Origin of the sequence: Parabacteroides sp. AD58, assembly GCF_023744375.2 — a bacterium.
Lineage (GTDB): Bacteria > Bacteroidota > Bacteroidia > Bacteroidales > Tannerellaceae > Parabacteroides > Parabacteroides absconsus.
In genome coordinates this window covers 230686-288356 of sequence record NZ_CP146284.1, presented here as the reverse complement: position 1 = coordinate 288356, position 57671 = coordinate 230686, and the positions used below count along the sequence as shown (strand labels likewise).

Annotated in this window: 48 protein-coding genes (2 of these 48 only partly in view); 25 read left to right on the top strand and 23 right to left on the bottom strand. The window is 42.3% G+C overall.

Annotated elements, in window-relative coordinates:
- The 5 genes from NEE14_RS01150 to abc-f all read right to left on the bottom strand — a co-directional run.
- On the bottom strand, positions 1–229 hold the 5' end (the start) of the coding sequence (locus NEE14_RS01150; protein ID WP_251968120.1) for an SDR family NAD(P)-dependent oxidoreductase. The gene continues 500 nt to the left of window position 1, outside the view; 229 of the gene's 729 nt are visible here — the first part of the coding sequence; the start codon lies at positions 227–229; its stop codon lies beyond the left edge, outside the window.
- An 11-nt stretch (positions 230–240) separates the two neighbouring features.
- A complete protein-coding gene (locus NEE14_RS01145) occupies positions 241–774 on the bottom strand; it encodes a GtrA family protein (protein ID WP_251968119.1) in 534 nt (177 codons plus the stop codon).
- 620 nt (positions 775–1394) lie between these two features.
- Complete coding sequence (gene nagA, locus NEE14_RS01140; protein ID WP_251968118.1) at positions 1395–2555, bottom strand: N-acetylglucosamine-6-phosphate deacetylase; 1161 nt, start codon at positions 2553–2555, stop codon at positions 1395–1397.
- Between the two features lie 45 nt (positions 2556–2600).
- Entirely contained in the window at positions 2601–3767 is a 1167-nt protein-coding gene (nagA, locus tag NEE14_RS01135) for an N-acetylglucosamine-6-phosphate deacetylase (protein WP_251968117.1), read from the bottom strand.
- Between the two features lie 267 nt (positions 3768–4034).
- Positions 4035–5969 (bottom strand): ribosomal protection-like ABC-F family protein, encoded by a 1935-nt coding sequence (gene abc-f, locus NEE14_RS01130; RefSeq protein WP_251968116.1) that lies wholly within the window; start codon positions 5967–5969, stop codon positions 4035–4037.
- 91 nt (positions 5970–6060) lie between these two features.
- Between abc-f and NEE14_RS01125 the strand changes: the two genes are divergently transcribed.
- The 3 genes from NEE14_RS01125 to NEE14_RS01115 all read left to right on the top strand — a co-directional run bounded on the left by NEE14_RS01125 (position 6061) and on the right by NEE14_RS01115 (position 10907).
- Positions 6061–6618 (top strand): DUF3332 domain-containing protein, encoded by a 558-nt coding sequence (locus NEE14_RS01125; RefSeq protein ID WP_251968115.1) that lies wholly within the window; start codon positions 6061–6063, stop codon positions 6616–6618.
- 73 nt (positions 6619–6691) lie between these two features.
- Positions 6692–10042: a glycoside hydrolase family 2 TIM barrel-domain containing protein gene (locus NEE14_RS01120; protein ID WP_251968114.1), complete on the top strand. Its 3351-nt coding sequence runs from the start codon at positions 6692–6694 to the stop codon at positions 10040–10042.
- Between the two features lie 199 nt (positions 10043–10241).
- Complete coding sequence (locus tag NEE14_RS01115; RefSeq protein WP_251968113.1) at positions 10242–10907, top strand: 3-keto-disaccharide hydrolase; 666 nt, start codon at positions 10242–10244, stop codon at positions 10905–10907.
- A gap of 78 nt (positions 10908–10985) precedes the next feature.
- Here the strand turns inward: NEE14_RS01115 and coaW are convergent, their stop codons facing one another.
- Positions 10986–11825: a type II pantothenate kinase gene (coaW, locus tag NEE14_RS01110; protein ID WP_251968112.1), complete on the bottom strand. Its 840-nt coding sequence runs from the start codon at positions 11823–11825 to the stop codon at positions 10986–10988.
- Positions 11826–12252: 427 nt separating this feature from the next.
- On the opposite strand from coaW, the gene atpD reads away from it, so the two are divergent.
- The 11 genes from atpD (at position 12253) to NEE14_RS01055 (ending at position 21699) form a co-directional block, all read left to right on the top strand.
- Positions 12253–13770: a F0F1 ATP synthase subunit beta gene (gene atpD / locus NEE14_RS01105; RefSeq protein WP_251968111.1), complete on the top strand. Its 1518-nt coding sequence runs from the start codon at positions 12253–12255 to the stop codon at positions 13768–13770.
- A gap of 5 nt (positions 13771–13775) precedes the next feature.
- Positions 13776–14012, top strand: coding sequence for a F0F1 ATP synthase subunit epsilon (locus NEE14_RS01100; RefSeq protein ID WP_251968110.1), 237 nt, complete (start codon positions 13776–13778; stop codon positions 14010–14012).
- Positions 14013–14020: 8 nt separating this feature from the next.
- Positions 14021–14449, top strand: coding sequence for a hypothetical protein (locus NEE14_RS01095; RefSeq protein ID WP_251968109.1), 429 nt, complete (start codon positions 14021–14023; stop codon positions 14447–14449).
- Complete coding sequence (gene atpB / locus NEE14_RS01090; protein WP_251968108.1) at positions 14430–15473, top strand: F0F1 ATP synthase subunit A; 1044 nt, start codon at positions 14430–14432, stop codon at positions 15471–15473. Before NEE14_RS01095 ends, atpB begins: the two co-directional genes overlap by 20 nt.
- A gap of 93 nt (positions 15474–15566) precedes the next feature.
- Positions 15567–15818, top strand: a complete 252-nt coding sequence (atpE, locus tag NEE14_RS01085) for an ATP synthase F0 subunit C (protein ID WP_251968107.1) — start codon at positions 15567–15569, stop codon at positions 15816–15818.
- A gap of 19 nt (positions 15819–15837) precedes the next feature.
- Complete coding sequence (atpF, locus tag NEE14_RS01080) at positions 15838–16338, top strand: F0F1 ATP synthase subunit B (RefSeq protein WP_251968106.1); 501 nt, start codon at positions 15838–15840, stop codon at positions 16336–16338.
- A 3-nt stretch (positions 16339–16341) separates the two neighbouring features.
- The gene (locus tag NEE14_RS01075; protein ID WP_251968105.1) at positions 16342–16884 is read left to right on the top strand and encodes a F0F1 ATP synthase subunit delta; all 543 of its coding nucleotides are present in this window, start codon (positions 16342–16344) and stop codon (positions 16882–16884) included.
- Positions 16885–16894: 10 nt separating this feature from the next.
- Positions 16895–18481 carry a F0F1 ATP synthase subunit alpha gene (atpA, locus tag NEE14_RS01070; RefSeq protein WP_251968104.1) on the top strand — a complete coding sequence of 529 codons (1587 nt, stop codon included), beginning with the start codon at positions 16895–16897 and terminating at the stop codon, positions 18479–18481.
- 9 nt (positions 18482–18490) lie between these two features.
- Positions 18491–19363, top strand: a complete 873-nt coding sequence (locus NEE14_RS01065; protein ID WP_251968103.1) for a F0F1 ATP synthase subunit gamma — start codon at positions 18491–18493, stop codon at positions 19361–19363.
- A 193-nt stretch (positions 19364–19556) separates the two neighbouring features.
- Positions 19557–20759 carry a carcinine hydrolase/isopenicillin-N N-acyltransferase family protein gene (locus NEE14_RS01060; protein ID WP_251968102.1) on the top strand — a complete coding sequence of 401 codons (1203 nt, stop codon included), beginning with the start codon at positions 19557–19559 and terminating at the stop codon, positions 20757–20759.
- A gap of 91 nt (positions 20760–20850) precedes the next feature.
- Positions 20851–21699: a histidinol-phosphatase gene (locus NEE14_RS01055; protein WP_251968101.1), complete on the top strand. Its 849-nt coding sequence runs from the start codon at positions 20851–20853 to the stop codon at positions 21697–21699.
- A gap of 146 nt (positions 21700–21845) precedes the next feature.
- On the opposite strand, the gene NEE14_RS01050 is transcribed toward NEE14_RS01055, so the two are convergent.
- The 8 genes from NEE14_RS01050 to lon all read right to left on the bottom strand — a co-directional run bounded on the left by NEE14_RS01050 (position 21846) and on the right by lon (position 33399).
- The gene (locus NEE14_RS01050; RefSeq protein WP_243324181.1) at positions 21846–22826 is read right to left on the bottom strand and encodes a glycoside hydrolase family 130 protein; all 981 of its coding nucleotides are present in this window, start codon (positions 22824–22826) and stop codon (positions 21846–21848) included.
- A gap of 55 nt (positions 22827–22881) precedes the next feature.
- Positions 22882–24063 carry an outer membrane beta-barrel protein gene (locus tag NEE14_RS01045; protein ID WP_251968100.1) on the bottom strand — a complete coding sequence of 394 codons (1182 nt, stop codon included), beginning with the start codon at positions 24061–24063 and terminating at the stop codon, positions 22882–22884.
- Positions 24063–24611 carry an RNA polymerase sigma factor gene (locus NEE14_RS01040; RefSeq protein WP_251968099.1) on the bottom strand — a complete coding sequence of 183 codons (549 nt, stop codon included), beginning with the start codon at positions 24609–24611 and terminating at the stop codon, positions 24063–24065. The genes NEE14_RS01045 and NEE14_RS01040 overlap by 1 nt, the downstream gene beginning before the upstream one ends.
- A 121-nt stretch (positions 24612–24732) precedes the next feature.
- Complete coding sequence (locus NEE14_RS01035) at positions 24733–25935, bottom strand: TolC family protein (RefSeq protein WP_251968098.1); 1203 nt, start codon at positions 25933–25935, stop codon at positions 24733–24735.
- Entirely contained in the window at positions 25929–29018 is a 3090-nt protein-coding gene (locus tag NEE14_RS01030) for an efflux RND transporter permease subunit (RefSeq protein ID WP_251968097.1), read from the bottom strand. The genes NEE14_RS01035 and NEE14_RS01030 overlap by 7 nt, the downstream gene beginning before the upstream one ends.
- A gap of 17 nt (positions 29019–29035) precedes the next feature.
- A complete protein-coding gene (locus tag NEE14_RS01025) occupies positions 29036–30241 on the bottom strand; it encodes an efflux RND transporter periplasmic adaptor subunit (protein WP_251968096.1) in 1206 nt (401 codons plus the stop codon).
- A gap of 111 nt (positions 30242–30352) precedes the next feature.
- Positions 30353–30766 (bottom strand): DUF6769 family protein, encoded by a 414-nt coding sequence (locus NEE14_RS01020; RefSeq protein WP_251968095.1) that lies wholly within the window; start codon positions 30764–30766, stop codon positions 30353–30355.
- Between the two features lie 173 nt (positions 30767–30939).
- Positions 30940–33399: an endopeptidase La gene (gene lon, locus NEE14_RS01015; protein WP_422394664.1), complete on the bottom strand. Its 2460-nt coding sequence runs from the start codon at positions 33397–33399 to the stop codon at positions 30940–30942.
- A gap of 102 nt (positions 33400–33501) precedes the next feature.
- Between lon and NEE14_RS01010 the strand changes: the two genes are divergently transcribed.
- Complete coding sequence (locus tag NEE14_RS01010; protein WP_251968094.1) at positions 33502–34221, top strand: tRNA1(Val) (adenine(37)-N6)-methyltransferase; 720 nt, start codon at positions 33502–33504, stop codon at positions 34219–34221.
- A gap of 625 nt (positions 34222–34846) precedes the next feature.
- Here NEE14_RS01010 and NEE14_RS01005 read toward each other — a convergent pair.
- Positions 34847–35611, bottom strand: a complete 765-nt coding sequence (locus NEE14_RS01005) for a response regulator transcription factor (RefSeq protein ID WP_251968093.1) — start codon at positions 35609–35611, stop codon at positions 34847–34849.
- Positions 35612–35769: 158 nt separating this feature from the next.
- Here NEE14_RS01005 and NEE14_RS01000 point away from each other — a divergent pair, with 158 nt between their 5' ends.
- The 4 genes from NEE14_RS01000 to groL all read left to right on the top strand — a co-directional run bounded on the left by NEE14_RS01000 (position 35770) and on the right by groL (position 39275).
- Positions 35770–36420: a DUF1349 domain-containing protein gene (locus tag NEE14_RS01000; RefSeq protein ID WP_251968092.1), complete on the top strand. Its 651-nt coding sequence runs from the start codon at positions 35770–35772 to the stop codon at positions 36418–36420.
- A gap of 187 nt (positions 36421–36607) precedes the next feature.
- On the top strand, positions 36608–37132 hold the full coding sequence (locus tag NEE14_RS00995; protein ID WP_251968091.1) for a nitroreductase family protein: 525 nt from the start codon (positions 36608–36610) through the stop codon (positions 37130–37132).
- Positions 37133–37325: 193 nt separating this feature from the next.
- Positions 37326–37595, top strand: a complete 270-nt coding sequence (locus NEE14_RS00990) for a co-chaperone GroES (protein WP_251968090.1) — start codon at positions 37326–37328, stop codon at positions 37593–37595.
- Between the two features lie 42 nt (positions 37596–37637).
- The gene (groL, locus tag NEE14_RS00985) at positions 37638–39275 is read left to right on the top strand and encodes a chaperonin GroEL (RefSeq protein ID WP_251968089.1); all 1638 of its coding nucleotides are present in this window, start codon (positions 37638–37640) and stop codon (positions 39273–39275) included.
- A 118-nt stretch (positions 39276–39393) separates the two neighbouring features.
- Here groL and NEE14_RS00980 read toward each other — a convergent pair whose 3' ends face one another.
- Positions 39394–42228 carry a bifunctional fucokinase/fucose-1-phosphate guanylyltransferase gene (locus NEE14_RS00980; RefSeq protein ID WP_251968088.1) on the bottom strand — a complete coding sequence of 945 codons (2835 nt, stop codon included), beginning with the start codon at positions 42226–42228 and terminating at the stop codon, positions 39394–39396.
- A 164-nt stretch (positions 42229–42392) separates the two neighbouring features.
- Here NEE14_RS00980 and NEE14_RS00975 point away from each other — a divergent pair, with 164 nt between their 5' ends.
- The 6 genes from NEE14_RS00975 to NEE14_RS00950 all read left to right on the top strand — a co-directional run bounded on the left by NEE14_RS00975 (position 42393) and on the right by NEE14_RS00950 (position 50457).
- Positions 42393–42896 (top strand): DUF4494 domain-containing protein, encoded by a 504-nt coding sequence (locus NEE14_RS00975; protein ID WP_251968087.1) that lies wholly within the window; start codon positions 42393–42395, stop codon positions 42894–42896.
- Between the two features lie 12 nt (positions 42897–42908).
- Positions 42909–43571, top strand: a complete 663-nt coding sequence (locus NEE14_RS00970) for a YggS family pyridoxal phosphate-dependent enzyme (RefSeq protein ID WP_251968086.1) — start codon at positions 42909–42911, stop codon at positions 43569–43571.
- Between the two features lie 64 nt (positions 43572–43635).
- Entirely contained in the window at positions 43636–44613 is a 978-nt protein-coding gene (locus NEE14_RS00965) for a dihydroorotate dehydrogenase-like protein (RefSeq protein ID WP_251968085.1), read from the top strand.
- 133 nt (positions 44614–44746) lie between these two features.
- A complete protein-coding gene (locus tag NEE14_RS00960) occupies positions 44747–46180 on the top strand; it encodes an MBOAT family O-acyltransferase (protein ID WP_251968084.1) in 1434 nt (477 codons plus the stop codon).
- Between the two features lie 5 nt (positions 46181–46185).
- Entirely contained in the window at positions 46186–47085 is a 900-nt protein-coding gene (locus tag NEE14_RS00955; RefSeq protein ID WP_251968083.1) for a hypothetical protein, read from the top strand.
- Positions 47086–48003: 918 nt separating this feature from the next.
- On the top strand, positions 48004–50457 hold the full coding sequence (locus tag NEE14_RS00950) for an FAD-dependent oxidoreductase (protein WP_251968082.1): 2454 nt from the start codon (positions 48004–48006) through the stop codon (positions 50455–50457).
- Positions 50458–50546: 89 nt separating this feature from the next.
- Here the strand turns inward: NEE14_RS00950 and glmM are convergent, their stop codons facing one another.
- From glmM to NEE14_RS00915, 7 genes are all read right to left on the bottom strand, one after another.
- Positions 50547–51938: a phosphoglucosamine mutase gene (glmM, locus tag NEE14_RS00945; RefSeq protein ID WP_251968081.1), complete on the bottom strand. Its 1392-nt coding sequence runs from the start codon at positions 51936–51938 to the stop codon at positions 50547–50549.
- Positions 51939–51963: 25 nt separating this feature from the next.
- Positions 51964–52551 carry a DUF4827 domain-containing protein gene (locus NEE14_RS00940; protein WP_251968080.1) on the bottom strand — a complete coding sequence of 196 codons (588 nt, stop codon included), beginning with the start codon at positions 52549–52551 and terminating at the stop codon, positions 51964–51966.
- Positions 52552–52604: 53 nt separating this feature from the next.
- Complete coding sequence (locus NEE14_RS00935) at positions 52605–53657, bottom strand: DHH family phosphoesterase (RefSeq protein ID WP_251968079.1); 1053 nt, start codon at positions 53655–53657, stop codon at positions 52605–52607.
- Positions 53658–53707: 50 nt separating this feature from the next.
- A complete protein-coding gene (locus NEE14_RS00930; protein ID WP_251968078.1) occupies positions 53708–54766 on the bottom strand; it encodes a ComEC/Rec2 family competence protein in 1059 nt (352 codons plus the stop codon).
- A 268-nt stretch (positions 54767–55034) separates the two neighbouring features.
- Entirely contained in the window at positions 55035–55688 is a 654-nt protein-coding gene (gene rpe, locus NEE14_RS00925; RefSeq protein WP_251968077.1) for a ribulose-phosphate 3-epimerase, read from the bottom strand.
- Positions 55689–56028: 340 nt separating this feature from the next.
- Positions 56029–56622, bottom strand: coding sequence for an RNA polymerase sigma factor (locus NEE14_RS00920; protein ID WP_251968076.1), 594 nt, complete (start codon positions 56620–56622; stop codon positions 56029–56031).
- 203 nt (positions 56623–56825) lie between these two features.
- Positions 56826–57671: the 3' portion of an OmpP1/FadL family transporter gene (locus tag NEE14_RS00915; protein ID WP_251968075.1), read on the bottom strand. It continues 750 nt past the right edge of the window; only the last 846 of its 1596 coding nucleotides appear in the window; the start codon falls outside the window, past its right edge — the gene reads right to left on this strand; it ends in the stop codon at positions 56826–56828.

The following is a 57671-nucleotide window of genomic DNA, read 5'->3' as shown; positions in this document are numbered from 1 at the left end:
CATCCATTCCTCCACACGCAGCAATTAACCGGTTTAAATTTTGAGGTGCTGAGTCTAAGGTAACATCAATCATTTCAGTATGAATTTGTTCAGGATATAACTTCTGAAGTTCAATCAGCTTATTTATTCTGCGGCCTGCAACACCCACAACCCAACCTTCTTTTGCAAAAAGACAAGCGATCTCCCGACCAATTCCAGATGTTGCTCCAACAATTATGATGCGTTTCATGCGAATAGATTTTATAGTTCTTCTATTTCAGTATCTACTATCAGGCTTTTTTTCTTTCGAAGAGGTCTTCTGATTTTACAGTCCTTATAAACAAACGTCCGATGCAAATTATAATTCCAAAACCAACCAACCAATAAAGATACAATCACCTTGCTTACAATAAATATATTATCAAAAAAATGAGCCAATGTTTCTTGTACCCAGGGAACGCGCTGGATGGATTCAGTCAACCAATAAACACCCCATGTATTCAGACAAATGCTGCCAATCCATACCAATGTATATTTGATAAGAACATATTTCTTTTTACACTCTTTGCTCTTGAATGTCCAATAATAATTAATCGTACAATTTACAATTCCTCCTGCTACAGATCCCATACTTGTAGCCAATACATAATATATATCAAACAGCTTGGCCAATACTATGGTAACAAGAAAATCAGTAGCACTTGATATTTGGGATGTAAACTGAGCCCGCATAAAAGTAAAGAAACCATCTTTCTTGCAAATTTTCTTCACTACTCCTTTTATCCAATCAGACATGAAATTTATTTTTAAGTCAATAAATCCTGTAAAATTAGAACCTATTCCCCAATTTTCTGATAGAAATGACGAAAAGATTTAATTGTAACCACGGAATTTCCTTCTATAAAGCTAAACAACGGTATTCCATATAAAAGAAAAGGTTGTCTCACGACAACCAATTTCCATTGTTAACCTTAAATCTAATACCATGAAAAACACGGTGCAAATATAGGGATTTTATGTTATATAGCACAACCATAGTCATAAAAAACATGCGTATTAACATTATTTATCATATAGAAACCTTTTGACAGGGAGCTAAATAAAGGGGAAAAATTACAACACAAGAAATAACTATTGAGTAGTCATTATAAAAAGAAAAAGGTTGTCTCACGACAACCAATCTCCATTGTTAACCTTAAATCTAATACCATGAAAAACACAGTGCAAATATAGAGATTTTATGTTATACAGCACATAAAAGTCTATCTTTTTCCCATGAATTTAACATAGTTTTTATATGTAATAAATATGCAATCCAAAAATCAATACATTCTTAAACAAGAATACACTTTTTTACAAAGTCATTCTTCAACAGGCATCGAAGATTGCTTAAAATTGTATTTCAAATAAACATCTCACGCCAATGTATTGGTACCTGGAACTTCATAGCCCATAGACCATACACATCTGACTCTCAACTTCCGGTCAAGAACCAATATATCAGCATCCTTTCCACGAGCCAATGATCCCTTTTTATCTGAAATTCCGATTAATCGAGCCGGTGTTTCTGAAGCCATGCGTATTGCGTCGGCTAAAGGAATATCAGCCTTCTGAACCATCGTCCGAACTAAATCGTCCATCGTTGCCAGACTACCTGCCAAAGAAGAATGATCAGCCAATTTGCAGACACCATCTTCAATAACGAAGCGAGGATCCACCTGTGGATTCGGACAAGCAGTATATGATACAGCGTCTGTTACAAGACAAGTCTTTTCAACTCCCTTAAGCTTATAGACAAGTCGCAAGATTGTAGACGGAAGATGCATGCCATCGGCAATCACTTCGACTGTCATGTTATCCATTAAATATACACTTTCGACTGTCCCCTCGTATTTATATTCACGACGCTTATGAAATCCCGGCATCGCATTATAGAAGTGAGCAGCATGGGTAAAGCCAGCTTCATAAGCCGCTTTGATTAAATCATATTCAGCTTCCGTATGTGTGACAGCCAGCAGTAAACCTTTAGATTTTACATATTGAGCAAAATCCATGGCGCCTTCCAGCTCCGGACTTATATCCCATCGTTTGATACATTTGACATCGTCTAATATGGAGCGATATTCATCCTTATCTAAATCTTTCACAGAATCTGCAAATAAAGCTCCCGCCATTTTACGGTTCAAGTAAGGGCCTTCCAAATGTAAACCCTGAACCGCACCATGCTGTGCCATCATACTTTCGCAGACAGCACCTGCCCGACGAATTTCATCTGCAGATGAAGCTGAAAGCGTTGGAATAACAGATGTTGCACCATGCTTTAAATGAGCACTGACCGCTGCCTGAAAAGCTTCTTCAGTACCATCTTTAAAGTCATGGCCACCGCCACCATGTACATGCATGGCAACAAAACCTGGTACTATATACATTCCCTTTGCATCTATTACCTTGGCTCCTATAACTGCCAGATCACTATTGGTTACTTCTAAGATTTTTCCATCAGAAATTAAGACAGAACCATCTTCCAACCAACCTTGCGGAGTTAAAATCCTCCCATTTATAATTTGTGTCAACATAACTTTTCGTTTTTAATTAGCCTCTTGCCGTTTTTCACATCGAGATTAGAACAACTTATTGGTTCCGTCTACTAATTTACCCATTGCCCAGACAGCCCGAACATTCAAATCCTTGTCAAGTACCATGATATCAGCATCCTTTCCACGCTGCAATGAGCCCTTGCGATCATAAACACCCATAATGCGGGCTGGTGTTTCAGAAGCCATCCGTACAGCATCAGCCAAAGGTATATCAGCTTTTTGAACCATCGTACGGATTAAACGGTCCATCGTTGCTATACTACCTGCCAAAGCAGAACGGTCAGCCAATTTACAAACCCCATCCTCAATGATAACACGCGGATCAAAAGCTACTTGACTATCACTGGCTGCACAAGCCAAAGCATCCGTAATCAGACAAGTTCGTTCAACTCCTTTTATCTTATAAACCAGACGAAGAATAGTTGGCGGCACATGAATACCATCAGCAACAACTTCAACAGTCATGTCATCAATCAAATAGATACTTTCAACAGTACCCTCATATTTATATTCTCTCCGTTTATGGAAACCCGGCATTGCATTATAGAAATGGGTTGCATGAGAATAACCGACTTCATAAGCAGTACGGATGTCTTCGTATTCGGCCTGCGTATGACCTACAGCAGCCAAAACACCTTTCGAGGTAATATATTTTCCGAACTGCATAGCTCCCGGAAGCTCCGGAGCAGCATCCCAACGCTTAATACAATGTGTTTCTTCAAGCAATGGGATATATTCTTCAGGATCCGGATTTTTAATATTTTCAGGCATCTGACCTCCGGCCATTTTCAGATTAAAATAATGCCCTTCCAAATGCAAACCTAATACCGGACTATCCGGTTCCGCCATCAACTTCTCGGTTGTTGCAGCTGCAGCACGAATCATTGGAATGGTAGAAGAAGACAGCGTTGGAAATATAGAAGTAGTTCCATGCACCATATGTGCGTGAACAGCAGCACGAAAGGCATCTTCAGAACCTTCCATAAAGTCACGACCGCCACCACCATGTACATGTATTTCCACTCCACCCGGAACTATATACATGCCTTTTGCATCAATCAATTTGGCGCCTACAATTGCCAGATCGCAATTTGTCACTTCCAGAATCTTATTATCCTGCATTAACACAGAGCCGTCTTTTAGCCAGCCCTGTGGGGTAAGGATTTTACCATTTATAATTTGCGTCAACATAGCATATTATATTTTTAGTTTTGTGTGTTATTCCTACAAAATCATACAAAATTATAAAAAACATCCGTACTCTATATCTGTTTCCTTAAAAATAACACAAAAGACACATATATTTTTTCAAACACCTCTTATTTTTGTTTATAGTTATGATACATTTCGGATATACAATACATAAAAATAAAACTATAGGGAATCGAAAATGATTTTAACGAATTCCATTTCCGATTCCCTATAGTTTTAATTATAGAACTGACTATTTCTCCTCAATCAGGCTTTTTGCATTTCTTCAAGAGCCATTGTCTGCTCTGTCCATTGATCCATCGTTTCAGAAAGAGATTTTTTCAAATCGGCATATTGCGTATAAAGTTCTGTATCCGAAGCGCCCTCCGGTGTTGCCAATTTCGCCTCTAATTCTGCAATCGATGTTTCCAGTTCTTCTATTTTCTTTTCCAGCTCAGCGATGAGTTTTTCCTGTTTCTTAACAGCCTTATTCAATTCTTTCCGAGCTTCATACGAAAGTTTATTCTGTGTAGGTCCTTCACTTTCAGCCGGCTCATTTGTTTTTTTATTTGAGATTTCCAATTCCTGCAAATTCTGCATCTTTTTTCGTTCCAGGAAATCATAAATACCGCCTAAATGTTCTACTACTCGCTTATTTCCAAATTCATATACTTTTTCAACCAGACCATCCAAAAAATCTCGATCATGAGATACAACAATGACAGTACCATCAAAATCTTTCAAGGCATTTTTCAGTACGTCTTTCGACCGCATATCCAAATGGTTCGTCGGTTCATCCAGAATCAGTAAATTGACAGGTTCGAGTAACAAACGGATCATCGCTAATCGGCTACGCTCGCCTCCCGACAAAACAGCGACTTTCTTTTCAGAAGCCTCTCCGCCAAACATGAAAGCCCCCAGTATATCCCTGATTTTTGTCCGGATATCTCCCTGGGCTACATAATCGATCGTATCAAACACGGTCAGATTATCATCCAGCAGCTGAGCCTGATTTTGGGCAAAATAGCCAATCTTAACCCCATGTCCCAGTTTCAATGAACCCTCAAACGGGATTTCATTCATGATACATTTCACCAAGGTAGATTTACCTTCTCCATTTTTCCCGACGAAGGCTACTTTTTCTCCACGCTTAATTGTCAGATTAACATGTTCAAATACAAGATGATCTCCATAACGCTTTGAAACTTCTTCTGCAATTACCGGATAAGAGCCCGAATGAGGTGCTGGAGGAAATTTCAGATTCAGCATAGCTGTATCAACTTCATCCACTTCTATCCGCTCGATTTTTTCCAGCTGTTTGATTCGTGACTGTACTTGTGTAGACTTAGTCGCTTTATACCGGAACCTTTCAATAAAGGCCTCTGTATCGGCCAGTTTTTTCTGCTGATTCTCATAGGCCCGGAGCTGTTGTTCACGACGTTCTTTGCGTAAAGTGACATAATCTGAATATTTCACCTTATAATCATATATATGTCCCAATTCAATTTCTATCGTCCGTGAAGTCGTGTTATCAATAAAAGCCCTATCGTGCGAAACAAGGATCACGGCATTTGCCCGTGTTGCTATAAAATTTTCCAACCACTGAATAGATTCGATATCCAAATGATTGGTCGGCTCATCCAGCAACAATACATCCGGACGTCTGAGCAACAGCTTTGCCAACTCAATTCGCATGCGCCAGCCTCCACTGAATTCACTTGTCGGACGGTCAAAATCCTCACGCATAAATCCCAATCCCAACAGAGTTCTTTCCAATTCAGCATGATAATTATTCCCCCCTATCATTTGGAACTGCTCCGACAAATGAGTTACTTTATCAATAATCTTATGGTAGGCTTCTGAATCATAATCCGTTCGCTCTGCTAATTGCTCATTCAATGCATTGATTTCACGCTCCATATCATGAATATGGTCAAAAGCGAGCTCCGCTTCTTCACGCACGGTCCGCGTATCTTTCAGTTGCATTTGCTGCGGTAAATATCCGATAGTAGTTTCTTTGGGAATACTGACAACACCACTTGTAGGAGACTGCAATCCGGCAAGAATCTTCAACATTGTTGATTTTCCGGCACCATTCTTACCAACCAAAGCAATCCTGTCTTTTTTATTGACCACAAAAGAGACATCATCAAATAAAGTAAAACCTCCAAATTCTACACGTAAACCTTCAACTGAAATCATAATTATTTTCTTTAAATGTGTGTGCAAAGATACAACAGTTCAAAGTTTTTTTTATCTTCGCAACAGATTATCATTCTAAATTAGTAATATCATGAAGAAAAAAAGTCTCACATTAGCTGTAGCTGCCACCCTGGCAGGCAGCATAACATTCACTTCTTGTATTGGCTCATTCGGACTCACGAACAAATTATTGAGTTGGAATCAAAGCATCAACAGCAAATTCGTAAACGAACTTGTTTTTATCGCATTTCATATCATTCCTGTTTATGAAATTTCTATTCTTTCAGATATTCTGATACTCAACTCAATTGAATTCTGGTCAGGAAGTTCACCTGTTGCTGATGCCGGAAGCATCAAAAACGTAGAAACGGAAAACGGTACTTACACTGTTGAAACCAAAGCTGACGGTTATCATATCGAAAAAGCGGGTGAAGAAGGCCAGGCTGTCGATTTGGTTTACAATAGTCAAGACGAAAGCTGGAGCGTAAAATCAGATGGCGAATTACATAAGCTGCTGAAATTTGACGGAACTAACGATGTTGTCATGTACTTGCCCAATGGACAGGAAATGAATGTCGAATTAAGTCAGGCTGGCGTTCTTGCTTTCCAAGAAGTAGCACAGAATTATACTTATTACGCTGCTCGTTAACTTATGTATTATTAACACACAACACAAACTTATCCTAGAAGAAAGATAAGTTTGTGTTTTTTATTTTTTACTTATGAAATATATCATTAAGACAGTTTTATTGTGTGGAGTATTAGGCTGCAGCAGTATCACCGGATCTGGACATATCTATGCAGAAAACTCAGCAACATCATTAAATTTGCCTTACTGGCAAGATATCCAAACCGTATCAGTCAATAAAGAAGCTCCGAGAAGTGCCTTTATGACATATTCCGACAAGGCAACAGCACTTAGCTTAGCGTACGAAAAAAGTCCGTACTACCAACTACTGAACGGAACATGGAAATTCTATTTCGTCAATTCATATAAAGAATTACCGGCAAATATTACGGATCCATCCATTAGTACAGACAGCTGGAATGATATTCAAGTGCCGGGAAACTGGGAACGACAAGGTTTTGGCGTTGCCATTTACACCAATCATGGATATGAATTCAAACCTCGTAATCCCCAGCCACCGTTATTACCCGAAGAGAATCCGGTTGGAGTCTATCGTCGGGATATTGAAATTCCGTCAGACTGGGACGGGCGAGATATCTACTTACATATCGGAGGAGCTAAATCAGGAACGTATGTTTATGTAAACGGACAGGAAGTTGGTTATAGCGAAGATTCCAAAAATCCGGCAGAATTTCTGATCAACAAATATCTGAAACCCGGAAAGAATGTTCTTACCTTAAAAATCTTCCGTTGGAGCACGGGTTCTTATCTGGAATGCCAGGACTTCTGGCGTGTGAGCGGTATCGAACGCGATGTCTACTTATGGTCTCAGCCTAAAACGGCTATTCAAGACTTCCGGGTAATCTCAACACTCGACGATACCTACAAAACAGGTATCTTCAAGCTGGCTATTGACCTGAAAAATCATGAAGAAAAAGCAAAGAATCTGACTATTTCTTACGAGTTGATTGACAACAGTGGCAAAACCATTGCTACCGAATGCAAGAATCTTTGGGTCAGTCCGGCAGTAAATTCTGCAGCTTCTTTTGAAACAACCATTCCGGATGTCGCTACATGGACTGCAGAAATTCCGAATCTTTATAAAATGGTGATGACCATTAAAGACGGAGACAAAACCGTAGAAGTCGTTCCTTATCATGTTGGTTTCCGTCGCTTCGAAATGAAACAGACAAAAGAATTAGCCGGGAATGGGAAACCTTATACCGTATTTCTGGTTAACGGACAGCCGGTTAAATTCAAAGGAGTTAATATTCACGAGCATAATCCGGAGACCGGACACTATGTACCTGTAGAATTGATGCGCAAAGACTTTGAATTGATGAAAAAGCATAACATCAATTCTGTCCGTTTGTGCCATTACCCGCAAGACCGGAAATTCTATGAATTGTGTGATGAATACGGGCTCTATGTTTATGATGAAGCCAACATCGAATCACACGGTATGTATTATAGTTTGAGCAAAGGTGGAACCTTAGGTAATAATCCAGAATGGCTCAAACCGCACATGGACAGAACAATCAACATGTATGAGAGGAATAAGAACTATCCGAGCGTAACCTTCTGGTCATTAGGTAATGAAGCCGGAAACGGGTATAATTTCTATCAGACTTATCTGTATATTAAGAATAAGGAAAAAGACGGAATGAATCGTCCGGTCAATTACGAACGGGCTTTGTGGGAATGGAATACAGACATGTATGTACCTCAGTACCCGGGAGCCAGCTGGTTTGAAGAAATCGGACAAAAAGGAAGTGACCGTCCGGTTGTTCCTTCTGAATATGCACATGCCATGGGTAATTCAACAGGAAGCTTGCTGGACCAATGGAATGCCATCTATAAATATCCGAATCTCCAGGGAGGTTATATCTGGGACTGGGTGGATCAGGGATTCCTTGAGAAAGATGCAAACGGTCGTCCTTATTATACCTACGGAGGAGATTACGGTGTAAATGCGCCCAGCGACGGAAACTTCTTATGCAATGGTATTGTCGGTCCGGACAGAACTCCTCATCCGGCAATGGCAGAAGTAAAATATGTTTACCAAGACGTTGCCATCACGGCAAAAGACCTAGCCAATGGTACCTTTGAAATATTTAACCGATACTACTTCAAAAACCTGAAAGACTATATGATTACTTATACCATTATGGCTAATGGTAAAGTTGTCAGACATGGAAAAGTTTCTTTGGACATTGCTCCGCAAACATCTAAGGAACTGCAAGTGAACATAGCCGGATTGAAACCTCAAAAAGATACTGAGTATTTCGTAAACTTCAGCGTTATAACAGTTCAGCCTGAAGGTTTGATACCACAAGGACATGAAATTGCCAGCGAACAGTTCCGCTTGCCGATTGAACCTATAAAATCTGATATCAAAACATCAGGCCCGGCATTATCAGTCAGTGAAAACGGAGACGAGCTCGTTGCTTCTTCTTCGAAAGTCAACTTTGTATTCAACAAGAAGACTGGTTTAGTTTCATCCTATAAAGTAGGATCAACTGAATACTTCAGCGAAGGGTTTGGCTTACAACCGAACTTCTGGCGTGGTCCTACCGATAATGATTACGGGAATGGTCAACCTAAACGTGAACAAATATGGAAGCAGAGCAGTAAAAACTTTGATGTATCAGATGCGACCGTCAAGATGGATGGAAAGAATGCCATTATGACTATCAATTATCTATTACCAGCAGGTAATCTGTACATTGTTGATTATACCATCTATCCAAGTGGAGCCGTACATGTTGCAGCACATTTCACTTCTACAGAAATGAACGAAGCTGAAACTGAAGTTTCGGAAGCAACCCGTACAGCTACATTTACTCCGGGACGAGATGCTGCCCGTAAGGAAGCATCAAAGCTGACTGTTCCGAGAATAGGTGTTCGCTTCCGTGTGCCGGCAACAATGAATCAAGTAGAATATTTCGGTCGTGGACCAGAAGAGAACTACTGGGATCGCAAAGCCGGAACATTAGTAGGTCTTTACAAATCTACTGCTGAAGATTTGTATTTTCCTTACGTTCGTCCACAAGAAAACGGTCATCATACAGATACCCGTTGGGTTTCTGTTAGTTCAAACAAGGGAAAAGGTCTTAAAATTGTAGCTGACGAACTGATCGAATTCAATGCATTACGTAATTCTATCGAAGATTTCGATGATGAAGAACAGGTCAATCTACCTCGTCAGTGGAGCAATTTCACTCCTGAACAGATTGCCAATCACGATGAAGCAGCAGCGAAAGACGTTCTACGCCGCCAGCATCACATCAACGATGTCACACCCCGTAATTATGTAGAAGTTTGCATTGATTTAAAACAACAAGGTGTAGGTGGTTATGACAGCTGGGGCGCACGTCCGGAACCACAATATACTTTACCAGCGAACAAGGATTATCAATGGGGATTCACGATTATTCCTGAATAACCCTAATAAATCTTTTCAATCTATAGAGCCGCAACCAGTACTCTGATATACCAGATACAGGTTGCGGCTTATATTTTCTCTATTCTTCCTTTAATTACGTTAAATAATACCCAGCTAGACACTTTAGATTTAAGATTAATTCTTACATTTGAACATATTGTAGAAACAACTTATATAATCTAATTTCAATTAAAGCATTATGAAAAAGTTTTTAATGGCAGCATGCCTATGCTGTATCTCATTTCTGCCGTCCAATGCAGAAACACAAGGTAAATGGAAACCTCTGTTTGGTAACAACCTGGAAGACGCAACTTATGATCCTAAAGTATGGAGCATGAAAGACGGAGTCTTATCTGCAACCAAAGATGAATCCATTTGGACAAAAACACAATACGAAAACTTCGAGCTGGATCTGGAATTTAAAACAGACGTAGGGACAAACAGTGGTGTCGTAGTATATTGCACTGACATCAATGACTGGATACCAAACTCTGTAGAAATACAGATTGCAGATGATTATTGTGAAAAATGGGCAAATGATCAGCCTTACGCCCGTTCAGCTGCTATCTATGGGCATCTTCCTGCTAAAAGAGACCGGGTTGTAAAACGTCCAGGTGAATGGAATCGCATGCGTATCAAATGCGAAGGCCAGCACATTACAGTAGAACTCAATGGAGAATTAGTTACAGAAATGGATATGAGTAAATGGACATCAGGAACAGTCAATCCAGACGGAAGCAAAATTCCAAGCTGGCTTCCAAAACCATTTGCAGAACTTCCAACGAAAGGATATATCGGATTACAAGGTAAACATGGTGATGCTTTAATATGGTTCCGGAATATGGATATCCGTACACTCGATTGACATCAGCATTGTATTTCTAATAAAACTCGCTTGCTCAATTTTCCGAATATGAATTGATGCAAGCGAGCTTATTAATTCTTATATATCATCACAAGTATGATTTCGAATGTAAGAGAGAGCAGCTCCAATGGCTGTCCGGTATTCTGCATATTTGGGAATAAGAAATCTTTTACCAAACATCTTTTCCAGATTAGGGAATGTCTCTGCGCATTGCGGCATACGCGTTAAATTACCGATCAATACAAAATCATTTACATCTGAATTTAAAGAAGACAAGATAGCAGCCTGACCTATACTTTGTAATACCATATGAACAATACCGGCTGCAATATCTTCCAAAGCGGCATTCGCTGCAGCCTTTCCAAATATAGAAGCCGTTGCATCCAACGGTAAACCCGGCAGCGGACGATTGCAAATATCCTGAATCTGTAAATCAATAGAAGATATAGATCCCTGTTGTGCCAAATCAATGATTTGCTTGAAATCCTGTGTCTTCAGTAATAAACGGGACAATCCCAAGATTGTTCCACCACCAATACCAATACCACCTATATGACGGACATCATTTCCATCAACTCTGACAAACGAAGTTCCTGTACCCATACTGACAACTATCAGCTTATCCAAATTAGTCATATATTGAGCACCCAAACCATTTGCTAAAAACTCGTCAACACGCGCCGTCGGCAATCCATACAACGGTTGGGTAATATAGGCACTTCCTACTCCTGTAAGAATTATTTTCTCTACTTTTTCTAAAGGCATGCCATTATCATATAAATATTTACCCAAAGCTCCAAACAATGAAGCCACCGGATCTGTTGCCCTAACAAACAGAGGGTTACATATTTGTTTATTACGGATTCCTACGACTTTCGTTGTGCTGCCACCAACATCTATACCAATAACCACACTCATAATCTGTTATTTTTACTTTCAAAAGTACAGTCTTTCTACATAAAATACAAATCAACTTTACATAAAGACCTTTTTCTCTGTGAGTAAATTACTATCGATAGATAAACACAATAGTAAATAGTCGACTTTTTTATACTCCCAAAAGAAATATATTTTAGTCAATTATGGTTTAACAAACGAAAACAATTCTTCTATTTTTGCTCCAGAGAAAGGTAAAAATGAGATGAGACCTTGTATTTCCGACAATTACATATTTATAGTAAAAACGGCTCAATTGGTTTATTTTCAAAATCAATTGGTCATTTTTTCTCTATTTAAGCCAGGAAGAATGTTTAACATATTACAAAAAGACAAAAAAAATAACTCATTCGAAAAAGCAAACTATATCTTTTGTAATATTGCAGCTGTAATTAAAAGGCAAAAACTAATGGGAGAAATAAAAGGTTTTATTTTACAGGTTATCGGTCCAGTCGTGGACGTTCATTTCGACAAGACGTCGGATACTCCAATCGTACTCCCTCATATCCACGACGCCATGGAAATAACCCGCCAGAACGGGAAAAAGCTAATTGTTGAAGTACAACAACATATTGGTGAAAATACCGTTCGTACAGTTGCCATGGATTCGACAGACGGACTAAAAAGAGGGATGGAAGTCGTTGCATTAGGTTCACCTATCACGATGCCAGTTGGCGATCAAGTGAAAGGGCGCTTGCTTAATGTCACGGGAAATGCAATTGACGGAATGGAGGAACTTGATCACAAAGGAGCATTTCCAATCCACCGTGAACCTCCCAAATTCGAAGAATTAACTACCAGCAAAGAAGTTCTTTACACAGGAATTAAAGTGATCGACCTGTTGGAACCTTATCTGAAAGGTGGTAAAATCGGTTTGTTTGGTGGTGCCGGTGTAGGAAAAACAGTGTTGATCATGGAACTGATCAATAACATTGCCAAAAAGAACAATGGTTTTTCTGTTTTCGCTGGTGTTGGGGAACGAACCCGTGAAGGTAACGACTTACTGCGTGAAATGATTCAATCAGGAGTCATCCGCTACGGAGAAGAGTTCAAGAAAAGCATGGAAGCCGGAAAGTGGGATTTGTCAAAAATCGATCACAAAGAACTCGCTAAATCACAAGCAACGCTTGTGTTCGGACAGATGAATGAACCTCCTGGAGCACGTTCTTCCGTTGCCTTATCAGGATTGACTATCGCAGAATCATTCCGTGATTTATCAAAAGAAGGAGAATCTAAAGATATTTTGTTCTTCATTGATAATATCTTCCGATTCACTCAGGCAGGTTCTGAAGTTTCCGCGCTGTTGGGCCGAATGCCATCTGCTGTAGGTTACCAACCGACGCTGGCTACCGAAATGGGAGCTATGCAGGAACGTATTACTTCAACGAAAAAAGGTTCTATTACCTCAGTACAGGCTGTATATGTACCTGCCGATGACTTAACTGACCCGGCTCCGGCAACAACATTTACTCACTTGGATGCAACAACGGTGTTGAGTAGAAAAATTACAGAATTAGGTATTTACCCGGCAGTTGACCCATTGGAATCAACATCCCGTATTCTTGATCCTTTGGTAGTTGGTAAAGAACATTACGAATGTGCTCAACGGGTAAAGCAAATCTTGGAACGCAATAAAGAATTACAAGATATTATTTCCATTTTGGGTATGGAAGAACTTTCTGACGAAGACCGGCAAATTGTCAACCGGGCTCGTCGTGTTCAGCGATTCCTCTCCCAGCCTTTTACTGTAGCTGAACAATTTACAGGTGTTCCTGGAGTTATGGTATCTATTGAAGATACAATCAGAGGCTTCAACATGATTATGGATGGTGAAACGGATGATATTCCTGAACAGGCATTCTTGAATGTTGGAACCATTGAAGATGTAATTGAAAAAGGTAAACGATTGGCTCAACAAGCTAAGTAACGAAAATGAAAGTTAGAATTATCACCCCTGAAAAGGTTTTATTTGAAGGAGAATCTGAGTCGGTTACATTTCCTGGAATCAATGGTTCTTTTGATGTATTGCCTCATCATGCTCCTTTAATAACAGCACTGCAGAAAGGGATTATTCGATATCTTGTAAATGGGAAAGAATATGAACAACCCATAGACAGTGGCTTTGTCAAGATCGAAAATGACATAGTGACCGTCTGTGCAGAAAAATAATTCAAACCATGAGTGGAAGATTAAAAATAAAACTTTTCGGTCTAATTACGTTTATCTATGTGGCCATCGGCGTCACATTAGGAGGTCTTCTTTATACTATTTGGCCAGACCATTATTTCGAATGGTATCCTTCGATACCCTGTTTTTACTGGCTTACTGCACTGGCCATGGTATATTTCCTCGACAAAGTAAAACGTAAGAATGGAGATGTTTCTGTAACGACCTTTATGCTCGTTCGCTGCAGTAAATTTTTACTGGCTTGCATTTTCCTATGGATGTATGCCAATTGGATTGGAGTTCAATTGCGTGCGTTTGGGTTTACACTGATGTTATTCTACTTCATTTATCTTGCTTTGGAAACATACACAATTTACCTGTATGAAAAGAAAAGAATGAAAAGAGAAAAAAGGGAAAAAGATGAACAGAAAAATCCGTAAATATCTGAAAAGCTTGCTTTGCTTCTGTATCCTGCTGGTAAGTTTCCAGTTGAAAGCAGAAGGGCAAGTTGATGTGCAGAACATTGTATTCTCTCATATTCAGGATGCCTATACATGGCATATTACAGAATGGGGAGAACATGAAATTTCTATTCCATTACCTATCATCGTCAAAGGCGAAGAAAACGGTTGGCATGTTTTTCTTTCATCTCGTTTGCAGGATGGAAAAAGCTACCAGGGTTTTTCTATTGCACAAACAGGCGACTACACAGGTAAGGTAATAGAAACGCTGCCTTCAGGAGAAGTGGTTCGTCCGATTGATATTTCAATGACAAAAAATGTGTGGGGCTTGCTTCTAAGCTGCACAATATTATCATTGTTAATATTGAAGACCGCCCAATGGTACAAGAAACACCCAAGCGAGGCACCCGGCGGATTGACAGGCTGTATGGAAATGGTTATTAATTATATATATGAAGATGTCATCAAAAAGAATGCAGGTGCGTCTTACCGGTTCTTTTCTCCTTATCTGCTGACAGTATTCTTCTTTATATTGATCAATAATCTGTTAGGAATTATTCCTATATTCCCCGGAGGAGCCAATCTGACAGGTAATATTACCATTACGATGGTATTGGCTGTATGCACATTCATTGCGGTCAACCTGTTTGCTACAAAAGGATATTGGAAAGACATTTTCTGGCCTAATACTCCTATTTACCTGAAATGTCCGTTACCTATCATGCCATTTGTAGAATTCTTTGGCGTGTTTACCAAACCATTTGCATTGATGATCCGTTTGTTTGCCAACATCATGGCAGGACATACGATTATCTTGGCTTTAACCTGCCTGATTTTTATTACAGCTTCAATGGGAGTTATAATTAATTTAGGCATGACAATCGTATCTGTGGCATTCTGTATTTTCATGAATTGCCTTGAATTGTTTGTGGCTTGTTTACAAGCCTATATCTTTACTCTTCTATCAGCCTGCTATATCGGACTGGCGCGTGTAGAAGACTAATATTCTCTCTCTACCCATAAAAGAGTAGACAATGGAGATTTACTTTTTCGAATAAATAAATTAAAGGTTCATAAATTAAAAACTAAAGAAGTTATGTTATCAGCAATTTTATTACAAGCAGCTGCAGCAGGTGTAGCTAAATTAGGTGCAACAATGGGAGCTGGTTTGGCAGCTATCGGAGCAGGTATTGGTATTGGTCTAATCGGTAAAGGTGCCGTTGAAGCTATCGGACGCCAACCGTCTGCAGCGGGTGACATTCGTACTTCTATGTTGATCATGGGTGCTTTGGTTGAAGGTGTAGCGCTGTTTGCTATCGTAGTTTGTTTCCTCGGATTATTCCAATAAGCCAAAAGTATAGTAGAATATGTCATTACTAACACCGGATTCAGGACTTCTGTTCTGGATGATTCTTTCGTTCGGTATTGTTTTGATCATTCTTTCCAAATATGGTTTTCCGGTTATCGTAAAAGCGATTGAAGACCGGAAAGCCTTTATCGAGGAATCACTGAATACGGCCCGTAAAGCCAATGAACAGCTGACAAACATCAAAGAAGAAGGAGAAAGAATCATATCGGAAGCGAAGGAAAAACAGAATGCCATTCTAAAAGAGGCTTTGAAAGAAAAAGAGCATATCATTGAAGAAGCTCACCAGAAAGCGGCTGCAGAGACTAACAGACAAATGGAAGAGGCAACACGTCAGATTCGTGAAGAAAAAGAAAAAGCTATCCGTGAAGTCCGTAAGGAAATTACCGATCTTTCCATTTCCATTGCTGAAAAAGTGATGAAAGAGAAAATCAGCCGGGACAACAGCCAGGAAGAGATCATCAATAAGATGCTTGATGAAATGTCATTCAATAAATCGTAAGGTATGGATTTAGGAACTATTTCATCCAGATATGCACGAGCCCTTTTTTCTCTGGCAATGGAGAAGAAAGAAGAAACACGTGTATATGACGATATGAAAATGCTAAAAGAGAGTTTCCTGCTCTTTCCGGAACTTAAAGAGACCTTGCAAAATCCTATTGTCTCGGTTGCAGATAAAGAAAAGTTGTTGATTAATGCTGGAGGAATAGAAGTTTGTGACTTATACAAACGCTTCATTCGTATGGTTTTGAACCATAAACGTGAAAGCTGTTTGCCTTTCATGACATACATTTATATTTATCTGTACCGGAAGGAAAAGAAAATTACTCGAATTCGATTCAGCTCTGCGTCGCCCATTCAGGAAAGTACGCAAAAGCATTTAATTGAGAGACTTCACCAGGAAACCGGTGATACAATCGAGTTTTCCGGAGAAGTTAAACCTGAACTAATTGGAGGTTTCTGCTTGCAAATCGGGAATTATCGTCTGGATGCCAGCTATGCATCTCAGTTGAAGCATATCCGCGAGCAGTTACTGCAAAGAAAATAAAACTGAAAATATGACAGACCAGATAAAAATCAGCGAAGTTTCAGATATCCTTCGGAAAGAACTGGAAGGAATCAATACGAGTATCAAGCTGGAAGAAGTGGGTACCGTATTGCAGGTGAGCGATGGTGTAGTTCGTATCTACGGACTGGACAACGCTGAAGCCAATGAATTGCTCCGCTTTGACAATGGTATGGAAGCCATCGTCATGAATTTGGAAGAAGACAACGTCGGTGCCGTACTGTTAGGTCCTACCGATCTGATTAAGGAAGGTGATACCGTTACACGTACAGGCCGAATTGCTTCTATCAATGTAAATGAGAACTTAATAGGCCGTGTAATTGATCCGTTAGGAAATCCGATCGACGGAAAAGGAGAAATTACCGGTGAAACCTGCGAGATGCCGCTGGAAAGAAAGGCGCCGGGAGTAATCTTCCGCCAGCCGGTAAATGAACCGTTGCAGACAGGTATCAAGGCTATCGATGCCATGATTCCTATCGGACGTGGCCAGCGTGAGTTGATCATCGGCGACCGTCAGACAGGAAAGACGGCGATTGCCATTGATACAATCATCAACCAACGGGCTGCTTATGAAGCCGGGAATCCGGTATATTGTATTTACGTAGCTATCGGTCAGAAAGGTTCTACCGTTGCTGCCCTTGTAAATACACTACAGGAAAAGGGAGCTATGGATTATACAGTCGTTGTTAGTGCAACTGCGTCCGATCCGGCTGCCATGCAGTATTTTGCTCCTTTTGCCGGTGCTGCTATCGGTGAATATTTCCGCGACAGCGGCCGTCATGCTTTGGTTGTATATGATGACTTGTCAAAGCAGGCTGTTGCCTATCGTGAAGTATCTCTGATCTTGCGCCGTCCTTCCGGACGTGAAGCTTACCCGGGTGATATCTTCTATCTGCACTCCCGTTTGCTGGAACGTGCAGCCCGTATCATCAACCAGCAGGAAGTGGCATGCCAGATGAATGATCTGCCTGACAGCATGAAATCTCGTGTAAAAGGTGGTGGTTCATTAACTGCACTTCCTATTATCGAGACTCAGGCCGGTGATGTCTCTGCCTACATTCCGACTAATGTGATTTCTATTACCGATGGTCAGATTTTCTTGGAGACAAACCTTTTCAACCAAGGTAACCGTCCGGCTATCAACGTAGGTATTTCCGTTTCTCGTGTAGGTGGTAATGCCCAGTTGAAGGCGATGAAGAAAGTAGCTGGTACGTTAAAGATTGACCAGGCTCAGTTCCGTGAACTGGAATCATTTGCCAAGTTCGGTGGAGAAATGGACCCAGTTACTGCCTTTACTATCGATAAGGGACAGAAGAATACCCAGCTGTTGATTCAGCCTCAATACAGCCCGATGCCTGTTGAGAAGCAGATTGCCATCTTATACTGCGCGACAAAAGGACTGTTGCGTGATGTACCGTTGAATAAAGTACATGAGTTTGAGAATTCATTCTTAGAGTCACTGCAGGTAAACCATCAACGTGACGTACTGGATGTACTGAAGAAAGGTACAATCAATGATGAAATTACAACGATACTGGAAGAAACTGCCAAACAAATAGCAGCTTCTTATAAAAAATAACAGACGACTATGGCCTCATTGAAAGAGATTAAAAATCGGATTAATTCGATCCAGAGTACGCAGAAGATTACAGCTGCCATGAAAATGGTAGCTTCAGCCAAACTGCATCATACGCAAGCTGCAACCGAACGGACACTGGCTTACGCTGAGCAGCTGACGGATATTCTGCAAAGTCTGCTGGCCGCCGAACAAGAATTCGATTCACCTTATACAGTCCGGCGTGAGGTTAAGAACGTAGCCATTGTGGTTTGTTCTTCCAACACGGGCTTGTGCGGTAGTTTCAACGCCAATGTATGGAAGTCGTTAGAAGAATTAATCCAGTCGTATAAAGCCAAGCAGATTCATATCGAATTCTATCCGGTGGGTAAAAAAATAGCCAAAGAGCTGCAAAAGGCCGGGTATGAATATCATGATGAATTTGTTGCCATCGCCGATAATCTGGAATATGAAAAGGCAGGCAAATTAGCGGCACAGTTACGAGAGTTATATGTCAGCAAGCAGGTAGATCAGATAGACTTGTTATACCATCACTTCAAAAACATGGTACAGCAAATTTTGACGCATAAAATATATCTTCCACTGTCTATCCAGGAAGAGACGAAGCAAGCTGATAATACATCGTATGTTACCGATTATATTCTGGAACCTTCGGTTTATACCTTGCAGCAATTATTGTTCCCGAAGATGTTGGATCTGCAAATTTATACAACTTTGCTTGATACGACCACTTCCGAACATGCGGCTCGTATGATGGCTATGCAAACGGCCAACGACAACGCCAATGAACTGATTCGTCAGCTTACATTGCAGTACAACAAGACCCGTCAGCAGGCCATTACCAACGAATTGCTCGACATCATGGGCGGTGCCAGTCATGCCTGATTGGCGATTGCCTTTTCCAATACAAAGATCTCCGGTTTCTGTCCTGAAACTGGAGATTTTTTATATTCCCCAACCCTATTTATCTCTTTCTGCTTTCTTCCTGGTGCCGGAATGAAAAGAAGAGGAATATGCCTTCCCTTTTCAAAATTCAAATAAACTCCTTACTTTTGCCGAATAACCAATATATCATCAAATGAAATCACTTTTGCTTGTAAGCATTCTTTTAAGTTGTTTTCTACTACACGAATCTGGTAGTGCCTGTACTTCGGTGATTGTTTCCGGAAAAGCGACACCCGACGGCCGTCCGCTGATGTGGAAGCACCGCGATACCGGGACACGCTATAATCATATTACGTTTGAAAAGGGAGAAAAATATAATTTCCTGGGGCTGGTTAACAGTGATTCGACCGACTATGATATCTGGACAGGCGTTAATGAAGCCGGATTTGCCATCATGAATACAGCATCCTTTAATCTGAAAGACGATGATGTACAGGAAATGGATCACGAAGGCCGCCTGATGCGCCGTGCTTTGGAAATATGCAAGAACCAACAGGACTTCGAGCATTTCCTCGATACGCTATCCCGTCCGATGCGGGTCGAAGCCAATTTCGGTATCATCGATGCTTTTGGCGGGGCAGCTTATTATGAGACCAACAATACGAAGTACTATAAAAAGGATGTAAACGATCCGAATCTGGCGCCTGACGGTTATCTTGTCTATACGAATTTCTCGTTTGAAGGCAGAAAGGACGAAGGCTATGGTTATATCCGTTATGAGAGTGCTAAAAAGATTTTTGCCGACATCTATCCGCAAGGACTGACACCGCGATCGATCTTCCAGGAAGTCTCACATTCTTTTTATCACAGCTTGTTCCGTAAAGACTTGAAAGAAGAAAAGAACACGGAATGGCAACTCGAACAGGATTTGATTCCCCGGTTTGAGAGTACGGCTTCAATCGTGATTCAAGGGGTAAAGAAAGGAATGAATCCGGAACTGACAACGATGTGGACCGAATTGGGTTATCCGCCTACAGCCATTGCTTTGCCTCTTTGGGTGAAGCTAGGTGAACAACAGCCGGAACTGGTGTTGTATAGTCCGCAATTCAAAACAGCTCCTTTGTGTTACTTTGCTACCCTGCTGAAAACACAGGCCTATCCCATCCATCGGGGCAACGGACAGAAATACATTCACTGGTCTGAACTTTGGAATGCCCAAGGCACAGGTTACATTCAAACATTAACGCCCGTATGGAACGAAATCTATGATCTGTTTGCCCACCACCAGGCTGAATGGGAAGAAAAAGGGCTGGATGTGGAAGCCATAAACCGCCTTTACCAGGAAGCGGAAGAAAAGATCAAACCGGCCTATTATCACCTGATGCGCGTAGATTGATTCCAGATGAAGAAAAGCGGACAATCCTGTTCCGCAACTCGCATAAAACTATTAACTTTACAGAACAAAAGCAATAAAGATAAAACAACTTATGCAACTTAGCAATTATCATAGCCATTGTAACTTCTGCGACGGAAGAAGTTTCCCGGAAGACTTTGTCAAATTCGCCATTCAGCATCAATTTCGGGCTTATGGGTTTTCCTCTCATTCTCCCCTGCCCTTCGAAACCTTCTGGAACATGTCCAAAGAAGACATGAATGAATATCTGGAAGAAATAGACCGGCTCAGGAAGAAATATGCCGGACAACTGGAAATTTACACCGGACTGGAAATTGATTACCTGGATAAGACCTACAACGCGTCGATCGATTATTTTACGAGTCTGCCACTGGATTATCGGATCGGCTCCATTCATTTCCTCCCCATTGCCTATCCGCTGGCAGAAGAGAACATGATGTGTATCGACGGGGCTTTCAGTGACTTTGCCCGTGGAGTCGATCAGTATTACGAAGGTGATATACGTAAATTAGTCAAGCATTACTACGATTCTTCTTGTGCGATGGTAGAGGCCGGAGGCATCGACATTGTTGGCCACCTCGATAAAATCTACATGAACGGACAACGATACACAGGTTTCTCGCTGGATGCGGACTGGTACACCAAAGAACTGTTTGCTTATCTGGATTTGATTGCCGAGAAAGGACTAATGGCCGAAATCAATACGAAAAACCTGAAGAAGAAAGGGGAAATTTATCCGCACGAAAAGTTCCTGGAGGCCATCCGTGAACGTCATATTCCAATCATGGTCAATTCAGACAGCCATTATCCGGATCTTGTCAACGACGGTCGCGAGGAAGCTTTCGAACTCCTTAAAGCAAAAGGATTCAGAGCAACTTGTGAATTAGTGAACGGGAAATGGGAAGAAATGGCAATTGAATAAAGCCTCCCGACAAAATAAACGAGGATCATTTTCAATCCTCAAGGGAATCATTTTCGATATACGTTAGATTTGAAAGAAAAGCTGGCGTATTTTTATAAAAAGCCGGCGTATTTTGATGAAAATACGCCGGCTTTTTCAGGATTCAATTAAACGATTGAATGTGTCTTTACAAATTCGATGATTTCGTCGATATAACCGAATGCCATACAAACAACTGTATCAGCTGCACCATAATAAACAGCTACACGTTTGCCATCCTGCAAAGCGGCACATGGGAATACAACATTAGGCACATCGCCCTGTAATTCATAAGGAGCTGCCGGAGCCAGGATATAATCGCGCGTACGATACAGTACCTTTTCCGGATTCTCCTTATCCAGGATAACTGCACCCATCGAATAACGGTAACCGTTGCAAGTCTGGATAACGCCGTGGTAGAACATCAACCATCCGGCTTCTGTCATAAACGGAACAGATCCGGCACCGATCTTCAGGCACTGCCAAGCACTTTCCGGGAAAGGAGTTACTTTCATCACACAACGGTGTTCGCCCCAGTATTTCATATCCGGACTGTAGCTGATGTAAATATCACCAAACGGGGTATGACCGTTATCGCTCGGACGGCTCAACATGGCATATTTACCGTTAATCTTCTGCGGGAACAACACACCGTTACGGTTGAACGGCAAGAAAGCATTCTCGCACTGGAAGAATTCCTGGAAGTCGAAGGTATAAGCAATACCGATGGTTGGTCCGTGATAACCATTACACCAGGTAATCCAATAACGGTCTTCAATCCAGGCAACACGCGGATCATATTTATATTCTGATTCAATCATATCCGTATTTCCGGCTTTAAACTGGATCGGTTCATGATTGATTTCCCAGTTAATACCGTCTTTACTGAAGCCGGCAAAGATATTCATCTGTACAGCTTTGTTGTCGCAACGGAACACTCCGGCATACCCATCCTTGAACGGAACAACGGCGCTGTTGAAGATACTGTTGGATGTCGGGATGTGATAACGTCCGATCACCGGATTCTTTGAATAACGCCACATCACGTCAGTACAACCTTCGGGGCGGTCTTCCCACGGCATTGCTGCGATTTGCTTCAATTCACTCATATTTGTCGTTTTTAGTTTAACTTATAATTACCTGCAAAAGTAATACTTTTCGGGATTATTTGCCAAACCTGACACCGATTTGTAGTCCGATATTCAATGGATTCTCGGTCCGGTACGTTTCCACCTGACTGGTTCCCAACATATCGAAGTAATAACCAAAATTGGGTTCCAGATAAATGGAGACTGATTTATATACCTGAATCTGGAATCCTAATCCGCCCTGTATCGAAGTCTGCCAGCGGTTGACGGGTAATGAATAGGACGATTCACCGACGAATTGCCTACGTGCCGATACACAATATTCCTGCAACCCGCCACCAGAGAGATAGAACGACAGATTGTCTTTCCGCCAGAATGTCCAATTCAGCTTGAGAGGTATTCCTAAATAATGCAATGACTGTTCGCCCGTCCGGTAACCGCCCGAACGTAACGACGAATAAAGCCAAGTATATGTCAGTCCCGTTTCTATGCCTAAATCCGGTTTCCAGGCATAACGGGCCGAGAAACCAAACGAAATCGGCAGGCGATGATGATAATCGAGCGACGGCTCCCGTATACCTGATACAGCCGACAAGCCGCGGGTTTGCAGGCTTTCTTCCGGTTTCTGGTCATCGTCATCTTCATCACTACCGTCTACTCCCGGCTGTATAGGATCGCTGGCTACATAATTATCATCCACAGATGCCAACGACAGATTCATCGCCCCGCTCCCGCCGGCAGCCAAACCAAATGACCAGCTTCCTCTACGGCGACGAGGCTGTTTTTCTTCGGGTAATGTCCAGACGGATGTTTCCGGCTTGACTTCTTCTTCCTTTGCCGGTTCTTCCGATACAGAAACAGCAGCCGGTTCTTCGGGAACAGATTCCTTCTTCTCTTCCGGTACCGCCACTGCATGCAGTGAGATTTCTTCCTCCCGCACGGAAAGATAAGCCAATGGCAAGACTTCTACCTCGGGAACAACCGGACGTACTTCTTCAGCTACGGTTGCTGTAACGACTTCTTCCGGCAACGGCTCTATCTCCGGCATCTGCCACAGCCACCAGCCGGAGAAAGTAATACCAGCCAGCAATGCAGCAGCCGCCAGCCAGCGCCACCACACAATCCGGCGGCGCATCGGTTTCTCCATTGCCTGCAAGTCGGCTTCCAGACGTTCCCATCCGTCCACAGGCAATGGAAGCCGGAATTCCTCTTTTCGCCTGCGACAGACTTCAATGATGTCATGCTGCTTTTCTTCCATTACTCTGTTGATTTTAGATAGTTTCGTATTCGTTCCATCAGCATCTTACGCGCCCGATTGAGTTGTGAGGCCGATGATTTCTCCTGTATATGCAAATAAGCGGCAATCTCTTTGTGCGACCATTCCTCAAACACATAAAGATTGAATACCGTACGATAACCCGGCGGTAGTTCCGCCACAAGGCGCATCAGTACGTCGATTGGCAAACGATTGGCATCCGGCTCTTCTTCTTCGTCGGCAGTATCAGTTATCGTTTCCAGCGGAACCAGCGAAGGCAATAATTTATTGGCCCGCAGAAAGCCCAGGGCTACATTGGTAAATACCCGGCTCATCCACGCCCTAAGGCTGCCTTCTCCCTGATAAGTAAACAAAGAAATAGACGAAAAGACTTTCAGGAAGCCGTCGTGTAGCAAGTCCTGAGCCTGTTCCAAATTGGCGACGTAGCGGAAACATAGGCATAACATCGGCTGGGCAAAAAGCTCATACAGCTCCTTGCGCGCCCGATTATCGCCAGCCCGGCAACCTTCAGCCAACTCCTGTTCGCTCATCTTTTCGAATTATTTTATCAGTTAAATGCGAAGAAAGCACAAATACTGCATCCGAAAATAAAAAATGATACAAAAAAAGCCCTGCCGACCGAAACGACAGGGCTTTTCTCTGATTTTTCTGTTATAAGCGGAAGCGATAAAGCTGTGCCATCGCTTTCTGATATTCATTCTGCAACTGCAGATAATTCTGCATGCTCTGATAGAAAGTCGTTACATTGACGAAGTATTCGATCATCGAAATCTGTCCGGCCTGAATCGCCTTGTTCAGCAGCGCGATATTATTCTGCTTCTGCAGAACCGATGCATATTCGTCCGCCGATACCTTCAGTTTACCCGCCTGAACCCAGACTTGGCGCAAAGCCGCCGTCTCGGTATCCGTAAAACTCTGTACCTTGGTTTCAGCATAGAAGCGCTCGGCCTTGGCTTGCTTTACTTTTCCACGATTGGAGAAAAGCGGGATGGAAATACCTACCAACACACCATTATAACGCTCACCTCCACTCGACGGATTCATTCGATATCCTAATGTCAGATTCGGCAACCATTGTTGTTTGCTAACCGTCACCGAACGAGATGCGGCCGCCTGCTCGCTTTGTAAGGCCTGCATTTCGGGCAATGAAGCCAAAGCTTCTATCTTGAATGCTTCGAAATCGGACGGATATTCCCAGGCCGACCGATAAACCGTATCGGCAAAAGCTACCGGAATGCCGCCGTTCAAGGCCGTCAGTTCTTCCAGTTTTGCCTGGCGTGCCGCTTCGTTCTGCCGCACTTCATTGCGGGCATTCAGCAGCTCCAGGTCAATCTTGTTCGTCTCGATAACATTGGCCGAACCCTTTTCCAGCTGTGAAGCATAGAAACGGCTCAGAGCCTCGGCATTGGCCAGGCGTTCGTCCAACAAAGCCTGCAACTGGTTCAGGTAGATCAAGTCGAGGCAAGCCTGCTGCGCCTGCAACAGAATCTGCTGGCGCGAAGTGGCATACTGGGCATCGAACGAACGGAAACGTGATTCGTTCAGTTTGTTGCGCTGGGCATAAAGCGTCGGGAAGTTGAACGACTGGCTGGCAATCAATTCACCCGTAAAACCCATGCCTTCCTTGTTTCCCCACTGATGCGAATAAGTAACTTCCGGATCAGGCAAATTATTCTCTGTCCGCGCCTGCCATTTGAAGGCTTCTGTCTGCGAAGCTCCGGCCTTCAGGTCCTTATTGTTCTGCTCAATCAGCTGGAGCATTTCATCCATCGTCTGCGGACGGCAGACTTCCTGTGAGAAGGCTGCCGAGAAGCCGATGCATAAAGCGATTGTAAATATCTGTTTTCTTAGCATATCTGTTTCTCCTCTTTATTCATAAGTAAATAAATGATTGGAATGATAAACCCGTTGAGGAAGGTAGAAGAAAGTAATCCGCCCAAGATGACCGTTGCCATCGGACTTTGGATTTCATTACCGGGCAGATCGCCATTCACCGCCAACGGAATCAGAGCTAATGCCGAACTCAAAGCCGTCATCAGAATCGGGTTCAGACGATCCAGCGAACCTTGCACAACAGCCCGTTGCAACGGCATTCCTTCACTCCGCAACTGCGTATAATGACTGATCAATAACATACCGTTGCGCGTAGCGATGCCGAAAAGGGAAATAAACCCGATGATTGCCGGAATACTGACCTCGCCCGAAGTCAGGCATAAGATAAACACGCCACCGATCAAGGCCAACGGCAGATTGATCATTACTACGCCACTCTCGCGGGCATCTTTGAACTCATGATATAATAAAAGGAAGATAACGATCAACGACATCAGCGAAGTAAGCAACAGCGTACGACTGGCTGCCTGTTCGCTCTCAAACTGTCCGCCGTATTCGATATGATAACCTTCGGGAAGAACAATCTTCTCATTCACGGCCTGCTGGATATCGTTTACCACGCCTCGCAAGTCACGCTCCGAGACATTGGCACTGATCACAATCTTCCGGCAAACATTCTCGCGGTTGATTGTATTCGGTCCGGCTGCCGAACGGATATCGGCCACATAACTCAACGGTACTTTGGTTCCGTTGGCATCGATCATCAGATTACGGATATCGTCCATCGTAGCCCGGCTCTCGTCAGACGTCTTGACCGTCAGATCGAAGGTCTTTCCGTCATCGTATACCTGACTGACGACTTCCCCGCCAAGCATGACATTCACATATTCCTGGAATTCCGGCAATGGAATACCAAACTTGGCCAAGATGTCTCGCTTCGGTGTAATCGTCAGCTGCGGACGTTCGATCTGCTGTTCTACCTTCAAGTCCACCAGTCCTTCAATTCCTTTCACCGCATCCTTGATCTGATTTCCGATCTGGAACATCCGGTTCAGGTCCGTTCCGAACAACTTGATGGCAATATTTGCTTCCGTACCCGAAAGCATGGCATCAATACGGTGGGAAATCGGCTGACCGATCTCAATGTTCGCACCGGTAATCGTCGACAGCTTCTGACGGACATCGTTCGTTACTTCCGCTCTCGAACGGTCTTTCAACTCAAACGGAGCTTCAATCTCACTGACATTAACACCTAAAGCGTGTTCATCCAATTCAGCACGTCCGGTTTTACGGGCCACCGTCTGGATTTCCGGCACCTGCAACAGCAACTCTTCTGCCCGACGCCCGATCTTATCCGATTCTTCCAACGAGATACCCGGCAATGAACTGACATTAATTGTAAATGAACCTTCGTTGAACGGAGGCAGGAAGCTACGTCCCAACGTAAAGAATAATCCCAAAGCAACAATAAACACACATATTGTAGAAGCCAATACGCCCCGTTTATGATGAATCGAGAAAAGCAAAGCCTTCTCATATATACCACGCAGCTTTCTTGCAACCCAGGCATCTTGCGCCGGTTTCTTTCCCTTTCGGTCCAACAGATAACTGCATAAAACCGGAGTCAATGTCAAGGCTACTACGGTAGAAGCAAACAAAGCGACGATGAAAGCAATTCCCAGCGGAACCAGCATTCGGCCTTCCATTCCTGTCAGGAAGAACAAAGGCACAAAGCTGACTACAATAATCAAGGTTGAATTCAGGATCGGCATACGCACTTCCCGTGAAGCATCAAAGACGACATCCTTCGTTGGGCGCTGTTGTTCTACTGGTAACATCCGATTCTGCCGTAACCGCTTATACACATTCTCCACATCTACAATCGCATCATCCACCAGCGAACCGATGGCAATTGCCATACCGCCCAAACTCATCGTATTGATGGTTAAACCAAGATAATGTAAAGTCAGGATGGAAACCAGCAGCGAAAGCGGCAAAGCCACCAGCGAGATGATCGTTGTCCGCACATTCATCAAGAATAGGAAGAGAACAATGATCACGAAGAAACTACCTTCGAACAAACTCTCCTTTACATTGTTGATTGAGCTATCAATGAAACGGCTCTGGCGGAAAATATCCGTCGAGACATGTACATCCTTCGGCAAGTTCTTCTGCAAATCAGCCATAACTGCATCCAACTTCTCCGTCAGTTCGATTGTACTGGTATTCGGCTGCTTGGTTACTGTTACCAGAACAGCCGGCTTTGTCCGTTCAGAAGCCAGACCTAACTTCGGCTGCTTACCTCCGACTTTCACGGTTGCTATATCTTCCAGAAGAATCGGCGTATTATCCGGCGTCATGGCCACAACGCCTTTGGCCAGCTCTTCTGCTTTTGTGGTCGTCAAGACGCCACGTATAATATATTCATTGGAATATTCATACAAGACACCGCCATTGGCATTCTGGTTCATCTGGCGGCAAACCAGTAAAACCTGATCTAACCCGATTCCATAATGTTTCATCCGCGCCGGATCCAATAAGATCTGATATTCCTTGATGTCGCCACCGATAACAGCTACCTGTGCCACACCGCCGGTAGAAAGTAATCGCGGACGGATGGTCCAATCGGCCAAAGTTCGTACATCCAGCAAGGAAGTCGAATCAGAAGTCAATCCGATAATCATCATTTCTCCCAAGATAGACGACTGCGGTCCCATGGTCGGGCGACCTACATTCTGAGGTAGGTCATCTGTTACAATCGCCAACTTCTCCGATACAATCTGACGGGCCAGATAAATATCCGTTCCCCAGTCGAATTCTACCCATACAACCGAAAAACCCGTTGTCGAAGAAGAACGGACGCGGCGAACATGCGTAGCACCATTGACAGCCGTTTCCACAGGGAAAGTTACCAAGCGCTCTACTTCTTCCGGAGCCATACCGTTTGCTTCCGTCATGACAACAACTGTCGGCGCCGTCAGATCCGGAAAGACATCCACATCCGTATGATAGGCTGTATAAGTTCCGCCTATCAGCAACAACACGGCACATACCAAAACGACGAGCCGGTTGTGCAATGAATAATGTATAATTTTATTCAGCATATCCGTATCGATTTCGTTTAATGATTATGTGTATGAGCCGGAATAGCATTCGAAGCCGAAGCTAACTTGATCTGATAAGCACCTTTCGTTACGACCTGATCACCGGCCTTCAGTCCGGAAAGTATCTGGACACGTTCGCCGTTGTCAGCTCCTAAAGAAACTTCCTGCTTCTTGTAGCAATCCTCATCCAGCCGGATGTAGACAAAGAACAGTCCTTGTTCTTCTACAAAAGCGCTATGCGGCAGACTCAAGACGCCTTCCATCGGACGACCCAACAGATAGACTTCCACGAATGAGCCAGGTATTACGGATCCTTTGTTGTCGAACTCAAACAAGACGGGTATATAGAAAGAATTATTGGCCGACGACTTTCCGTATGAAAGGAAACGTCCGTTCAGCTCATCCAATTTATAGACCTGATCGTCATACGGCGTTTTGAAATAAGCCGACCGCATCAAAGGTAAATGCGCATAATATTTTTCCGAGACATCGGCCCGCAATACCAGCCGGTTATTCTGTGAGATCGTAGCCAAAGGCTGACCTACGGCTACATAATCGCCCTCTTTTACCAGAATATTCTTCAGGAAACCGCTCATCGTTGCCGTAACAGCCACACCCTTTGATGAATGTTTTCCGCTAACAGCATCATAGGCCACCTTCGCATTTTCATAGGCCAGGCGGGCTTGTTCAAAGTCTTTTTCTGAAACGATCTTATCAGCCACCAGTCCTTTCATGCGTTCATATTCTTTCTGCGCCGTTTCATACGCATTCTTCAAACGCAAGGCGACATCACCCTCAGACAATGACTGTGAAGCCAGCGACAGAATAGTCTGTCCTTTCTGTACAGCCGTTCCATCTACAAAACGAGTCGTTCCTAAAGTAACCACACCCGGAACCGTTGCCACAACAACCGATTCAGAACCTTGAGCAGCCTGAATCTGTCCGCTTGTTTTCAATACTTCCGAAAAGGCCGCCGGCTGTATTTCTTCCGTCTGCAAACCGATAGCTTCCGCATTCGCCTTCTTAAAGACAATTTCACCTGCTACATGGTTTTCTCCCGCTTCAGCATGTTCGTGCTCGTGGTCATGTTCTTCATGCTCATGATCATGCCCGGCTTCTTCTTCATGATGCTGCTCATGGTCGTGATCTTCGTGTACACTTTTTGCCTGACAACCTGCCAGCAGATAGGCTGTTGCCAGAAATATCCAATATATTTTCTTCATTTGATTTCTGATTTGATTAATAGCATAAATTCATAGTTACAGCATTCACCTGCATTCAGATGAATAATCTGCCTGAAAGCAAAAGTCTTTGCTTTCCTTTACAATAGAAAATCAAATCAGAGAAGGAGGCGCCCGTAATCCAGTGGCCCGTGGAATCCACGAGGTATGCAAGGTTTCCTGATACACAGTCTGCCCTTGCTCAAATAAGGCGCAAAGCCAGTCAGAATCATTCTGACGCAGCAGATTAAAAAAGGAATATAAAGGAACAAGCCAAAGATGTATGTCGTCAGATACGACATGTTTCTCGATGGCCGGTTTTAATGCCTGATTATGGGTACAGTCTGTGGCATGGTCATGATCACTTTCCTGAGAATGCGTATGAGAATCGGAAGAAACACCCTTCCACAGCCATTCATAACAAGGAGAACCGTCAGCATGATGATGATGAGGAACAACGACCGAGAGCAAAACCAGAAAGCTTGCCATCAGTACCATAAAATAAGATATCCGTTCCTTGAGTTTCATCCGTTTTCGCCTGTTCTTCTAGAATTATTTGCAAAGAAAAGGAAAATCAGTCAATTTAACAACAATTGAAAACAAAACATGTCAAAAAACAAAACAGAAGTCACAGCCAGATCAGAACTCTTTCCCAATAAGTTCCCTGCTGCAACTTCTGTCCATCAATATATAAATCTATTTCAGAATAATGGATTCTCCACTTTCTCATCCAGTAAAGCCAGCTTGATGACTTCCTGGATATCGGTTACATAATGGAATGTAAGCCCTTTCAGATATTCGGGTTTGATTTCATCTATGTCTTTCTGATTCTCTTTACACAAGATAATCTCATTGATGCCGGCCCGTTTGGCAGCCAGAATCTTTTCCCGAATACCACCTACCGGAAGCACTTTTCCACGTAAGGTTATTTCGCCGGTCATAGCCAGGTTACTCTTCACCTTGCGTTGTGTAAAGGCAGAAACCAATGAAGTCACCATCGTAATACCTGCACTCGGACCATCTTTCGGTATGGCTCCTTCCGGTACATGGATATGAACATTCCAGTTTTCAAACATATCTTCGGCAATACCGAATAAAGCTGCATGCGCATGAATATATTCCAAAGCCAGCATGGCCGATTCTTTCATGACATCACCCAAGTTACCGGTCAGGGTCAGCTTTCCGCCTTTTCCTTTGCTCAGACTGGTTTCGACAAACAGAATCTCACCACCTACGGCAGTCCAGGCCAGACCGGTTACGACGCCAGCATAGGCATTTCCCTGATACTTGTCGCGCGTATACTCAACCGGGCCCAAATAATCATGCAGATCTTCCGGCTTAATCTGAGAAGGCAATGCTTCATCAGAAGCCTTTTTAAAGGCCAGCTTACGCATCAGCTTGGCAATCTTCTTATCCAGTTCGCGCACGCCGCTCTCACGGGTATAAGATTCGATGATCGCCTGAATGGTTTTCTTCGGCAACTTTACATCTTTCTTATTCAGTCCGTGAATCTCCGCTTCTTTCGGAACCAGATGCTTGGCAGCGATCTCTACCTTTTCTTCCTGGATATATCCGCTTACTTCTATCAGCTCCATACGGTCCAGCAACGGCTGAGAGATTGTATTCAGGTTATTGGCCGTAGCGATAAACATCACATGACTCAGGTCATAATCAATATCCAGATAATTATCATGGAACGTACTGTTCTGCTCCGGATCCAGCACTTCCAGCAACGCAGCTGCCGGATCTCCCTTGAAATCATTTGTCACTTTATCGATCTCATCCAAGATAAATACCGGATTAGAAGTACCGGCCTTCTGTAAATTCTTCAGAATCCGTCCGCACATCGCTCCGATATAGGTACGGCGATGACCTCTGATTTCAGCTTCATCGTGCAAACCGCCCAACGATACACGCACATATTTCCGGCCTAAAGCTTCCGCAATAGAATGTCCCAACGATGTCTTTCCTACTCCCGGAGGACCATAAAGACAAATAATCGGCGACTTCATATCTTTCTTCAGCTTCAATACAGCCAGATGTTCGATGATACGTTCCTTTACTTTTTCCAGTCCGTAATGATCACGGTCCAAAATACGGCGTGCATGATTCAGATTAAAATTATCTGTCGAATACGTTTCCCAAGGCAATCCCACAATTGTCTGCACATACTGCATCTGCACAGAGTAATCCGGAGACTGCGGATGCAGGCGTTGCAACTTGTGAAGCTCTTTATCAAAGATCTCAGCAACAGCCATCGGCCATTTTTTAGTCATGGCTTTCTCTTTCAAGTCCTGAATATCCCGGTCGCCGGTATTTCCACCCAATTCTTCCTGGATAGTCTTGATCTGTTGCTGCAGAAAGTACTCCTTCTGCTGTTTATCAATATCTTCCTGCGTCTTCATCTGGATAGAAGCCTTCAACTCTATCATCTGAAACTCCTTGTTCAATAAAGTAAGCAGCTTATAAGCTCTATCCTTCAAATTGTTAGTTGCCAGCAACATCTGCTTATCAGCCACATCATTCAGCTGATTGGCACTTGCATAACTAACCAGATACAACGCATTGTTATTATTTTTGATAGCATGAGCCAACTCCCGTTTAGCCAGTTCGTTGGTAGCCATCATAATCTTGATCATCAAGTCCTTGATGTTCGACATCACAGCCTTGAACTCTCTATCTGGATTTTCAGGAACTTGTTCATCAATAAAGGAAATCCGCCCTTTCAGGTAAGGTTCATCCTGTGTCAATTCCTGCAATTCAAAACGCTTTCTTCCCTGTAAAAGGACCGTTGTCATGCCATCCGACATATCCAATACTCGAAGTACATCGGCAATAACCCCAACGGTATATAAATCTTCCTGTTTTGGCTCATCCACTTCCATATCACGCTGGCAAACTACGCCAATCATCGCTTTTGAATTTGCTTTGTCTTTGATCAGATTCATGGATTTAGTTCGGCCTATCATAACAGGTAAGGCAACTCCCGGGAAAAGAACCATATTGCGTAACGGAAGAATAGGTACTTCCGTTATCTGCTTATCAATTCCTTCCGAGAAATCATCATCGTTATCACAGTCTGTCAGAATTGGTATAACAATGTCCATCGGCTCGTCTGTCATAAACGAGGGGTCGGAGAATATTTTCTTTTTACTCTTCATATTTCTAATTAAGCAGTTGTATAAATTTTATACAATAAACGTGCCAAAGGTACAAAAAATAGTAGAATCTCTCTAATTTTGCAGTTCATAATCAGAAAAAAGATGGCGAATCCTTATTTCCAATTCAAGCAGTTTACTGTCTGGCACGACAAATGTGCCATGAAAGTAGGCACCGATGGTGTATTATTAGGTGCCTGGACTTCTGTTGAAAACACACGGTCTATCCTCGACGTTGGCTGTGGGACAGGCCTGATCAGCCTGATGCTCGCCCAGCGTTGCCAGGCAATAATAGACGCCTTGGATATTGACCCGGCTGCCTGTATGCAGGCCCGCGAGAATGCCGACCGCTCTCCTTTCGGACAGCGACTGCAGGTTATTCACCGCCCTTTTGCCGATTTTGTCACGGAGTTTGCCGGAATCCGCCAATATGACTGTATTGTTTCCAATCCGCCTTATTTTATCAATTCCCTGAAATGTCCCGACAAACAGCGGAACCAGGCCCGACATACAGATACGTTGTCGCTGGATGAACTGATCAGCGGCAGCAAACAACTGCTGTTCCCCGGCGGAAGGTTGTGCCTCATTCTCCCGTTCGACCAGCGGGAACGACTTATACCTATTATATATAAGGAAGCTCTTTATTTGCGGAAAGAGACGGCCGTCCTGCCGACTCCGGCTTCACAACCCAAACGATTATTGGCTGAAATAACCAACCAACAGCCAACCTCGGTAGAAACCGATACTCTGACAATCGAGAAAGAGCGGCATGTTTATACAGAAGACTTCACCAGTTTAGTTAAAGACTTTTACCTGCATTTATAACAAAAGCCTTTTTAGCATTTTGACAGTTAAAATAATCGGAACCTAACTCCCGGCAAAATCAAGGGCATTTTAGCTAACAGGGGAATATTTCTTTCAAACTAAAAACAAAGGGAAAAAGCCGGTTTTTCAATCTTTTTTCCCTATAAAAAAAGGGATTTTATGCCTATGTTTGACACAATTCATGCCTATATTTTCCTAAAAACATGCCGGCTTTTTATCAAAACACGCCGGTTTTTCACTCAAATCTGGCGAGAATCGGGAAGAATTCCCGTTTATTTTGCCTCCAATTCCCGTTTTTCTTGCTTTTTCACCTCGAATGCACCTGTTTTTCTCCTCTTTTTTCATCCAAAAACTGATGTTTTTGATTTGACAAAATGCCAGGAAATTTATCCGGTCTCCAACGGGATTTATTTTTCCTCCTTTCTTTGCAAGAACCGGAGGATCATTTTTTTCAAGCTATGCTCCTTTTACTTTCTTTCTGTAAAACCTCAACTTCACGAGAATCGCATAAAACCCAACAAACTCTGACTGAAGTCCGTACAGCCGAATTTCAGGATACCTGAATTGACAATATGTCAAAATGTCAATCAGGGACAAACAGATCCATTCCCAGATATGACCACACTTAAATAAGGCCCAAGTCTTTGGCAACCCGGCAAGCTTCAATGGAATTTTTCACCTGAAGCTTCGACAGAATCTCTTGCCGGTGACGGCTGACCGTATTTATACTGATCGACAATCTCTCGGCAATATGCTTGCTCATCAATCCCTTATCAATCAGCCGGAGTACTTGTTTTTCCCTGTCGGATAATATGTTTGAATCATTTTTGGTTTCCAGTTCCTGCATTTCGCCCGTCACCGAATTCACCACCATACTATTGTTAGAGACATCAATGACCAACGGACTATACAGACACAAAGCCAGCCACAAGCTGTTTCCGTATGGTTCGGGAATATAAAATAAGCGATGGCAAACGGCATGATAATTCCCTGTCGCATCTTTCATCCGCAATATATTCATCAAAAAATAATGACGGCGCCGACCCTTCGGCTGATGCTTCATAAAATGGAAGAAACGCAGTTCTTGCAAGTATTTATTATACAAATCGTCCGGGTTAATCAGCTGCAGAATCTTTTCTTCCCAGATCGATCCTATCTGATCTTCCTCAGTATCCGAATGCTTCAGGCCCAATATGTCGGAAAAACTACCATAATACATATAACTTGTGCTTGCATGCATATCACTCAATACGACGATTGCGTTTTCAATCTCGGCATACCCTCTGGCTATTCTTTTATATCTATCAAGTTCCTCGGCGTAAATAGCTTTCTTCGACTGAGCAAACTCTTGTCGGGAAAACTCGCTGGTCAGCTTCTTTATAATATCCATGGCGAAAATGGTTATTTATAATCATTGTACAAGATAATCCTGGCCTGTACCTTTGCAAAGGTAATTCTAAAATGCAATTATGCATAATCACTGAATACTGAAAAATCGGGAAATATCTCATTGATGAATTCATTCATATTTAATTATACGAAAACTAAATGAAAAAGTTATTTTTTACCTTGATCGCTCTCGTGTCAGCACAACTGGGCATGGCACAGTCTCTAAACAAAATGCAGTGGTTCAACGAACCGGAACAATGGGAAATCAAAGATAATTCCCTGACCATGTTTGTAACACCTCAAAGTGATTATTGGCGCATAGCGCACTATGGTTTCACCGTAGATGATGCTCCTTTTTATTATACGACTTATGGAGGTGAATTCGAAGTTAAAGTAAAGGTGAGCGGTGATTACAAGCAGCGTTTTGACCAGGCCGGATTAATGCTCCGCATTGACCACGAAAATTATATCAAAACCGGCATTGAATTTGTCGACGGAAAGTTCAATTTAAGTACTGTTGTTACACATAAGACTTCAGACTGGAGCGTAATCACCCTCGACAAACCTGTTCCTTATGTATGGATTAAAGCTGTCAGACGCCTGGATGCTGTCGAAGTCTTCTATTCACTGGATGATAAAGAATATACGATGATGCGTACAGCCTGGCTGCAAGATAACATTCCGGTCATGGTCGGCTTAATGGCTGCTTCTCCAGACGGAAAAGGATTCAATGCGACTTTCGAGCAGTTCAAGGTTAAACACCTTCCGGATTGCCGCAGACTGGAATGGCTGAAGAAAAACGCCGAATAAAACAACATATACGAATGTAACAGGATTAAAGCTGGCAAGAAATGGGAACATTCTTGGCCAGCTTTAGTTTTTTTAATCCGCTCGCTATACCATCCTGTCATAAATTTCGATATTTTGCCAAATTGAATTCTCCGTTCTACATTTGCAGAAGAATTCTATTCATTCATAACTTAAATAACTACAAAAGATGGAAAACGAATTTTTAAAACTGATCGAAACGCGCCGTAGCTGCCGTAAATACCAATCAAAGCAGATTACTGATGAAGAACTGAACGCCGTATTGCGGGCCGGAACATTTGCTCCTACCGGAATGGGCCAGCAGTCACCTTATATTGTAGCCGTTCAACAAGATAAGATGAAAGAAAAGTTAGCCGCCATGAATGCGGCTGTCCGTGGTAAAAGCGGAAATCCTTACTACGATGCCCCGACTTATGTGCTGGTTTTCGCCCCGACAGACTGCCCGTTTGCCATTCAGGACGGGACCTGCGTACTCGAAAATATGATGCTTGCGGCTCATGCTATAGGACTTGCCAGCTGCTGGATTAACCGGGAAATCGAGATGTTCGCTACTGAAGAAGGCAAACAACTCATGAAAGAAATGGGACTTCCCGAAGGATTAGGCGGAATTGGAGCCATCGCGTTAGGCTATCCGGCAACAACACCGGCTGAACCAAAGCCACGGAAAGAAGGATATGCCCGGATAATCCGGTAAAAGCCATGAAATGCGGAAGCAGACTGACAGGTTGTCCTGTGTCTGTTTCCGCATTTGTCAGATTCGGTAATAATGACAGGTTGGAAATAACTGAAAACAGTTTGGCACACTATTGGTAGAGATGTTAGCGAGAGTTGTAAAAAGACTCCGACAAATATCGATTATAAAATTATAAATTAAAACTTATACAGATATGAACATTAAACCATTAGCAGACCGCGTGCTTATTAAGCCGGCTGCCGCAGAAGAAAAGACTGTTGGCGGAATCATTATTCCGGATTCAGCAAAAGAAAAACCGTTGAAAGGTGAAGTTAAAGCTGTAGGTCACGGAACCAAAGATGAAGAAATGGTGGTTAAAGAAGGCGATACCGTATTATATGGCAAATATGCAGGTACGGAAATCGAATTCGAAGGCGAAAAGTACTTGATCATGCGTCAATCAGATATTTTGGCAATCATCTAAACAAAAACCTACAAACAAACAATCTTAAAAACGAATAAAATCATGGCTAAAGAAATTAAATACGATATGGATGCCCGCGACCTTTTGAAGAAAGGTGTGGACGAATTGGCAAATGCCGTTAAAGTAACTCTGGGCCCGAAAGGTCGTAACGTAATTATCGAAAAGAAATTCGGTGCTCCTCACATCACAAAAGATGGTGTTACGGTAGCAAAAGAAATCGAATTGAGCAATCAGTTTGAAAACATGGGTGCTCAGTTGGTTCGTGAAGTAGCATCTAAGACAAACGATAACGCTGGTGATGGTACAACTACTGCAACTGTATTGGCTCAGGCTATTATCGGTGTTGGTTTGAAGAACGTTACTGCTGGTGCAAACCCAATGGATTTGAAACGTGGTATCGACAAAGCCGTTGCTAAAGTTGTAGAAAGCATCGCTGAACAGGCTGAAGAAGTTGGCGATAAATTCGAAAAGGTTGAACACGTTGCCAAGATCTCTGCTAATGGTGATGAAGCTATCGGTAAACTGATTGCAGAAGCTATGCAAAAGGTAAAGAAAGAAGGCGTTATCACAGTGGAAGAAGCTAAAGGTACTGAAACAACCGTTGATGTTGTAGAAGGTATGCAGTTCGACCGTGGTTACATCTCTCCGTATTTCGTAACAGATACTGAAAAGATGGAATGCCAGATGGAGAATCCGTACGTATTGATCTACGACAAGAAGATTTCAGTATTGAAAGACTTGCTGCCTATCCTTGAACCGACAGTTCAGAGCGGCCGTCCGTTGTTGATCATCGCAGAAGACATCGATAGCGAAGCTTTGGCTACTTTGGTTGTAAACCGTCTGCGTGGTTCATTGAAGATCTGTGCTGTTAAGGCTCCGGGCTTCGGCGATCGTCGTAAGGCTATGCTGGAAGATATTGCTGTATTGACGGGCGGTATCGTTATCTCTGAAGAAAAAGGCATGAAGCTGGAAGGCGCTACTATGGATATGCTGGGTACTGCTGAAAAGATCGTTGTTAATAAAGACAACACAACTATCGTAAACGGTGCCGGCGACAAGAAAGCTATCCAGGATCGTATCGCTCAGATCAAGATGCAGATGGAAAATACTACATCTGATTACGATAAAGAAAAACTTCAGGAACGTTTGGCTAAGATGGCAGGTGGCGTAGCTGTTCTGTACGTTGGTGCTCCTTCTGAAGTTGAAATGAAGGAAAAGAAAGACCGTGTTGATGATGCTTTGCATGCAACTCGTGCAGCTATCGAAGAAGGAACCGTTCCTGGTGGTGGTGTTGCTTACATCCGTGCCATCTCTGCTTTGGATGGTTTGAAGGGCGATAACGAAGACGAAACAACAGGTATCGAAATCGTTAAACGTGCCATCGAAGAGCCGTTGCGTCAGATCGTTGCTAACGCAGGTAAAGAAGGTGCCGTTATCGTTCAGCGTGTAAAGGAAGGTAAAGGCGACTTCGGTTACAATGCTCGTAAGGATTGCTTCGAAAACTTGTGCGCTGCTGGTGTAATCGACCCGGCTAAAGTAACTCGTGTAGCTTTGGAAAATGCCGCTTCAATTGCCGGTATGTTCTTGACTACTGAATGTGTTATCGCAGACAAGAAAGAAGAAACTCCGGCTGCTCCGGCAATGAATCCGGGTATGGGCGGCATGGGAGGTATGATGTAATCTCGTCCCATATAAGATAATAAACTAATCCCGGTTGCTTATCCCCAAAGAAAGCAGCCGGGATTTTTTATATCCGTACCAGAACTGATGAAGATCTGGCACGGATTTCTTGTATCTGTCAAGACCGGCTTACCTGCAAGCCTTTATCTGAAAGATTCATTTCTACCAGACGAGCGTTTACGTTCGCAGGATTCGTCATCAGAGTCTGCCGAATCCGACGGGCAGCTTCCGGATCTTTCGCTACGATATATAAATATCCGCCACCGCCGGCTCCCGGTAACTTATAGCCTAAAGCCTCGTCTTTGATACAATTGATAATGGCTTCTACTGCCGGAGGATTTGTTCCGGAATCAAGCGCCTTGTTCTGTTCCCAACTCTTTCCTACCAGACGGCCGTACTGCTCGAAGTTTCCTAACTGAATTGCCTCGAACATATCCAAGGCATGACGTTTCATCTCGCCTAAAATATGCAGATGCGTGGCACTGTTGAGAAACATTCCCTGAACAATCTCTGCCAATATATGCTTTGCTGTCCGGGTTATTCCCGTATAATACAATATATGACAAGATCGATAACATGGGTCCGTGAAAAGATATTCAGGCAACCAACGGACTTGCGGATGCTGATAAAAGCCATCGTTGGTCTGTAATAACTTCAAGCCATGTAATACGCCTCCATATTGATCCTGCCAGCCGCCGCCGGTAGTGAGCAGTTGTTCCAAGATCAATGTACGGCTACCAATTTCATTCTTATCCCAGCCCAAGCCACAGAAGTCGGACAACGAACCTAAAACGGTTGCTGCCAGAATTGAACTTGTCCCCAGACCTGAACCTGCCGGAATAGCGGCCAACAACGTAATCTCCAAGCCACTGCCGAAGTCCTTCAGCTGTTCTTCCAATGAAGTAAACTTATCTGCTGAAAAGCGGGGTAAAAATCCGGCCAAGGCCAAGGCGGCTTTCGGAATAGAAAAAGGCGAACCCACTTTATTGAAGTCGGATAATTCTTCCCAAGTATGTATTTCTTCCATGGCTCCCAAATCAATTGAGCGCAACGTAATCCGATACTCTTTTGATGGCTTGATATATACCTGCAAAGGCGGCTGCCCATTCAGCTCGATCGCCACATTTACTACATTTCCTCCCGAGAAAAGACAATACGGAGGCGTATCCGTCCATCCGCCAGCCAAGTCAATCCGCACTGGACTTCTTCCCCATACGATCTGATCGGGATAAACTTGCCGGTGCGGACGCTGTAAATCCGAATCAAGCGTTTGCAACAAGCCATCCCGTAGTAAGGCAAAAGCAGCCTGCTGCTCGGCTTCCCAAGGTTGTCCGGCCAATTGATGAGCTTTCGAACGGAACATATAATTATGAATGCGCTTCATGATCGGTTCATCAGCAGGCAATATATCGGGCAAAGGCAACTGCCAACGCGCAAAGGCTTCAGCTGCATCGGCCAAATCCAACTGATAGAAGACACTTTTCGCATGGTTCTTTGCCAACATTGGCCAGTTTTCCCGACAATAAGATTCCCGTTGTTCTACCAACCGCAAAAGATTAGCCTGATCAGACAGTTGATTTGCCGACAACTTCTCGGCTTTCTCCCAGACTTCTTTACCGACGGTCAACTCTGGTTCGGATATCATCCAGCGTAAGACAAGCCCTAACTCCTCAACAGATGTACAAACCGGGAATATAGGAGCTTCCTGCAAATCCGAGAAATCGGGCAATGCAACCTGACGTTCCTGCATCCACGCCTGCACCGGTTTTCCCATCCACTGTGTTGAAACATCATCCCGTTTTCCCTTAAAGGCATCATAGAAACCATACGGACGGGCCACAAAAACCGCTTCCCGCAAAGGAACAACATCGACACAAACACCAGCAGGCAAAGTCAGACTCCAATCATTTCGTGGCACACCGGTTATAATATGCCTGTTGGCCAGTTGCCATTTTCCTGACACATGGCTATTCTCAATCCATACTTCCGAATTATCAGCCGTTAAAGGCTTATCCAGTATGGCATTCTGTACAAACATTGCCGGATGCGGTTTGACTTTCCGATGCATAATGGCCCGCTGGTCGCGCACCAGGTTCTGTACGGCCAACGTAGAAGAAATCAATTCCCTACTCGTCCCATAATGATAAAACTCACCTCCAGGCAACGGCAGAATAGCCACCTTCAGCTGGTTCAAAGCTTCATCCTTTACCTGCGGATTCCGCCCCAATGCCAAACCGAATTCGCCATACATATCGTAGAAGTTCCAGCTTCCGTCGGCTTTCTTCGAATGCTCTGCCAACAACCGGACAGCTTTGTCACTCAACAGCCAAATACCAATATCCATCAGGAACAAATGTGAACCCGACAAAGAAGCCAACTGTTCCAAAGAAGGCTTTTGCCACATAAAATCCAGTTCGTCCGGATAATTCCGATCTGAAACGAAAACGCCATGATTGGTTGCCAGTGAAGGGTCAACCCATAAGCCATAACATACAACATCCACGTCAGGTATTTCCTGCAAAGGCTCACTGTTGCGGATATAAACGTCTCCGCTGGCCACTAAGGTATGCAAAGAATCTGGTGCCTTCTGCATAATTTCCCGATACAACGGGAGCTGTAACGACAGCAGATTCTGCGACAGCCGTTGTCCGCGAGCCCAACGGAACACCGGAACAGGCGTCAGAATCTTTCCCGAAGGCGCATACGAAGGCAAACGCCGGCTTTGTCCGCCGGCATGGAGCAGGATTCTTTTTTCGGCAGCCAGCCAAGAAGAAAAGTCAATGTCTTTATTTTCTTTCTGCCAACATGATTCCAATAGCCAGGTAGTTCCGCCACCCGAACCCAACCGGACACCGACGGGATCAGACGTACAATACCAGTCTCCTTCCGAAACCTTTTCTATCTGATGAAAACAACCCACCAAATTAGGTGGCAATGAAAGCAATGTCTTCATGTAATTCTGTTTAACTTGATTTTATACCATTCTATGAGGCGATAAAAGTACAAATTATTCACGAAAATACATTTCCGAAAAAATAGCTATCAATTGTTTTATTTATAAATTGCTATTACCTTTGTCGGAAGAAACAAGATAATATTAATATAAACAGAATAAAGATGCACAACTGGTTTGAATGTAAAGTCTCTTTCGAGAAGATGCTTGAAAATGGTATGCAGAAGAAAGTAACAGAGCCTTATCTTGTAGATGCCCTGTCGTTTACTGAAGCTGAATCACGTATTATCGAAGAAATTCGTCCTTTCATTACAGGTGAGTTTACGGTAACAGACATCAAGCGTGCACGTATTTCAGAATTATTCTTCAATGAGAATGGCGATCGTTACTATAAAATAAAAGTATATTTCATTACCCTTGATGAAAAGAGCGGGGCTGAAAAGAAAACAGCAGCCCAGATGCTGGCTCAGGCATCAACCTTAAAAGAAGCCATCGCTGTATTGGAAGAAGGCATGAAAGGTACTTTATCCGATTATACAATCGCTTCGGTTACAGAAACTCAGTTGATGGACGTATTCCCGTTTGATCCGAACAGCATTCCTTCTGAACCCAAATCAGGTGAAGAACTGATTGCTGAACAAAAGAAAGCGGCAGAAACAACGATCTAAAACATATCATATATGGATATAGCTCAGCATATTCAAGAACTACAGGCTTCACTTCCTCAAGGAGTGACGCTTGTAGCCGTTTCAAAGTTTCATCCGGTTGAAGCTCTGCAAGAAGCTTATCAGGCCGGACAGCGAGTATTCGGAGAAAGCAGAGCTCAAGAGCTGGTAGCCAAACAGCATGTTCTCCCCAAAGATATTGAATGGCATTTCATCGGTCCGCTGCAAAGCAATAAGGTGAAAGAGATTGCTCCATTCATCAGTCTGATTCATAGCGTCGACTCTCTGAAGCTATTGAAGGAAATAGACAAACAGGCGGCCAAGAATGAACGGATCATCCGCGTCTTACTGGAAATCCATGTGGCGGCAGAAGAGACTAAACACGGATTTACACCCAACGAATGTCGTGATTTGGTCCATCACCTGCCGGATTTGCCACATGTACAAATCTGCGGTATTATGGGTATGGCAACTTTAACAGACGACGAAACACAGATCCGCAAGGAATTTCATACCTTGCATGAGCTTTTCACCGAGCTAAAAGGAAGTGTTTTCAGTCAGTCGGAAGCATTTTCCATCCTTTCGATGGGAATGACACACGACTACAAGCTGGCCATCGAAGAAGGAAGCAACATGATACGTGTGGGAACTTATATCTTTGGTGAGAGAGAATATTAAAAACCAATATCCAAAGCGAGTTAACACAACGACAAAGTAAATAAACAACAAAAACAAAATAGATATGATTAACCTAAAGACACAATACGCGGGACTGACACTTCAGTCTCCTATTATCGTCAGCAGTTCTGGCTTGACCAACAACGCAGAACGCAACAAGGAATTTGAAAAAGCCGGTGCCGGTGCCATCGTTCTGAAATCTTTATTTGAGGAACAAATGGAAATGCAGAGCGACGCCATGTTACAAGAATCTGATTATCCGGAAGCTGCTGATTACATCCGTGGCTACATCAAAGCAAATCATGTAGAGAACTATCTGGAACTGATCCGCAAATCAAAAGAATTGTGTACCATTCCTATCATTGCCAGCATCAACTGCTATCGGGCAGATACATGGATTGAGTTTGCCAAACAACTGCAAGATGCCGGAGCCGATGCGATTGAACTGAATGTCTTCTTCCTTGAGACAGACATCCATCACAGCTGCGAAGACTTGTATCGGTTATATACTCAGATCCTGAAGAAAGTAAAACAAGTGGTTACGATTCCTGTCATCATCAAACTCGGAAAATACATCTCTAACATGCCGGCATTGGTTAATCAACTGAAGGCTAATGGAGCTGACGGAGTTGTTCTGTTCAACCGTTTCTATCAGCCGGACATTGATCTGAATACAATGCAGCTGGTATCAGGCAATGTATTCAGTAGCCATGCAGACTTGAGTGACACCATTCGCTGGACAGCCATTGTATCGGGTAAGATTCCTAATATCAGCATTGCTTCTTCTACTGGCGTACACGACTGGGAAGACGTTGTGAAATGCTTGCTGGCCGGAGCATCTGCCGTTGAAATGTGCAGCGCTATCTACACACACGGAGCAGAAATCATCTCACAAATCACTACTTGTGTAGAAGAATGGATGCATCAGGCTCATTATGAATCATTGGATCAGTTTATCGGAAAGCTGAATTATGCCAATATTCCGAATCCAGCTTTATACGAACGTTCACAGTTCATGAAATATTTCTCCAACAGAGACTAAAAGTCGTTGGAGTATATATATGGAAAAGAGAAAGTATCTGATTAGGATATTTTCTCTTTTTTGCTTTGGAGGTATGGATATAATGCATATCTTCGTCGATCATTAAAATTCGAATTAATATTTCTCATACATAATGATTTTTAACTCAATTGATTTTTTAATTTTTTTACCAATTGTATTTATCTTATACTGGCAACTAAAAAATAATATAAATCTACAAAATCTATTTATAGTTGTTGTAAGCTATATTTTTTATGGATGGTGGGATTACCGTTTTTTATTTCTAATCTCTTTTACTTCTCTATGTAGTTTTTATAGTGGTATTATGATAGACTACTATCAATCAGACAAATCTAAGAAAAGACTTATTGCTATCTGTAACATATTAATCAACATTGGCATCCTAGCAGTTTTTAAATATTACAACTTTTTCATACAAAGTTTATCCTATATTCTCTTACAATTCGGAATTCATCTTGACTTCATAACTATAAATATAATTTTACCGGTAGGTATAAGTTTTTATACATTCCAAGCTTTAAGCTATACAATAGATGTATATAGAGGAGATATTAAAGCGTCTCATAATATTATTTCATTTTTTGCATATATCAGTTTCTTTCCTCAATTGGTAGCAGGTCCTATAGAAAGATCAACAAATCTACTACCACAATTTTCAAGTATACGGACATTTAAATATGAAACAGCAATCGATGGTCTACGCCAAATGTTATGGGGCTTCTTTAAAAAAATTGTCGTAGCAGACAATTGCGCAGCAGGAGTCAATCATGTATTTGCGGAAATAGACAGCTTGGACTCTATCTCTTTGTTTTATGGAGCATTGATGTTTTCAATGCAAATATATGGCGATTTCTCAGGTTATAGTGATATAGCTATTGGAACATCTAAAATATTCGGTATCAAGTTGATGAGGAATTTTAATTACCCCTATTTTTCAAGAGATATTGCAGAGTTTTGGAGGAAATGGCATATTTCACTTACCACCTGGTTCCGTGATTATTTATATATACCAATGGGAGGAAGCCGCTATGGAAAATTAAAAAGCATAAAAAATACTCTTATTATATTTTTGACCAGTGGCCTATGGCATGGTGCTAATTGGACATTTCTCTTATGGGGCGCCTATCATGCACTACTCTTTATTCCTCTTTTAATAACAAACAAAAACAGAAAACACCTTGCAGGAATTGCAGAACACTCAATTCTCCCATCTTTTAAAGAATTAATTCAAATGACTACAACCTTCATATTAGTACTAATGGGCTGGATCATTTTTAGAGCTGAAAATATAGGTATAGCCATAAAGTACTACAACAGAATGTTTACTAATTTTGAACTCACTTTACCAGAATATGGAAAAACAGCTCTAATTTGGATCATTATTATGCTTGTTGCTGAATGGTTGCAAAGAGATAAACAACATACCTTACAAATAGAAAATAGCATACAGAATAAATATATCAGACACTTTATCTATTATGCCATTATTTCCATTATAATTATATTTCAAGGAGAAACAGCCCAATTTATTTTTTTTCAATTTTAATTCACATGAAAAAATTCATCAAAAATATTATATTATTTATTATCCCCTTATTAATTATTTTACCAATTGTCGAAATATATCTTCGCAGCATTCCTAATGCTTATAAGCTAAAAAATCTATTTATGGAAAATCATGCAGGAGAAATTGAGACCCTCGTATTTGGAAGCTCTCATACGTATCACGCTATAAATCCAATATTATTTAAATCTAAATGTTTCAACATAGCTTACTCATCACAAGATCTAAAAAGAGACGTATTTTTATTTGACCGTTTCATCGAAAATATGTCATCTTTAAAACAAATTGTTATTGCAATATCATATCATACTTTACCTGAAATGATGGAAGATTTCAGTTCTTCAGAAACTCTATTAAAATATTATGGTATATATATGGATTATCCTCCAACGCGTTTTAGCTTAGAACTGACTATTCCTCAATGGAAAAACAAGTTTCTTATGCACGTAAAAGGAGAAAATACATGCAAATGTAATTATTTAGGATTCGGAACTGATTATACGATAGAGAACAGAAAAAAAGATTTAAATTTACACAATGCCAATATAACGGCTAAATATCATACAAACAAGAATCCTAGTCACGTTAAAGAAAATATGGCTATACTATATCATTTTGCCAATATATGTAAAGAAAAAAACATCAAGCTTATCATACTAACAACACCTGTAACAGACCTTTACTCAAGCTGTCTTGATCCAACACAATTAAATCTCATGCATAAATCTATAAATGAAATCTTAGATACGTATCCTGAAACTATATATTTAAATTTCATGAATGATAAGCGATTCAATCATAATGACTTTTACGACGTAGATCATCTGAATACCAATGGCGCACAAAAATTCACAACAATTTTAACTGCTATTATAGACCTTCCATAACTTCTCCAACAGAGACTAAAAATCATTGGGGCTTATATACGAAAAAGAGAAAGTATCTGATTAGGATATTTTCTCTTTTTTGTACAAGGCTAGCTACTGCATCAATAAGCATATTTTGACATTTTGTCAAAATTACCTTTCCATTTCTGCGATATTTAAAAGCAGTCGTAAGGTTGGTTGGAAATAAACGACGCACAGCGAGTTCAGCTTTGACAAAAAGTTGCCCGAAACACCTATTCAATGACTATCGGACAGTCATGCAGGAATTCCCTTGCAGGAATCAAACGGTTTTGTCAGCATCCTGCTTGTAAAGCTATCTTTTTATTATTTAAAAGTGAATCAGATTTTAAATCGTTTCTGATAAAAAATCAGGATTCAGTAGCTTTATGAATACACCAATCGACTATTTTATACATCTATTTTAACAGATCAATATTCAATCAGAACACATTTTAACCTTCAACATCTGTTTTGGAGGCAAAACACACCAGTTTTTCATTCAATTCTCGTTACTTTCGTATGAAAACATGCCTACCTTTTCATAAATTTATGCCTACCTTTTCAGTAAAATACGCCAGCTTTTATTCAAAATATGCCGGAATTAAAAAAGAAGGTATTATGTTTTCACGAATTTGCGTTCATTTTTCTTTTTCATATGCCAGAGAAAGCAGCAATAAAATTACATCATGACAATAAATTCGCATTTTTACTTACACATCAATAAACTATCTATCAGACTATAAATTTCATTGATGCTATTTTTGAAGGAGAAGTACAAAACATTAATTACCTTTGTTTTTACAACAAACACGCTAAGTTTTACAGGTAGGAATGCCAGCTGCGGGACACAACCGCCATGCTGAAGGACCCCGAAAACTTACCATAGATAAAGACAGGAACTAAAAAACTTACTGAAATATGAAGTACTTGATTATTGGAGGTGTAGCCGGAGGTGCCACCGTTGCCGCACGACTCAGAAGAAACGACGAGAAAGCCCAGATCATCTTATTTGAAAGAGGGGAATACGTATCATACGCCAATTGTGGTCTGCCCTATTACATTGGCGGTACCATCAAAGAACGGAACAAGCTGTTTGTACAGACCGTAAAGGGGTTTGTCAGCCGCTTCCGTATTGACATCCGTACCCGTCAGGAAGTAACCCGTATATTACCTGGAACAAAACAGGTGGAAGTTAAGAACCTGCAAAGCGGAGAAGTCTATACAGAGAGTTATGACAAACTGGTACTCTCGCCGGGAGCCGAGCCGTTGCGCCCGAGAATCGAAGGCATTGACAGTCCGAAAATCTTTACCCTGCGGAATGTTCCCGATACAGATGCCATCAAAGGATTCCTGCAACAGATGAAGCCGAAGAAAGCGGTTGTCGTAGGCGGTGGATTCATCGGACTGGAAATGGCAGAGAACCTGCATGAAGCCGGAGTACAGGTAACAGTGATTGAAATGGCCGATCAGGTCATGGCTCCTCTTGACTTCTCGATGGCAGCCTTGGTGCACCAACATCTCACCAGCAAAGGTGTAACATTGCTTTTGGGCGACGGCGTGAAGAAATTTGAAACCCTTGCGGACCAATCCCTGGCTGTTCATCTGGCAAGCGGAAAAACCGTACAGACCGATCTGGTAATCCTGAGCATTGGTGTGCGCCCGGAAAACCAACTGGCCCGCGAAGCTGGTTTGTCTTTGGGAGAACGAGGCGGAATCCAGGTCAATGCCTATCTGCAAACGTCGGATCCGAATATTTATGCCTTGGGTGATGCTGTCGAAATCCAACATCTGATTACTCACAAGCCAGCCATGATTCCATTGGCAGGACCAGCCAACAAGCAAGGTCGTATTGCCGCCGATAATATCGTTTACGGCAACAAGGAAGTATATAAAGGAGCGATGGGAACATCAATCGCCAAGATATTCGACCTGACAGTTGCTGCAGCTGGAGCCAATGCCAAGCTGTTGAAACGGGAAGGCATTCCGTATATCTCGTCTTATACACACGGAAGTTCGCATGCGGGTTATTATCCGGGAGCCGTTCCTTTATCCATCAAGATCTTGTTTGCGCCCGAAACAGGTGTGTTGCTGGGTGCGCAGGTAGTAGGATTCGGCGGTGTGGACAAACGTATTGAAATGTTGGCCCAGACCATCCAGCACGAAGGTACGATTTATGACCTGATGGAACTCGAACATGCGTATGCGCCTCCATACGCCGCCGCCAAAGATCCGGTGAACATGGCCGGTTTCGTTGCCGACAACATCCTGAAAGACCGCGTTCGGATCATCACCTGGCGCGATATCGACAAGCTCGAAGCCGATGTAGTCAAGATTGATGTCCGTACTAAAGATGAATACAGCTTAGGAACGATTCCGGGCTTTATCAATATCCCGGTGGACGAATTACGCGAACATCTGGACGAACTGCCCAAAGACAAACCGATTGTGGTTACTTGTGCCGTCGGATTAAGAGGTTATCTTGCCTATCGAATCTTGGTACAGAACGGATTCAAGAATGTACGGAACTTATCGGGTGGATATAAGACCTGGAGTACAGCCACGGCTCCTGTCTGCAACGATGCCCACTGCCAGGCCAAAGCCGACACAGAGGAAAAAACAGACGATGGCCAGCCTGCCAATCCATCCAAACCGGTTTTATCGGTCGATGCCTGCGGATTGATGTGCCCTGGTCCTATTCTGCAGCTGAAGAAGAACTATGCAGAACTGAAAGAAGGGGAAGCCTTAGTCATCAAAGCGACCGATCAGGCTTTCGGGAAAGATGTCGCTTCCTGGTGTAAAATGACCGGAGCCCAATTGACAAGTCTGGAAAACCGGAACGGAATTGTAGCCGCAACCATCCAAAAAGCAGCGCCAGTCTGTTCTGCCGCCACGAGCCAGCCGGCCGATCACAAGACCATCGTTGTCTTCAGTGACGACTTAGACAAGGCTTTAGCTACTTTCGTGATTGCCAATGGAGCAGCAGCCGCAGGAAAGAAAGTCACCCTCTTCTTCACGTTCTGGGGACTGAACATCATCAAGAAGCGGAACAAACCGGCCGTTGAAAAAGACTTCATGGGGAAAATGTTCGGTTGGATGCTTCCATCCAGCAGTGAAAAGCTCAAACTGTCTAAGATGAATATGGGCGGTATGGGCAGCAAGATGATGCGGATGATCATGAAACAGAAACGCATTGACAGCCTGGAAAGTCTGATGCAACAGGCCATCGACAACGGAGTAGAAATGATTGCCTGCACCATGAGCATGGATGTGATGGGAGTCAAGCAGGAAGAACTGCTGGATAACGTCAAATTAGGCGGTGTAGCCACCTATCTGGAAAGAGCCGAAGAAGCGAATCTGAATCTCTTCATCTGATGATTCAGTTCATATAAAAAGGAAATCGCCAATCCGAAAACATCTTCAGATTGGCGATTTCCTTTTATAAGAAGACTAACTGTCGCTGCTTATTTACACATGTCATGGATGATCTGAATCAGTTCACCACCCAGCTCTTCAGCTTCCTTCATAGTATGAGCTTCCGAATAGATACGGATAATCGGTTCCGTATTGCTCTTGCGCAAATGAACCCATTTGTCGGGGAAATCGATCTTCACCCCATCAATATCCGTAATATCATACTGAGCAAACTTTTCCTTAACCTTGGCTAAAATGGCATCCACATTAATCTCCGGCGTCAGCTGAACTTTCTGCTTCGAGATGAAATAAGGAGGATACGTAGCACGCAGTTCACTTACCGTCATATGTTTCTTCGCCAGATGAGTCAGGAACAAGGCAATACCCACCAAGGCATCACGACCATAATGGCTGGCCGGGTAGATTACACCGCCATTCCCTTCACCACCGATCACGGCATTGGTTTCCTTCATCTTCGTAACCACATTCACTTCGCCCACAGCAGCTGCATTGTATTCACAACCGGCATAACGATGAGTTACGTCTCTCAAGGCACGGCTTGAACTCAGGTTGCTGACTGTATTACCCGGCGTACGGCTTAATACATAATCAGCTACGGCCACCAAAGTATATTCTTCAACGAACATTTCACCGTTCTCGCAAACAATGGCCAGACGATCCACATCCGGATCTACAACAAAACCAACATCTGCCTTTTCAGTACGGATCAGATTGGAAATATCCGTCAGGTGTTCCGGTAGCGGTTCCGGATTATGCGCAAAATGACCAGTCGGTTCGCAGTTCAGCTTCAATACCTGCTTTACACCCAAAGCTTCCAGCAAAGCTGGAATAGCAATACCACCCACTGAATTCACACAGTCGATTGCCACCTTGAAGTTCGCAGCCTTGATTGCTTCTACATCGACCAGATCCAACTTCAATACAGAATCAATATGTTTCTGGATATATGTCGTATCAGTAATTACCTTTCCCAAATGATCTACATCCGCAAACTGGAAATCTTCTTTTGCCGCCAAAGCCAACACTTCAGCTCCTTCGGCTGCATTCAGGAACTCTCCTTTCTCGTTCAGCAGTTTCAAGGCATTCCATTGCTTCGGATTATGACTGGCAGTCAAGATAATACCGCCACAGGCGCCTTCCATAGCAACGGCCAGTTCGGTTGTCGGTGTAGTAGCTAGGTCAATATCCACTACATCAAAACCCATGCCCATCAAGGTTCCTAAAACCACCTGCTTTACCATCGGTCCAGAGATACGAGCATCCCGGCCGACAACAATCTTGTTCGTCGTTACCTTTGTATTCTTACGGATAAATGTCGCATAGGCAGCAACAAACTTAACTATGGCTAACGGATTCAAGCCATCTTCCGGATCTCCGCCAATTGTACCACGAATACCGGAAATAGATTTAATTAATGTCATAGTATATATAGATTAATCAATGATTCTACTGCTCGAAAGTATATCTTACTTTCGTATAATAAAGAGGTTCGCCCGAACTCTGGAACGAAGTTGGACCGACCTTAAACGGAACGATCAGCTTCACGATCGAACTATCACCTACGTACTGCAGACCCGAAGCCAGACCTTCGCAGATAAAGCTACTCATGATAGCATCGACATTCGTATCGTTCTGGTCATATCCCCATATATAATAATTGTCTGAATATTTCTGATAAGAAAAAGTAACAGGCAGACGTGAACTGGCAAAACCATCCAATTCTATTGTATCCGACTTAAAGAAGCGAACGACAAAACGCGCATTTACATTCTGGCGTTTCGTACCTATCCTATTACCATTTCCGGAATCAATGACATTAATATAAACATCATTATCCATCTGATAGAACTCATTTTCCTTAAAGACTCCATCAGCCGGATACTCTTTCAAGATTACGATGTCTTCTTCGTCCATCAACTTCTCAATTGCCTTCTCTTCGGCTTTCAACATATCGGCATAAGACTGTGTTTTGTCGCATGAAGTTGCCAACAAAACAGCACTTATCATCAACGAACTTCCTAATATTTTATTCATTTGATTCTATTATAAATATAATTAAAGGCAAATATAATCATTCTCAGAGAATTTCAATGTTGATTTTCTCTCTTTTCTTTTTCCAGGCTTGGGTTAAACTCTTCTAATGCGTTCTCAAAACAGGCAATCGCTTCATCCAGTGTTCCGAAAAACTCTCCGCCCGAAGCATTTTTATGCCCACCGCCATGAAAGTATTTTGTGGCAAACTCATTACAAGGGAAATCTCCTACCGAACGCAGCGAAACCTTCACATAATCTTTGTCCTCACGCAGGAAAACACTGAAACAAACATCTTCGATGCTTAATGGCATATTGACAAAGCCCTCTGAATCACCTGTCACATAATGGAAACGCTCCAACTCTTCAGCCGACAATGACAACATGGCCGTCTGCTTACCGGGATAAACTTTCATCTTCTCATACAATACATATCCTTGCAGGCGCAAGCGGCTCTCTGAATAGACCTGGAATACTTTCCGGTAGATTTCATCCTTATCAATACCCTTCTTAATCAGTTCACTGATGATCGTATAAATTTCAGGCTGATTCGAATTATAGGTAAATGATCCGGTATCCGTCATCATTCCGGTATAAATACAAATGGCCGATTCCCGCGGTAAAAGGTCAAACATACCCATTCGGCAAATGAAACGGAAAATCATCTCACTGGTTGATGACATCTGCGGATAAGACATTGTTACCCGGCAAAAGTCGGCCGGATTCAGATGATGATCGATCATCACTTTTCTGCCTTCTGCTTTCAAAAGAGCATCAGCCATCTTTTCAACTCGTTTAGGTTCATTAAAATCTAAACAGAAAATGACATCAGCTTCCTGGAGTAGCTGGTCGGCAAATTCCTGATATTTATCATATATAACAATATCTTTAGCACCTGGCATCCATTTATAGAATAAAGGAAATTCATTGGGGACAACAACAGTCACCTGACTTTTGCCATAAGTATTCAAGAAATGATATAATCCCAAGGAAGCACCTAAAGCATCTCCGTCGGGGGAAACATGAGTGACAATAACAAACTTATCACCTTTTTCAACATACTTTTTAGCTTTCTGGATCAGCTCTTCAGAAATGATTTTAGTAATCATGAAATCTACAATTTAATCGGCACAAAGGTACATCTTTTTCTGAATATTTCTCAACTTATTCGTTCAATAAGCATAGACGCGGAAAAGAGAAAAAAGAAAAGAAACGTAGCCCATAAATGTCGGAAATATTTTTCCCGAATATAAAGACAAAAGAACAGAAGAGCCAGATATAATTCGAACAACATACAGGCAGAGAGAGGTTCAGCCGGTGTAATCGGATCTATTCGGCCCATCCGGTCGACAAATAGACAAAAGGTTTCCACAATCAGACTGATCAACCAGCACAATGGTGCGCAGATCCAACCCAAACAAACACAGATAATCCAGATGAATGCTAACGGAATGATCAATATGGAAAAGAAAGAGACCGGCAAGGCTGCCAATAATGATACAGATGACAATTCTCCGAAATAATACAAGCATAACGGAAATGTCCCTATTTGAGCAGCCAGACTGATGGATAACCAATCCCAAGGTGCCCGGATAAGAGGATTACGTAATTGAAGCAGAGAAGAAATGCGACGATAGAAAAAAAAGATGGAAAGGACAGCCAGAAAACTTAATTGAAACCCAATGTCAAATAAATAAAAGGGATTATAAACCAACATGCAAAAGGCAGCGGCACACCAGGTATTGTATGAGTCTCGTTTTTTCCGGATTGTAATACCAATCAAGTAAAGAGAAAGCATCCAGGCTGCCCGAACAGCCGATGCAGCCAAACCGGTTATAGCAGCAAATAACCAAATCCCCATCAACAATAAACCATTCTTCAGAAATCTCAATCCGGATTTATCAGACAAAGGGAATAAACACAGCCGAAGAAAAGAATATATTACACCTACATGAAATCCGCTAACCGCTAAAATATGTGCAGCACCCGCTAAGGAAAATCGCTCACGAACAGTCCACTCCAATTGCTGACGATAGCCTAAAGTCAATGTGGCTAATACATTTTTCTCCCAATCAGCCAAATCCAATAAAGCAATCGGCTCCAATAATTGCTGCTGAAAAGAATGACACCAGACTTGCCATTCCGATAAATCCGTTGAAGGATGTACCCGCAAGCGATAGCTCACATAAGCACACGATAGCGCTAATAAAAGCAACATATACCAAGCTCCCCATTGCCATCGCTCACTATACAATGAACGCTCATTCTTAAAATTGAATGAATAAAATAGCAAGATCAAGCATAATACACTCAATCCAAATGTAACATATTCGAATGGTATATATACCGAAAAGCATATTCCGCTAATCCAAATAAAAAGCGGCCTGGCAAAGGGCCGCTTTCTTAATTCCTTTGTCATAGTTTCAGTTTTGAATAATAATAAAATATCGAAAATCAGCAGTTGAGTACTTTGTCTTATAACTCAACTACTTGAGAGCTTTAAGCTCTTTAATAACAGAAGCGGGATCAGCAGCACTAAAGACAAAACTACCGGCAACCAAAACATCTGCTCCCGCATCCAATAAGCGTTTGCCCGTTTCAAAGTTAACGCCACCGTCTATTTCAATCAACGTATTCAAGCCTTTCCGATCTATCATCTCACGCAACTGACGGGTTTTCTCTACAGTATGCTCGATAAACTTCTGTCCTCCATATCCCGGATTAACAGACATCAACATCACGACTTCAACATCCTGAACAATATCTTCCAACAAACTGACTGGAGAATGAGGATTTAACGTAACGCCCGCTTTCATGCCGGCTTCATGAATACCAGCGATAGTCCGATGTAAATGCGTACATGCTTCATAATGTACATTCATCAGATATGCACCCGTCTCAGCCACTTCACGAATAAATTTATGCGGTTCAACAATCATCAGATGAACATCCATCGGTTTTCGGCAAATTTTTTTCAGTCCTTTCAATATAGGAAAACCGAAAGAAATATTAGGGACAAACACACCATCCATAATATCCAAATGTAACCAATCTGCCTCACTCTGATTAATCATTTCAACGTCTCGCTGCAAATTCATAAAATCAGCAGCCAATAAGGAAGGAGCTATCAACTGTTTCATAAAGGACATTTAAATTTTAAGCAAAGGTATAAAAAAAGAGAATACAAACCAATGTATTCTCTTTTCATCTATCGTTGATCAGTTCATAACGAAGCCACATAAGCCTGAATCTAAAGAAGATTCTGCATGATAAGAACGTGCAAACTGTCGTAAAAAATCTAATGTCTGCCGAGTTGGCTTTACTTCCAGATCTGTATTCTGCGCTTTCAATGAATGATCAAACTTAGAAAAACATGACGTAGATATTTTCTTCATAGGCATTCTGTTTTTTAGTGTTCTAAATAAAAAACGGATATGCTATGAAAATATTGTGCTTATTCACGTAAAATTGTCTTTTTCTTTATGCGTATGATAACTCTATATGATGTTCTTCTGCCAAGCGGCGAAGATTCAAAATGGCATAACGCATCCGTCCTAAAGCCGTATTAATACTAACTCCTGTCAGATCTGCAATTTCTTTAAAGCTCAAATCCCGGTAATAACGCATTTCCAAAACTTCCCGCTGATTATCCGGTAATGATTTTAACAAACGCCGAACATCCGACAGAACCTGATGTTTCACAAGTTTGTCTTCAATCGTTCCATCGCATAACTTGATATTATTCAACAAATCGACTTCAACCTCATCATTTGAGATGGTATTCTCATTACGTTCCTGACGATAATTATCAATGATCAGGTTATGCGCAATCCGTGTGATCCATGCTTTAAACTTACCATTATCGGTATAACGGCCTTGTTTTATCGTCATAATCACCTTCACAAAAGTTTCCTGAAAAATATCTTCAGCCAACTCTTTGTTACGTACAATAAAGAAAATATAGGAATGAATACTACTTTGGTATCTGTTCAACAAGACATCAAAAGCAGCGTTATTACCTTCTGCATAAAGGACGACCAGATCTTCGTCTGTCATCATCTCTAATTTATTCATTACTACTATTTTTATGATTTCTACGAGTAATGTTATGCTATAGGCGATCGGGGTTTAAGAGTTAAACATATTTTATTACTATGCAAAAGTAACATAAAACATTTTATTTCACCAATTTTTTTAGAAATAAAAAATCCCTTATCCGCATTTTTGTACGAATAAGGGATTTTTAAGGACAAAACTTATACTTTTTACTAACGGAATCAGAACTTATAGCCCAATGTCAACGCTACGCGTGTCGAACTGGTCTTCAATGATGAAGGAGTTGCTTGCACCATTGTCTCTCCCGAATCAGAATAAAGTGTTGAAAATGCATATGCATCTTCTTTTACGTTTTTGAGTACGCAAGCTACATCAACATAGAACTGCGGAGTAAAGCGATATCCAAAACCCACAGTATAATTGGTAATGTTGTTTGTCAACGTGTAATGTGGCAATGTTCCCACAGTAATGACTTCTGCATCTCCGTTCCTTAATGTTGAACTCATACCGGATCCTGACCACGAAGCACCTGCCCTAACGGAAAACTGAGGAGTCACTTTAACTTCCGCTCCAACACGAAGTGTATTAGCTATACCTAATTTCTGATCTATTTCATTATTTGTTTCAACATTGGCATTACCATAATCATCCGACAAATACATCCGGCGATAATTCATAACTTCGTAATCAACGCTCAATAATGCTGTCTGCCCAAAGATGGCTGCCGCACTGAAAATCCATTTATCAGGTGTACGGAATTTATATTTGCTATATGCGTCTACAGGCGAATTCGCTTCATATTTATCTGGCAATGATTCAATATCTGAAGCCCCCTTAGCATTATAATAATCAGTCATTTTATACCACGTAGGAGAATTATAGGCAACTCCTATACGCAAGAAATCAACCGGACGACAAATTGCACCGATGTTAATGCCATATCCTGTTCCTTTTGTAGTCAGATTGTTTTTCAGTTCAATATAGCTATTCTTATTGGATGCATAGTCTTCTGCATAGTATGAATACAAATCATAACGAAGATCAGTTATCGATACAGTTGCTCCTAA

Bases quoted from the DNA above. Each gene is read 5' to 3' on its own strand.
- groL (WP_251968089.1), top strand. From the start codon at position 37,638: ATGGCTAAAGAAATTAAATACGATATGGATGCCCGCGACCTTTTGAAG.
- NEE14_RS01055 (WP_251968101.1), top strand. From the start codon at position 20,851: ATGCAACTTAGCAATTATCATAGCCATTGTAACTTCTGCGACGGAAGA.
- NEE14_RS00920 (WP_251968076.1), bottom strand. From the start codon at position 56,622: ATGAATAAATTAGAGATGATGACAGACGAAGATCTGGTCGTCCTTTAT.
- atpA (WP_251968104.1), top strand. From the start codon at position 16,895: ATGACAGACCAGATAAAAATCAGCGAAGTTTCAGATATCCTTCGGAAA.
- NEE14_RS01050 (WP_243324181.1), bottom strand. From the start codon at position 22,826: ATGAGTGAATTGAAGCAAATCGCAGCAATGCCGTGGGAAGACCGCCCC.
- NEE14_RS01125 (WP_251968115.1), top strand. From the start codon at position 6,061: ATGAAGAAAAAAAGTCTCACATTAGCTGTAGCTGCCACCCTGGCAGGC.
- nagA (WP_251968118.1), bottom strand. From the start codon at position 2,555: ATGTTGACACAAATTATAAATGGGAGGATTTTAACTCCGCAAGGTTGG.
- NEE14_RS01010 (WP_251968094.1), top strand. From the start codon at position 33,502: ATGGCGAATCCTTATTTCCAATTCAAGCAGTTTACTGTCTGGCACGAC.
- NEE14_RS01000 (WP_251968092.1), top strand. From the start codon at position 35,770: ATGAAAAAGTTATTTTTTACCTTGATCGCTCTCGTGTCAGCACAACTG.
- NEE14_RS00980 (WP_251968088.1), bottom strand. From the start codon at position 42,228: ATGAAGACATTGCTTTCATTGCCACCTAATTTGGTGGGTTGTTTTCAT.
- NEE14_RS01060 (WP_251968102.1), top strand. From the start codon at position 19,557: ATGAAATCACTTTTGCTTGTAAGCATTCTTTTAAGTTGTTTTCTACTA.
- atpB (WP_251968108.1), top strand. From the start codon at position 14,430: ATGAACAGAAAAATCCGTAAATATCTGAAAAGCTTGCTTTGCTTCTGT.
- NEE14_RS01115 (WP_251968113.1), top strand. From the start codon at position 10,242: ATGAAAAAGTTTTTAATGGCAGCATGCCTATGCTGTATCTCATTTCTG.
- atpD (WP_251968111.1), top strand. From the start codon at position 12,253: ATGGGAGAAATAAAAGGTTTTATTTTACAGGTTATCGGTCCAGTCGTG.
- NEE14_RS01120 (WP_251968114.1), top strand. From the start codon at position 6,692: ATGAAATATATCATTAAGACAGTTTTATTGTGTGGAGTATTAGGCTGC.
- glmM (WP_251968081.1), bottom strand. From the start codon at position 51,938: ATGACATTAATTAAATCTATTTCCGGTATTCGTGGTACAATTGGCGGA.
- NEE14_RS00950 (WP_251968082.1), top strand. From the start codon at position 48,004: ATGAAGTACTTGATTATTGGAGGTGTAGCCGGAGGTGCCACCGTTGCC.
- rpe (WP_251968077.1), bottom strand. From the start codon at position 55,688: ATGAAACAGTTGATAGCTCCTTCCTTATTGGCTGCTGATTTTATGAAT.
- NEE14_RS00975 (WP_251968087.1), top strand. From the start codon at position 42,393: ATGCACAACTGGTTTGAATGTAAAGTCTCTTTCGAGAAGATGCTTGAA.
- NEE14_RS00995 (WP_251968091.1), top strand. From the start codon at position 36,608: ATGGAAAACGAATTTTTAAAACTGATCGAAACGCGCCGTAGCTGCCGT.
- NEE14_RS00960 (WP_251968084.1), top strand. From the start codon at position 44,747: ATGATTTTTAACTCAATTGATTTTTTAATTTTTTTACCAATTGTATTT.
- NEE14_RS01040 (WP_251968099.1), bottom strand. From the start codon at position 24,611: ATGAGCGAACAGGAGTTGGCTGAAGGTTGCCGGGCTGGCGATAATCGG.
- NEE14_RS01005 (WP_251968093.1), bottom strand. From the start codon at position 35,611: ATGGATATTATAAAGAAGCTGACCAGCGAGTTTTCCCGACAAGAGTTT.
- NEE14_RS01030 (WP_251968097.1), bottom strand. From the start codon at position 29,018: ATGCTGAATAAAATTATACATTATTCATTGCACAACCGGCTCGTCGTT.
- NEE14_RS01145 (WP_251968119.1), bottom strand. From the start codon at position 774: ATGTCTGATTGGATAAAAGGAGTAGTGAAGAAAATTTGCAAGAAAGAT.
- NEE14_RS00940 (WP_251968080.1), bottom strand. From the start codon at position 52,551: ATGAATAAAATATTAGGAAGTTCGTTGATGATAAGTGCTGTTTTGTTG.
- lon (WP_422394664.1), bottom strand. From the start codon at position 33,399: ATGAAGAGTAAAAAGAAAATATTCTCCGACCCCTCGTTTATGACAGAC.
- nagA (WP_251968117.1), bottom strand. From the start codon at position 3,767: ATGTTGACGCAAATTATAAATGGTAAAATCCTTACCCCACAGGGCTGG.
- NEE14_RS01100 (WP_251968110.1), top strand. From the start codon at position 13,776: ATGAAAGTTAGAATTATCACCCCTGAAAAGGTTTTATTTGAAGGAGAA.
- NEE14_RS01065 (WP_251968103.1), top strand. From the start codon at position 18,491: ATGGCCTCATTGAAAGAGATTAAAAATCGGATTAATTCGATCCAGAGT.
- NEE14_RS01025 (WP_251968096.1), bottom strand. From the start codon at position 30,241: ATGAAGAAAATATATTGGATATTTCTGGCAACAGCCTATCTGCTGGCA.
- NEE14_RS00965 (WP_251968085.1), top strand. From the start codon at position 43,636: ATGATTAACCTAAAGACACAATACGCGGGACTGACACTTCAGTCTCCT.
- NEE14_RS01075 (WP_251968105.1), top strand. From the start codon at position 16,342: ATGGATTTAGGAACTATTTCATCCAGATATGCACGAGCCCTTTTTTCT.
- NEE14_RS01035 (WP_251968098.1), bottom strand. From the start codon at position 25,935: ATGCTAAGAAAACAGATATTTACAATCGCTTTATGCATCGGCTTCTCG.
- NEE14_RS01020 (WP_251968095.1), bottom strand. From the start codon at position 30,766: ATGAAACTCAAGGAACGGATATCTTATTTTATGGTACTGATGGCAAGC.
- NEE14_RS01095 (WP_251968109.1), top strand. From the start codon at position 14,021: ATGAGTGGAAGATTAAAAATAAAACTTTTCGGTCTAATTACGTTTATC.
- NEE14_RS00955 (WP_251968083.1), top strand. From the start codon at position 46,186: ATGAAAAAATTCATCAAAAATATTATATTATTTATTATCCCCTTATTA.
- atpE (WP_251968107.1), top strand. From the start codon at position 15,567: ATGTTATCAGCAATTTTATTACAAGCAGCTGCAGCAGGTGTAGCTAAA.
- coaW (WP_251968112.1), bottom strand. From the start codon at position 11,825: ATGAGTGTGGTTATTGGTATAGATGTTGGTGGCAGCACAACGAAAGTC.
- NEE14_RS00935 (WP_251968079.1), bottom strand. From the start codon at position 53,657: ATGATTACTAAAATCATTTCTGAAGAGCTGATCCAGAAAGCTAAAAAG.
- NEE14_RS00970 (WP_251968086.1), top strand. From the start codon at position 42,909: ATGGATATAGCTCAGCATATTCAAGAACTACAGGCTTCACTTCCTCAA.
- NEE14_RS00930 (WP_251968078.1), bottom strand. From the start codon at position 54,766: ATGTTGCTTTTATTAGCGCTATCGTGTGCTTATGTGAGCTATCGCTTG.
- abc-f (WP_251968116.1), bottom strand. From the start codon at position 5,969: ATGATTTCAGTTGAAGGTTTACGTGTAGAATTTGGAGGTTTTACTTTA.
- atpF (WP_251968106.1), top strand. From the start codon at position 15,838: ATGTCATTACTAACACCGGATTCAGGACTTCTGTTCTGGATGATTCTT.
- NEE14_RS01045 (WP_251968100.1), bottom strand. From the start codon at position 24,063: ATGGAAGAAAAGCAGCATGACATCATTGAAGTCTGTCGCAGGCGAAAA.
- NEE14_RS00990 (WP_251968090.1), top strand. From the start codon at position 37,326: ATGAACATTAAACCATTAGCAGACCGCGTGCTTATTAAGCCGGCTGCC.